Consider the following 57,671-nt stretch of genomic DNA (forward strand, 5'->3'; position numbering starts at 1 on the left):
GCACCGCCAGCTCATAAGCGGATCCCTCGCGCAGTCACGGCAGTGGTGCATCTGGAATCTGTCGTCTCGCACATTCCGCCACAGTGACACGGCAGTCATACTTCCCGCCTCGCGCTCCGCGCTCGCCGGAAGGGTCTGGTTAAAACAAATGATTTCGTTTGTGCGTGGTGGGGGCCTCGCCTCGGCGACACGCCGAAAAAGCCCGGTGGGTTAATGAAGTACCGTGGGGCGCGCGTAGCGCCGCCGGAAGAATGACGGCCTTGTCACCGGGGCTGAGTGTGCGAGGGCACAGATTCCAGATGTACCACTGCCGCGACTGCGCGAGGGACCCGCTTAAGAATTAGCGGTGTGAAGCCGCTTTCTTTGCCTACTTTCTTTGCGGCAAGCAAAGAAAGTAGGTGCCGCCCCGCACAGGGGCAACACTAATAGACCACCGTGATTTCAAGGAAAGGCCAACACCCCAAAGCACACAGTCAGAAAAAACGACTACAAAAAAAACCCACGCCGCAGGCCAAAAAAAACCCACGGCGCAAGCCTAAAAAAACCGACTCACTTCCGCAAGGAATCCAAATCAACCACAAACCGATACTTAACATCACTCTTCAGCATCCGTTCATAAGCCTCATTAATCCCCTGCATAGGAATCACCTCAATATCGGAAGTAATCCCGTGTTCGCCGCAGAAGTCCAACATCTCCTGCGTCTCAGCAATCCCACCGATCAGCGACCCAGCCAGCCGGCGACGCTTGAAAATCAGATTAAACACTTGCGGCGACGGATGATCATGCTCCGGCGCACCGACCAGCGTCATAGTCCCATCCCGCTTGAGCAGATTCAAAAACGGATTCAAATCATGCTGAGCAGCAACGGTATTCAGAATGAAATCGAAGCTATTCAAATGTGCTTCCATTTCTTCGGCATTCTTCGAAATCACCACCTCATGCGCACCCAACCGCTTCGCATCTTCGATCTTCGACGGTGACGTAGTGAACAACGCAACATGCGCACCCATCGCACGTGCGAGCTTCACCCCCATATGCCCGAGCCCGCCAAGGCCAACAATGCCGACCTTCTTGCCAGGACCGGCACCCCAGGTCCGCAGCGGCGAATACGTCGTGATACCCGCGCACAGCAACGGCGCGACACCAGCAGGATCGAGATTCTCCGGCACACGCAGCGTGAACGCTTCATCCACGACGAGCTGCGTGGAATAGCCACCGTAAGTGATCTGACCATCAACCCGGTCGACACCGTTATACGTGCCGACAAAACCGTTCTCGCAATACTGTTCGAGATCTTCCTTGCAACTCGCACACGTGCGGCACGAATCGACCAGACAGCCGACGCCGACCACATCGCCCGCCTTGTATTTCGTCACGTTCGGCCCGACCGCGGTCACGCGGCCGACGATTTCATGGCCCGGCACAACCGGAAACACCGTGTTCTTCCATTCGTTGCGTGCCTGATGCAAATCGGAATGGCACACACCGCAAAACAGAACTTCCATCTGCACGTCATGGGCGCGCAGTTCGCGGCGCTGGATTTCGAACGGGGCGAGCGGCGCGGTAGCGTCGGTCGCTGCATAGGCATAAGTCGTGCTCATGGGTAGCTCCAGCAAAGAGGGTGAAGTCGCAAGGCGCCAGCGATGGGCGACGCAAATCGCCGATGTGGCCAACCTCGTTATGAACCGGATCACGGCGCGGGCGGTGGCTGGCAAATTCGTCAAACTGGAATTGGCAACCGAGCCCGGCGCAGCGCGGAAAAGGATGATCCGGCAGGGTTCCCATGATAGGAGCGGGGAGGGAGCCCGGGAATACCTGAATGTCTTGAAGATTTGCCTAAAACTCCTGGTGAGGAGCGCGATAGGTCGTTTGGTGATAAATTTCAAGCATTATTCTCTCGCACGTCACTATACCGTCATGTCAACCCGTTCCGCTGAACCCGTCTCGGTCGATCCCGCCCAGCAGCGCGTGGTCGAATTATTCGATGCGCTCGCACCCACCCCGGGCCTCACGCGCACGAGTCTCGAAGGCGTCAACCTGATGCGCGCGAATAGTCCCATGCCGCGTATGCCGGTTATGTACGAGCCGAGCATCGTGATCGTCTGCCAGGGCCGCAAGCGCGGCTTTCTTGGCGATCAGGTGTTCCAGTACGACGCGCAGCAGTACCTGGTCCTCTCAGTGCCCTTGCCATTCGAATGCGAGACCGAGGCGAGCCCGGAAGAGCCGTTCCTCGCCATCTCGGTGCGCGTCGATCTGACCATGGTGGCCGAATTGTTGATGGCGCTGAACGAAACGCACGGCGCCGCGCAGCACGAACCCGTCGGCATCTATTCGACGCCGCTCGACCCGGCGCTATGCAATGCGGTGCAACGTCTGATGGACGCGCTGGCGTCGCCGCTCGACGCGCGCATTCTCGCGCCCGGCGTGGTGCGCGAAATCTGCTATCGCGTGCTGACTGGCGAGCAGGGCGACGCGATTCGCGCGGCGCTCACGCATCAGAATCATTTCGGCCGCATTGCCAAAGCGCTGCGGCGAATTCATGCCGATTACCACGGCGTACTCGACGTCGATACGCTCGCGTCCGAAGCGGGCATGAGTCTCGCCGTGTTTCATGCGCAGTTCAAAGCCGTCACGGCCACTTCGCCGATGCAATACGTGAAGACCACGCGCTTGCATCACGCGCGTTTGCTGATGGTGCAGGATGGGTTGAATGCGGGCGCGGCCGCGGCGCGCGTGGGTTATGAAAGCGCGTCGCAATTCAGCCGCGAGTTCAAGCGTCTGTTCGGGCTGAGCCCGGTCGACGAAGTGAAGCGCATGCGCGCCGTCTACGATGCGCCGCCGCCGCGCGTGGTCAAGCCGGTGGCGCGTTACGTCACCGCAGTGTGATCGGGCGAGCGGGCCGCGCTACACGTTACAAGCCGCTGAACCAGTTGTACCCCTGGTCTTCCCAATAGCCGCCGGGATTTGTGTTGGTCACGAAGATCGCCGCGATGTGCTTGGGATTCTTGAAGCCGAGTTTGGTCGGCACGCGCAGCTTCAGCGGGTAGCCGTACTTGGCCGGCAGCGGCTCGTTGCGGAAGTCGAGCGTGAGCTGCGTCTGTGGATGCAAGGCCGTTGCCATATCGAGGCTGGAGTAATAGCGGTCCGCGCATTTGAAGCCGACATAGCGCGCGTTCAGATCGGCGCCGATGCGCTCCAGAAACGTGCGAAACGGCACGCCGCGCCATTGTCCGATCGCGCTCCATCCTTCAATGCAGATGTGGCGCGTGATCTGCGAAGCCTGCGGCAATGCGCGTAGCTGATCGAGATTCCAGCTGCGCTTGTCCGACACGAGCCCCGACACTTCCAGTTGATACGTCGAGCCGTCGATGTCCGGCGCGTCGAACTCCGGATAAAACGCATTGAACGGGAACGGGTCGGTGATTTCGCGTGCCGAATAGGTCGGTGCGAGCTTGTTGCGGTCGAACAGCCACGCCTGCACGCGATCGTTCCAGCGCGACATGGCCCACAGCACTTTGTCGACCGAATCGCCGTCCTGCATGTTGCAGCCCGAGAGCATTGCCAATGCGCCGATGGAGAGCGACGAGCGCAGGAACAGGCGTCGTTGCAGCCGTTCGATTTGCGGCTGATGATCGGCAAGTACGATGCGGGAGCGGCGCGCGTCGTCGTTGGATTTCGATGCGCTCATGCCTGGCTCCTTTCATGCGTCGAATGCCGTGCGCGCCCTGTCAGCATCGGCAGCAACGTGCGCGGCACGAGCAGCACCAGCGCCAGATGCACGACCACGAAACCGACTACGCCTGCCATCGCGATGAAATGCACGCGTCGAGCGAAGTCGAAGCCGCCGAATAGTGCGGTGAGCCAGGAGAATTGCACCGGCTTCCAGATGGATAGTCCCGATGCCACCAGCAACGCGCCAAGACATAACACGAGCAGATATAGCGCACGTTGCACCGCGTTATATCTGCCGGTATCGTGCGGAAGCTTGAAGCGTAGCGCGAGGCTCGCATCATGCACCACGTCGCGCGGATGAACCGGCAGCAGCTTGCGCCGGAAATGCCCGCGCCCGACGCCATACGCAAGATACAGCAGCCCATTCGCGCAGAGCAGCCACATCGCCGCGAAATGCCACGCGATCGAGCCGCCTAGCCATCCGCCGACGGTCGCCCACACCGGAAATCTGAACGGGAAAAACGGCGACGCGTTATAGATGGCCCAGCCGCTCATCACCATGCAGACCATCGCGAATGCGTTGATCCAGTGCGTGATTCGCACGACGAGCGGGTGAACGAGCAGGCGCGTTTGCGGTTCGGGCATGGTGCAAGGGTCGCGAGGCGAACAGGAAGTGGAAAGCCGCGCCATTGAAGAACGCGGCTGTTCAAGCAAACAGAAAAGCTGGCAACGCCGTATTACATCGGCGGCGTCACGCCATGCTCGCCCGCGGAGATGAAGTTGGCGGCCATCGAGCCGTCGGCTTCCTTGTGTGCAAACAGCACGACTTTCGCGCCCGGCACCAGCAGCGAACGGTCACCCGGTTCCAGCGCGACGATAGGCACGTCTTGCGGAATCACGATTTTCTTTTCACCGTCCTTGTACTTCACGGTGATCGTGCGGCCGTTGCTGACCACGAGCGAACCCACGGTGCCGTTGGTCATCGAGCTGTTGCCGCCCAGATCCCACGGACGGTGGCCTTCGCCGGAGCCGCGCATGCTGGCCGGGAACACGTGCACTTCGAGCGCCTTCAGCGTGCCGTCCGCTTGCGGGATCGCGGCGGTGCCGACATAGCTGTCCGGCTTGATGTCGTTCACGTTGGCGAGCACGACGCCGCGAATCGGCGTGTCCTTGGCGAGCTTCACGTCGACATCCTTGCCGTCGCGCGTGTGGACCTTGAGCAGATCGCCCGACAGCGACGTCACCGTGCCGCGCACGCCGGTAGGCATGGCGTTCTGGGCTTGGGCAGCCGGCCCGGCGGCGAGCAAAGCAGCGGCAACGAGCGCGGGGGCGGCGAAGGCGCGCAACGCGTGCGCGGAAACGATCTTCATGAATCAGCTCCAGGTGGTGACGGATGGGGGCAGATTAGACCCGGGACCGGCTCCGGCGAGTGACAGGCAGATGACAAAAACGTCATGAATGGCGCGCGGCAGCCACGTAAAATGGCCGGCATATCCACGTCCAGCATTTCAGCGTTTCAGCGAGCGCCAGAACGAACCGCTGAGCGGACGTCCGAATCGGAGCACCGAGCACCATGAGCATCCTCGTCATCGAAGACGATCCGAAAACCGGCGACTACCTGAAGAAGGGTTTACGCGAGAGCGGCTATGCGGTCGATCTCGCGCGCACCGGCACGGACGGCCTGCACATGGCGCTCGAAAATGCTTACGACCTCGTGGTGCTGGACGTGATGCTGCCCGGTATCGACGGTTGGGAAATCATGCGTGCGCTGCGCGCGCGGCGCGATTTGCCGGTGATTTTCCTGACCGCGCGCGATCACGTCAGCGACCGTATTCGCGGCCTCGAACTCGGTGCGGACGATTATCTCGTCAAGCCGTTTTCATTTACGGAGCTGGTGCTGCGTATCCGCACGCTGCTGCGCCGCGGCGTGATCCGCGAAAGCGACGTATTCGAAATCGCCGACCTCAAGCTCGACGTGCTGCGCCGCAAGGTGACGCGCGAAGGCGTGGAGATTCCGCTCACCAACAAGGAATTCATGCTGTTGCATCTGCTGGTGCGCCGCCAGGGCGAAGCGCTGTCGCGCATGCAGATCGCCTCCGAAGTGTGGGACATGAATTTCGACAGCGACACCAACGTGGTCGACGTGGCCATCAAGCGGCTGCGCGCCAAGATCGACCATCCGTTCGAAAAGAAGCTGATTCATACGGTGCGCAGCATCGGCTACACGTTCGGCGACAGCTCATGAAATTCTGGACCGGGCGCTCGCTCACGGCTCGCACCACGGTGCTGTTCGCGGCGATCGCGTGCGTGGTGATCGGCACGCTCGGCGCGTATTTCTATCACTCCGCGGAAGTGTCGTTGCAACGCCGCGCGGACGTGGTGCTGACCGCCCGCGTCGAGCACTTCAGCCGCATCGTGCGCGATCTCTATTCAGTGAGCGAATTGAAGAGCCGGCCGCTGCTGTTCGAGACCATGCTCGGCGCGGAACAGGACGTGCTGCTGTTTCGCCGTCCGGGCGAGGCGCCGTTCATCGACGTGAACCCGGCGGGCGTGGCGGTGCCCGCGCTGCAAGCCGGTGTTGAGGACCGCTTGCCGACCGTTGCCGACATTCGCCAGACACAGCTGGGCAACGGTGTGCCGGTGCATTGGGCGATCGCCACCGCCAAAGCGCGCGAGGACGGCACCGAAGTCGAAGTGATCGCCGGCCACCCGATGACGGAGGAAGTGCGCATGCTGGCTGCGTACCGCAACCGCATCGTGCTGGCCACGCTGATCGGCATGCTGGCCGCGACGCTGCTCGCCTGGTACGTGCTGCGCCGCGCGTTGCGTCCAGTTCGCGAGATTGCCACGCGCGCCGCGCAGATTAGTCCCGCGAGCCTGTCCGTGCGGCTCGACAGCGAGGCGGCGCCGCTCGAATTGCGTCAGCTCACGCACGCGTTCAACGCCATGCTCGACCGTCTCGCCGACGGTTATCAACGGCTCTCGCAGTTCTCCGCCGATCTGGCGCACGAGATCCGCACACCGGTCGGCGCGTTGATCGGGCAGACGCAAGTCACGCTGGCCCGCACCCGCGAGCCCGACGAATATCAGCAGGTGCTCGAATCGAATCTCGAGGAGCTGAGCCGCCTGAGCCATATCGCGGAAAACATTCTGTTTCTCGCGCACGCTGACCATGCGGCGCTTTCAGTGGAGCGTGAACGGGTCGATCTGCGCGAGGAACTCGTCAGGATCGCAGACTATTTTGAAGGTCTCGCCGATGAACGCGGCATGCGCTTCGTGGTCGAGGCCGCAGGCGTGGCATCGGTCAATCCGATGCTGTGCCGCCGCGCGATCAACAACCTGGTCGTCAATGCCGTGCGTTACGGCGCGAGCGATACGGTGGTGCGTCTGCGTGGCACGCAAGACGAAGCGGGCGCCACCGTGGTGGTCGAAAACGACGGCGCGCCGATTCCCGACGAGCAACTAGGCCGTCTGTTCGATCGTTTCTATCGCGCAGACGCGGCACGCAGCGCGATCACCGAATCGAGCGGTCTGGGCCTCGCGATCGTCAAGGCGATCATGCATCTGCATGGCGGCACGGCGCGCGTGGTGTGTCCGGCGCCGGGCGTGGTGCGTTTCGAGTTGCGCTTTCCGGGCGCTTAAGTGCTGGCCGCCACGGCCGGGGTCTGCGGCTCGTGACAGCACACGCAGAGCTTGTTGCCGTCCGGATCGCGAAAGTAAGCGCCGTAATAGTTCGCGTGATACTGCGGACGCAAACCCGGCGGCCCCTCGCACGTGCCGCCGTGAGCGAGCGCCGCGGCGTGCGCGCGATCGACCGTGGCGCGGTCGGCGGCGAGCAGGGCGATCATCTGACCGTTGCCGGCCGACGCCGGTTGGCCGTCGTAAGGCTTGCCGATCACGAACAGCGGGCGCGGCGCATCCGCCGCCATCCAGCCGGACCAGCATGCGTCGGGATCGCGGAACTTAAGCCGCAGATCGAGCGTATCCATCAGCACGTCGTAAAAGCCGCAGGCACGTTCGAAATCACTGATGCCGATGAAAACGTGGGAAAGCATGGCTGTCGCTCCTCGTGAGTGCTGCCCGTGCCGGCCAGCGCCGTTGTTTCAGACTCAGACCTTCTTCAGATACGCGGCCTTCAACATGAAGTTGCCGGCGTCCATCTTGCAGTCCACTTCATGATCGCCGCCGACAAGGCGAATGCTCTTCACCTTGGTGCCCATTTTCAGCGTGATCGACGAGCCTTTCACTTTCAGGTCCTTGATCAGCACGACGGCATCGCCATCGGCCAGCGGGTTGCCGTTGGCGTCCTTGACCACGGGCTCGTCGGCGTCGTCGGCGGACACGGCGGCGTTCGTCGGCCATTCATGCGCGCAATCGGGGCAGACGTAGTTGTCGCCGTCCGGGTAGGTGTTTTCCATCGCGCACTGCGGGCAGGCGGGAATTGTCGACATGATTTTCTTTCCAGACCGCGGCGGGCCGCGGATAACTTCAGGGTCGGCGAGTATAGCGGACGTGTGGCGGCCGCCGGCGTCCGATGCGCGGGATGCTGCGCCAGCGCAAACTAGCGAGTGCGGAGGCCGGCGCGAGTCACGTGTGGCGACGCTGCACGGGCAGCGGACTATACTTTTCCGATCGCCTGGCGGTCCCGCAAGTTTCGTCACGCCTGGCGAAGCTTTGCAAGGCACACCGATTGCTAGAATCTCACAACAGGAGTTCTGTCATGGTCAAACTCGCACTGTACGTTCGTCTCGAAGCCAAGCCCGGCAAGGAAAAAGAGGTCGAAGCGTTTCTGCTTGGCGGCTTGCCGCTCGTCGAGGAAGAGCCGGGCACCGTCGCGTGGTTCGGTTTGAAGCTCGGGCCGTCCACGTTCGGCATCTTCGACGCCTTTCCGGATGAAAGCGGCCGTGACGCGCACCTGAACGGCAAGGTGGCGGCCGCGTTGATGGCGAAGGCCGGCGAACTGTTCGCCTCGCCGCCCACTATCGAAAAGGTCGACGTGCTGGCGGCCAAATTGCCGGGCTGAACGAGCCGCTGACGGCGCGGCCAGTCGCACGGCCTTCCCGTTTGCTGCCACTGCAACGCGGAATATGGCGGTTATCACGCCGACGCAGCGCCGGCGCCGCGCCGCGATCCGGCGCGTGCGCTTGTCAGCCGCCTGCCGCCTGCCGCGTCGGACGCGTTCGCAGCGGGCTGGTTCGCGTAGGTCGCGCGCTTTTCCTCGTACATCAGCAGATCGGCGCGCTGCACGCCTGCTTCGAGCCGGTCGCCGCGCTGGCAGGTGGCCGCGCCCATCGAGAAGCTGAGCGGCGAGCCCGGATAGAACTGATTGTTCAACTCCACCAGTTGCCTGATCGCATCGACCATCGCGGCGCCGCCGCGCTCGTCGGTGTCCGGCATCAGGATCGCGAACTCGTCGCCGCCGATGCGCGCCGCGTGAAACGGCGTCTCAGTCGCCTTGGCCAGCACCTCGCCGGCGCGCCGCAAAAGCGCGTCGCCCGCGGCGTGGCCGAGCTGATCGTTCACGCGTTTCAAACCGTTCAGATCGGCCATGATGATCGTCACGGGCCACGGGCCCTTGCGTTCGAGCCGGTTCAGTTCGTCCACGTAGAAAGAGCGGTTGCGCAGTTTGGTCAGCACGTCGTGCTTGCCGAGGAACTCGAGATAGGCTTCGGCTTTCTTGCGCGCCGTGATGTCCGTGAGCGCCACCAGCACCAGATCCCACGTCTTCTCATGGCCCGGCAGGACGGAGAACTGCAGGTGCACGTGCACCTCGCTGCCGTCGAGCGAATAGTTGAGCACTTCGCGCTGCTGGAACAGCTTGCCGTCCCACAGGTCGACCAGTTGCTCGCGGAAATGCGGACGCATGTCATCACGGAACACGTCGGCGAGACGCGCGAGCAGCGTTTTCTTGTCTTTCGCCGCGAACATGTCGAGCGTGTGCTGGTTCACGTCGAGCACATGGATTTCCTGCATGCAGCGTTCGACGAACTCGGGATGCACGTCCGTGAACACGCGGAAATCGTTGATGCCGGCTGCGCGCGCTTCGTCGAGCAGACGCTTGACCGCGCTGAAATCCTCCACCCAGAGCGACACCGGCGAATACTCGAACAGGCCGCGCACATACTGCTCGGCAAGCGTCACGCGATGCCGCGCGCCTTCCAGTTCCGTAATGTCTTCGACCGACACTAGCACGCGGTCCCAGCGCGCCTCGTGGCCGGGCAGCACGGCGCCCTTGAGCAGCACGTCGAGGCGCCGCCCGCCGAGCGTGTAGTTGACCGTCTGGCTGGTGAACTGCGATTGCCCGGCCCACAACTGGCATAACTCTTCGAGGTGGGTCTTGAGCATGTCGTCGCGGAATACCGAGGCGAGATTGCCGGTAAGCGCCTCGAAATCGGCGGCCTCGAATTGCGTCAGCGTCTTCTGATTCACCTTGATGACGCGGATGCTGTGCGCGCATTGCGCGACACAGCCCGGATTGGCGGCGAAATGCGCGCGCAGATCGGTCACGCCGTCTGCCCGCCATGCGTCGAACAAGCTGCGCACGCCGCTGAAGTCTTCGAGCCAGAGCGAGACGGGCGCGAGTTCGAACATCTCGGAATCGTCGTTGGCGGGCGCAGGGCCGCGCGGGAGGATGTCCAGCATGAGATTCTCAGGATCGGAAGTGCCGCCATTTTAAGACGGGTTGGGCTGTGGCTGAAAAGAAAGACCAGTTACGCATCATTTTTGCGTCAGGGCGTCAAACAAGATAACGGCGCGGTTCCGATCGACTTGAGGTGCGCCCGGCGGGGCATCCAGCTCTCGGGACGCTTGCCGGCAAGCGGTCTGGAGCCTTGTTACACTGGCCTGAAACTTGTCCGGTCCATCCACGTTGCCAAGAAAAGCGCCGCCATGAAGCCATCCCTGCTAGTTCTGATCCACCTCAACGATGCAAGCCGCGCCAAGATCGAGGCGGCGTTCGAAGTGGTCTACGCGCCCGATGCCGCCGAACGAGCCGCCGCGCTCGACGCGCACGGCAAGACGATTCGCGCCGTGCTGACCAACGGCACGACCGGGCTCGCCGCCGCGGACATCGATCGCATGCCGCAGCTCGAACTGCTCAGCGCGCTGGGCGCGGGCTATGAAAACCTCGCCGTCGACCACGCCCGCTCGCGCGGTATCGTGCTCGTCAACGGCGCGGGCACCAACGATCATTGTGTGGCTGATCATGCATTCGCCTTGCTGCTCGCGGTGGTGCGCGACGTGCCGCAACTCGATCAGGCCACGCGCGCGGGCGTCTGGCGCGACACCTTGCCGATGCGCCCGAACGTCTCCGGCAAGCGCCTCGGCGTTGTCGGGCTCGGCAATATCGGCGAGAAGGTCGCGCGCCGCGGCGCGGGCTTCGAGATGGAAATCGGCTATCACAACCGTAAGCCGCGTGAAGGCTCGCCACATCAGTACTTCGACAGCGCGGAAGGGCTCGCGCGCTGGAGCGACTTTTTGATCGTCGCGACGCCGGGCGGTGCGGGCACGCGTCATCTGATCGACGAGGCGGTGTTCGAGGCGCTCGGTCCGCACGGCTTCGTGGTCAACGTCTCGCGCGGCAGCGTGCTCGACACGGCGGCGCTCGCCCACGCGCTTACAGCCGGCACGATTGCCGGCGCCGCGCTCGACGTCTACGAGGGCGAGCCGAATCCACCGGGGGCTTTGCTGGCACTGCGCAACGTGGTGTTGACGCCGCACGTGGGCGGCCGCTCGCCGGAAGCGATCACCGCCTCAGTCGACAACTTTCTGAGCAACGCCCGGCAAGCATTTTGCGGGCGAGCCGGTATTGACGCCAATCTGACGTCGCAAGCGCGTTCCGCGGTTACTTCTCTTCGTTGCCGCCCGGCCGGTTGCCGATGTACTCGTACTCTTCGGTATTGACCCGTGAAACACGCAGTTCGACCACGCTGCGGTGATACGAGTAGGCGATACGCCGGATCTCCAGCAACGGCGCGCCGACCTCGACGCCGAGTTGCGCGCTCTCCAGTTCGCTCGCGAGACCCACGCTCACGCGTTCATCGGTTTCGACCACGTTGATGCCGAAGCCGTCCTGATAGAAGTTGTACAGCGTGTTCGGCCGGTTGCGCAGTTTCGTTTCGGTGAGGCCCGGAAAATGGGCCTCCGGCACGGTGATATGTTCGATCAGCACCGTTTTGCCATGCAGCGCCAGGCCGTTGACGAACTGGAATACGCGCGCGCCGGTTTCCACGCCGAGCGCGGCCGCCACGTCGCGCGAGGCGCGGGCCTTTTTGAAATCGACCAGCGTGACGACGGGATAGGCCTTGTCGCCGTCGCGCCGCACGATCCTGAAGAAACGGAAAAAATGCCGGTCGCGCTGATGCATGGACACGAACGTGCCCAGGCCCTGGTGACGGATCAGGATGTTCTCGGCACAGAGTTCGTCGATCGCTTTGCGCAGCGTGCCGATGGACACGCCGAAGCGCTCGGCGAGCCGCTTCTCCGAAGGAATGCATTCGCCGCCTTTCCATTCGCCTGCCGAGAGCGCGGCGAGAATCGCGCTCTTGACCTCTTTGTAGCGCGTGCCGCCCAGCGCGGGCGGATTGATGGCGAGCGTGCTCATGACAACCTCTGAAATACGCGAGTCGCGCGACGCCGCTCGCGAAGGTTAAACCTGCCTGGATTTTAAACGACAAACTCATCTAGTCCATCTAGATGACATGGATTATCTCGACACTACTGGAAAACACTCATTTAACACATATAGATGACCTAGTTGACATCCATCGATGCGGCGCCTACTATCGATTTACAGCAGCGCATCTGGCTGCGCTTTCCCCGGCGGCACGACACCGCATTCAATACACGAACGGAGACGCTAATGAGCAATCCCACGGCAGACATCAAGGGCACCGCGGCAGCGGGCGCATCGCCCGAACGCAAGACGATTCACATCGTGTTGCACGAGGCGAAGGACACAGTCGGTGTGGCGGTCGTCGAGGGCATCAAGGCGGGCACGCAACTCAACGCGTGGATCATGGACGACGACGAGATCGTGACTTTCCCGGCCAAGCAGGACATTCCCATCGGTCACAAGGTGGCGCTCAAGGACATGGCGGTGGGCGACACGGTGTTCAAGTACGGCGTCGATATCGGCAAGGTGGTCGCGCCGATCAGCGCCGGCGAACACGCCCACGTGCACAACATCAAGACGAAGCGCTGGTAAGTCGCGCCGGACAGACTGCCGCAATTGAATCGCCCCCACACCTGAACGAGAGATACACCATGAGCGTGATTGACCTGGATACGACTTTCCGCGGCTATCGTCGCGACAATGGCCGCGTTGGCGTACGCAACCACGTGATCATCCTGCCGGTCGACGATCTATCGAACGCCGCGGCGCAAGCCGTCGAGAACAACATCAAGGGCACCATGGCGCTGCCGCATCCGTACGGGCGACTGCAGTTCGGCGCCGACCTCGACCTGCACTTTCGTACGCTGATCGGCGCGGGCAGCAATCCGAATGTCGCGGCGGTGGTCGTGATCGGCATCGAGGAAGGCTGGACCAAACGTGTGGTGGACGGCATTGCGAAAACCGGCAAGCCGGTGATGGGCTTCGGCATCGAACTGCACGGCGACCACGACACGATCATGCGCGCTTCGAAGGCGGCCAAGGAAATGGTGCAGTACGCCACGTCGCTCGATCGCGAGGAATGCCCGATCTCGGAGCTGTGGGTCTCCACCAAATGCGGCGAGTCGGATACGACCTCGGGCTGCGGCGCCAATCCGACTGTCGGCAATGCTTTCGACAAGCTGTACGGACTCGGCACCACGCTCGTGTTCGGCGAGACCTCGGAGTTGACCGGCGGCGAGCAGATCGTCGCAGCGCGCTGCGCCAACGACGGCGTGCGCGAGCGCTTCCAGTTCATGTTCGACCGCTATCAGGACATGATCAACCGCTGGAAGACGGACGATCTTTCCGAGTCGCAACCCACCAAGGGTAATATCGCGGGCGGCCTCACGACCATCGAGGAAAAGGCGCTCGGCAATATCCAGAAGATCGGCAAGAAGTGCATGGTGGACGGCGTGCTCGACAAAGCCGAGGAACCGACGCACTCCGGTCTATGGTTCATGGATTCGTCGTCGGCGGCGGCGGAGATGGTGACCTTGTGCGCGGCGTCCGGCTTCGCGGTGCATTTCTTCCCGACGGGGCAGGGCAACGTGATCGGCAACCCGATCGTGCCGGTCATCAAGATCTGCGCGAACCCGCGTACGGTGCGCACCATGGGCGAGCATATCGACGTCGATGTGACCGGCATCCTGCAGCGCGAACAGAACCTCGATCAGAGCGGCGACAAACTGCTCGAATGCATGATGGCCACGATCAACGGCCGCTTTACCGCCGCGGAAGCGCTCGGTCATCGCGAGTTCGTGCTGACCCGGCTGTTCGAAAGCGCCTGAGTCTGGCGGCCGGGCAAGCGCGGTTGCCTCGCGCTTGCCTGGTAGTATCGCAGTGGACCCCCAATTCCCGGCGCGCGCCGGCACGGAGAACGGCCACGACGCCGCCCGTTGCCGGCAAGCCATGCCGCTACGGCGCCGGTTCGACACCTGGCGGCAGCGAGTGGAGGAGACACCATCTTGCGCGTGCTCAAACATCTCTACGTGCAGGTCCTGATCGGACTTGCGGCCGGAATTCTCGTCGGTTACTTCGCGCCCGCGTTCGGCGTCGAAATGAAGCCGCTCGGCGATACCTTCATCCGCCTCATCAAGATGCTGATCACGCTGGTGATCTTCTGCACCGTGTCAGTCGGCATTGCGCGGATGGAAAGCCTCAAGCAGGTCGGCCGCGTCGGCTTCAAAACATTGCTCTACTTCGAGGTAGTGACCACCATCGCGCTCGTGATCGGGCTGGTCGTGGCAAACGTGCTGCATCCCGGCGCGGGGCTGAACATCGATCCCGCCACGCTCGACGCGCACGCCGTGACGCACTACGTGGCGGACGCGCATTCGGCGTCCTCGAGCTTCTTCGATATGATCGTGCCGAATTCGGTGGTAGGCGCGTTCGCGCGTGGCGATCTGCTGCAGGTGCTGCTGTTCTCGGTGCTGTTCGGCATCGCGCTGTCGATCATGTCGCAGCGCAGCCGGTTGCTCATGCGTGGCATCGAACAGTTCGGCGATACGCTCATGCGCATCGTCGAGATGATCATGCGGCTCGCGCCGCTCGGCGCATTCGGCGCGATTGCCTTCACGGTCGGCAAATACGGCATCGGCACCTTGCAGCAACTCGGTCTGCTGATTCTCTGCTTCTACATCACCAGCATCCTGTTCATCGTCGTCGTGCTCGGTGCGGCGGCGCGCTGGGCAGGCGTCGGACTCTGGCCGCTGTTGCGCTACTTCCGCGAGGAACTGCTGATCGTGCTGGGCACGTCCACCACGGAATCCGTGCTGCCGCGCCTGATGGAGAAGCTCGAACGCATGGGCTGCCCGCGGGCGATCGTCGGCCTCGTGCTGCCCACGGGCTATTCGTTCAACCTCGACGGCGCCGCGATCTATCTGACCATGACCTCGCTGTTCATCGCGCAGGCCACCAACACGCATCTCTCGCTGATGCAGCAACTGGGTTTGCTGGCGATTCTGATGCTGACGTCGAAGGGCGGCGCGGGTGTGGCGGGCGCGGCGCTGGTCGCATTGACGGCGACACTGTCGACGCACAACATCATTCCCGTGGCGGGCATCACGCTGATTCTCGGCGTCGATCGCGTGCTCAACGAAATCCGTGCGCTGACCAATATGATCGGCAACGTGGTGGCGACGCTGGTGGTTGCGCGCTGGGAAGGGGCTTTCGATGCGCGCGCGGCTCGGGAATTCCTCGCGGCTCCGCGCGAAGTCCGGGATCAGGTGCAGCCGCAGTCGCAGTCGAAACCGCAGGCACATGGGCCGTCGACTCAACCCGGCCTCGAGGAGAGACGCCCGGCCGCCGGCACGACGCTGCTGGAAAAGGGCGGCTAAGTAGGACAATCACGACGGCGATCCGAATGAGGATCGTCATGGGCAATGCCGCAATCGATGCATTGCGGCATTGCTTCGTGTGCGCTTCGATCGCATGCTCGTCGCGCAGTGCGTGGCTGGGTTTCCGGTTGAACGGTTCGCCGCGGCGCCCGACCAATACCAACAACACAACAACTTGAGGAATGACCCGATGGCCCGATTGTCTCCCGACGCGCTCACCACGCTTGCCGTCGACTCGCTGCGCCGCGCGGGCGCGTTGCCGGCCACCGCTGAGTCAACGGCTCGCGCGCTGGTCTATGCGGACCTGCGCGGTTTGTCGTCGCACGGTGTATCGCGTTTGCCGATGTATTGCGCGCAGTTGCGCAACGGCCGCGTCGATCCCGCCGCGCAAGCGACGATCGTGGCGGATCGCGGCGCGGCGGTGCTGATCGACGGCGCGGACGGATTGGCCTATCCCGCGTGCGACCTCGCGGTCTCGACGCTTGCCGAGCGCACGAAGCAGTACGGCAGCGCGGTCGCGGGCGTGAAGCGCAGCCACCATTTCGGCGTGGGCGCGGCCCATCTGGCCGCGCTCGGCGCCGCTGGCATGGTTGCTCTTGCGTTCAGCAATTCGCCGGCGGCGATGCCCGCGTGGGGCGGCCGCCGTGCCCTGTTCGGGACCAACCCGATCGCCGCCGTGTTCCCGCGTCGGCATGGCGAGCCACTCGTGATCGACCTCGCGCTGTCGCAGATCGCGCGCGGCAAGATCGCGCTGGCCGCGCGCGACGGCAAGCCGATTCCCGAAGGCTGGGCGACCACCCGCGGCGGCCAGCCGACCACCGACGCCCGCGCGGCCCTCGACGGCATGATGCTGCCGTTCGGCGGCGCCAAAGGCGCGATGCTGGCGCTGGTCGTCGAACTGCTGGCGGCGGCGCTGACGGGCGCGAACTTCGGCTACGAAGCCGGCTCGTTTCTGACTGAAGAGGGAGAGCGCTCGCGCATCGGCCATCTGTTCTGGGCGATCGATCCAGGCGCGCTCGCCGGCGACGAAACCTATCTGTCGCGCGTGGAAGCGCTGATCGACATGATGCTCGCGGACGACGACGTGCGCTTGCCCGGCGATCGAAGAGAGCGTCTCGCGGACACGGCGCACAAAGACGGCGTCGAGATCCCGGATGCGCTGATCGCACAACTCGAAGGTCGCGGTTAGCCGACGTTGACCAAAGCGCCACAATCGGCGCGCCATTGAAAGGCAATCGGAAACTATCGGCGTGGCGGATAGTTTCTCTCGAAAATGGCGATTTCCCTTGTGAGGCCACGGCGCATAGGATGAGCGGTATCGCATCACCACCGCTTCGGCCCCGCCGGAGCAGCGACGGAGATCCCGCATGGAACATCACGCCCGCACGCAGGATGAACGGCTCGACATCAAGACGACCACCTGCTACATGTGCGCCTGCCGTTGCGGCATTCGTGTGCATCTGCGTGAAGGCGAGGTGCGCTACATCGACGGCAATCCGGAGCATCCGCTGAACCAGGGCGTGATCTGCGCGAAGGGTGCCTCGGGCATCATGAAGCAGTACTCGCCCGCGCGCCTCACTCAACCGTTGATGCGCAAGCCAGGCGCGGAGCGCGGCAGCGCGCAGTTCGAGCCGGTGTCGTGGGAGCATGCGTTCGACGTGCTCGAAAAGCGACTCGGCGAAATTCGCGCCACCGACCCGAAAAAATTCGCGCTTTTCACCGGGCGCGACCAGATGCAGGCGCTGACCGGCCTCTTTGCCAAACAGTTCGGTACGCCTAATTACGCGGCGCACGGCGGCTTCTGCTCGGCCAACATGGCGGCGGGCATGATCTATACGATCGGCGGCTCGTTCTGGGAATTCGGCGGGCCGGATCTCGATAGCGCCAAGCTCTTCTTCATGATCGGCACGGCGGAGGACCATCATTCGAATCCGCTCAAGATCGCCATTTCGAAGTTCAAGCGCGCGGGCGGCCGCTTCATCGCGATCAATCCGATCCGCACCGGCTACGCGGCAATCGCCGACGAATGGGTGCCGATCAAACCGGGCACCGATGGCGCGCTGTTCATGGCATTTCTGCACGAACTGATTGCCGCCGACGCGTGGGATCACGAATTCGTGCGCCGCTACACCAACGCGGCGGAACTCGTCGATCTCGACGAAGCCAGCGAAAACTTCGGCCTGTTCGTGCGTGATCCCGAGCGGCCGGTCGGCAACCCGCTGTTTCCGCAGAATCATCTGTGGTGGGACGCTCATGCGGCGCGCGCCGTGCCGCATCACACGCCCGGCGTCGAACCCGCGCTCGACGGCCGCTATACGCTCGACGACGGCACGCCGGTCACGCCGTCGTTCGCCTTGCTGCGCGAACGCGTGGCCGATTGCACGCCCGAGTGGGCGGCAGGCATCACCGGCATTTCGGCGGACACGATTCGCCGCCTCGCGGGTGAAATGATCCAGACGAGCCGCGATCACCGCATCACTTTGCCGATCCGCTGGACCGACGCGTGGGGCGAGACGCACGAAACGGTCACCGGCAATCCGGTCGCCTTTCACGCAATGCGCGGCCTCGCGGCGCACTCCAACGGCTTCCAGTCGATCCGCGCGCTGGCCGTGCTGATGTCGCTGCTCGGCACGATCGACACGCCCGGCGGCTTTCGTCACAAGTCGCCGTTTCCGCGCGCCGTGCCGCCGTCGGCGAAACCGCCGAACAGCTCCGACGCCGTCAAGCCGAACACGCCGCTCGCCACCGGTCCGCTCGGCTGGCCCGCTGCGCCCGAGGACCTGTTCATCGACGAACAGGGCGGGCCGGTGCGCATCGACAAGGCCTTCTCGTGGGAATATCCGCTCGCCGTGCATGGCCTGATGCACAGCGTGATTACCAACGCGTGGCGCGGCGATCCGTATCCGATCGACACGTTGATGATTTTCATGGCCAACATGGCGTGGAATTCGTCGATGAACACGATGAAAGTGCGCGAGATGCTGGTCGACAAGCACGCCAGCGGCGAGTACAAGATTCCGTTTCTGGTGGTGTGCGACGCGTTCCAGTCGGAGATGACGGCGTTCGCCGATCTGATCCTGCCCGACACGACGTATCTGGAACGGCACGACGCGATGTCCATGCTCGACCGGCCGATCTCCGAATTCGACGGTCCGGTGGATTCGGTGCGCGTGCCGGTCGTGCCGCCCACCGGCGAATGCAAGCCGTTCCAGGAAGTGCTGATCGAGCTTGCGTCGCGTTTGAAGTTTCCTGCCTTCACGACCGCCGAGGGCGCGCGGCGTTATCGCGACTATCCCGACTTCGTGGTCAATTTCACGACTTCGCCGGATTCCGGCGTGGGCTTTCTGATCGGCTGGCGTGGCAAGGATGGCGACAAGGCGCTGGTGGGTGAACCGAATCCGAACCAGTGGGAGCAGTACGCGAAGAACAATTGCGTGTTCCATTACCGGTTGCCCGAGACGCTGCAGTACATGCGCAACTGCAACGGGCCGTATCTCGAGTGGGCGGTCAAGCACGGTTTTCGCAAGTTCGGTGAGCCGATTCTGATCCAGCTGTATTCCGACGTGATGCAGAAGTTCAGGCTCGCCGCGCAGGGCCGTACGAGCGGCAGGCAGCCGCCGGATCACTTGCGCGCGCGCGTCGAAAAATACTTCGATCCGCTGCCGTTCTGGTATGCGCCGCTGGAAAGCGCGGCTACCGACCTCGACCAGTTTCCGCTCGCCGCGGTGACCCAGCGGCCGATGGCGATGTACCACTCGTGGGACTCGCAGAACGCGTGGCTGCGGCAGATTCACGGCGAGAACTATCTGTACATGAATCCGTTGATGGCCGCTGAGAACGGTATCGCCGACGGCGCCTGGATCTACGCCGAATCGCAATGGGGCCGCGTGCGTTGCATGGCGCGCTTCAGCGAGACCGTCGAGCCGGGCACGGTCTGGACATGGAACGCGATCGGCAAGGCGTCGGGTGCATGGAACCTCGGCCCGGGCGCGAATGAATCGCAACGCGGTTTCCTGCTCAATCACCTCATCACCGACGAGCTGCCCGGCCGCGACGACGACGTGGCGCGGCGCATGTCGAATTCCGATCCGGTGACGGGCCAGGCCGCGTGGTACGACGTGCGCGTGCGCATCTATCCGGCGGAAGCCGACGCGCGGCACACGCTGCCGCAATTCGCGGCGATGGCCGCGGTGCCGGGTGAGAACGGCGTGATCTCGCGGATCGTGCAGACCTACTTCGCGGGACGAGGGGAGTTCGCGGCGCGGCTGCGCGGCGCGACGGGGCGCAAATAGCATCGAGACAGCCGCAAGGAGCCTTTGATGACACAGATGGCATTGGTGATCGATCTGAACGTGTGCGTGGGGTGCCATGCGTGCGTGACGAGTTGCAAGGAGTGGAACACATCGGGCGAATCGGGCAGTCTCGCCGATCTGAATCCGTACGACGCGGATCCGTCCGGCACCTTCTTCAACCGGGTGCAGAGCTTTGAAGCCGGCAGTTTTCCCAACGCCGAGACGATCCATTTTCCGAAGTCGTGTCTGCACTGCGAGGACCCGCCGTGCGTACCGGTCTGTCCGACCGGTGCGAGCTATAAGCGCAAGGAAGACGGGCTCGTGCTGGTGGACTTCGACCGCTGTATCGGCTGCAAGTATTGCGCGTGGGCGTGTCCGTACGGCGCGCGCGAGCTCGACGAAGGGCGCAAGGAGATGACCAAGTGCACGCTGTGCGTCGATCGGATCCACGATGAAAATCTGTCCGAACGCGACCGTCAGCCGGCCTGTGTGCTCGCTTGCCCGACTTCGGCGCGGCTGTTCGGCGATATTCATGATCCGGATTCGGTGGTGTCGAAGGCGATCGAGGAGCGCGGTGGCTACCAGTTGATGCCCGAGTGGAATACGCGGCCGGCGAATCACTATTTGCCGCGTGTGCCGACCGAGGCCGCAGGTTGCGGCAGCGGTTCCTGTTCATGCAAATCGTCCGGCTCGCTGCAGGAGCCGGGCGTGTCGCCGGAATCGCTCGATGCGCAATTCGAGCGCGGCGAGTTGCATCTCGCGTCGATGGCGACGCGCATCTAATGAACCGATAGGACCTCACGATGAATCCCGCATTCTCCGTGGTTTTTCTGACCACTTTGAGCGGCGCGGCGCAGGGGCTGCTGATCGCGCTCGTCGGCGTGGAAACTGCCGCGCATCTTGGCCTGCTCGGGTCGCCTGTCGAGGCGTTCTATGTCGCTGGCGCGGGCGTGTCGGTGGTGTTGGGCGCGCTCGGACTGCTCGCATCGTTCTTCCATCTCGGCCATCCCGAACGCGCATGGCGTGCGATCGCGATGTGGCGGACCTCGTGGTTGTCGCGCGAATGTCTGTGCCTGCCGGCGTTTCTCGCCTGTGCGTTTTTCTACGGTGTCGCGCATTGGTTCGGCTCGCCGTGGTCGCTCGCGATCGGCTGGCTCGGCGTGCTGGCGAGCGCCGTGCTGTTCGTCTGCACGGCGATGATCTACGCGTGTCTGCGCTTTCTGCAGGAGTGGGCTACGCCGCTCACACTGGTCAACTTCGCGCTGCTCGGCTGCGCGTCAGGCTTCACGCTGGCGACGGCTTTGACCGCGTGGTTTGCGCCTGAGTGGACTGCTGGGCTCGCTGTCTGCGCGTGCTTGCTGACGCTCGCGGGTCTCGCGAGCCGCTCGGCGTCGCTCGTGCGCAATGCGCGCTTGCGGCCGAAGTCGACGGTGCAGAGCGCCACCGGCATTCACAATCCGAAGCTGGTGCAGGTGTCGCGCGGCTTCACCGCCGGGGCGTTCAATCTGCGCGAGTTCTTTCATGGCAAATCGGCGGGGACGCTGCGCGGTGTCAAATGGGGCTTTCTCGCGACGGCGTTCGTCGCGCCGGTGTTGTTGATGGCGTTAGGGGCGAGCTTGCATTCGATCGGCGTTTCGCTCGGTCTGCTGGCTGCGGCGTGTCTCGTGCAGTACGCGGGGCTGGTGGCGGAGCGCTGGTTTTTCTTTGCAGAGGCGAAGCATCCGCAGAATCTTTATTACGCGAGGGTGGGGTGAGGAGCGGGGTCGCGCGGGTTTGGGTTATTGACGAGCCATTCGCCATGTGAAAAAACGGTGGGGAAATCATTCTGCAATAGAAGAATCAGAAAATCCGGATCATTTTGACTTCTAAGGCGAATTCATAAGGCCTGCATTTTTTCTGAGGCCTCCGCTGTACCGGTCGGTCAGTTCATTGCTGATAAAAGAACGTCACTGTTAAGTCAAAGGGATCGGCCAAAGGGTGGGCCCGTACGGCCGTGGCTGCTGTATGACGTGTTTACCATCCAACGCTTCTCATGCCGAAGCATTTCCACGTATGCCCGACGCATATTTACAATTCAAAGATTAATGTCGCTTCACACTTGCTGACTATTAGTGGCTGGCCGATTCTTCTGATGTTTTGTAGAATCGCGCAGAGCGCGGTCGCGCAGTCGGCTAACAAGAAGAGGCGGTATGAGTGCGCAGGACATAATCGGGGCGATAACCGGCGGGCTTGTCCAGAGTGACCGCTTGTTGAAGCTGGATACCTCACTGGGAACTGATGTCCTGGTGCCCCAGCGGGTCGTCGGTCGCTCACGAATCGGTCGTGACTACGAGTTCACTGCCGATGTCGTTTCCACATCGGGCGCGGTTGAACTCAAGACCCTGATCGCCCAGCCGGCGACGTTGTGGATCCAGCAGACAGACAAGTCCTATCTGCCTCATCACGGATATGTGCATACCGCATGTCGCCTCGGATCGGATAGCGGGCTCACGAGCTACCAGATCGCGTTTGCATCGTGGATGCACTTTCTGCGCTTCCGTAAAGATGCGCGTATCTGGCAAGACAAGCCGGCCGACGAAATCCTGACCGATGTATTCAACATGCACCCGCAGGCCCAAGGTGCATTCCGTTTCGCCCTAAGCAAGCCCTTGCCCTCGCGTTCGTTCTGCGTGCAATACGAGAGCGACTGGAATTTCGTTCACCGGCTCATGGAAAGTGAGGGACTGTTCGGCTATTTCGAGCAGGCGGGCGACGGCAAGTCGCATACGTTCATCGTCACGGACAGCTTGGACTCGCTCCCCTCACTTTCACCGCAGACGGTTCAGTTCTATCGCGCCGGCACGAACAGCGAGACCGATGCGTTTGTTCTCTGGTCGGGCACACGAATGCTGCAAAGCGTGACGCTCACGACTCGCACCTTCGATTACAAGGCGCCCGCTTCGCCGGGCAATCCGAAGGGGACTAACATCCCGACGCTTCCTACTCAAGGAAGCCTGCCCCAGCAAGCGGAAGTGTATGAATATACCGGGGCTTATAGCTACGGCAAACAGGACCGGGGCGATAGCCTGTCCAAAGTTCGCGTGGAAGAGTGGGAATCACGAGCCAAGCGGTTCTTCGGTGCGGGCGGTGTGCGAGGCGCGGATGCCGGCCGCTGGTTCGAACTCGACAATCACCCCGCGCACGCCGCAGATAGCGCCCAGAACCGGCGGTTCGCAATTATCGAGGCCACCTGGTTCGTTGAGAACAACCTGCCCGCGCCCGGCCACGCTGCGGATTTCCCTGATGGCCTGAAGGGCGACCTCGCGGCCATCAGAACAAACTATGCCGCTGAAGACGGACTGAAAGTTCGGCACGCTGATGGTAGTGAAGGCTTCTTCGTTGTCGAAATTGAGGCACAACGCAAGGCCGCTCCCTATCGCAGCCCGTTCGAGCATCACAAACCTGACATGCATTTGCAGTCAGCGATTGTCGCAGGCCCTGCCAATGAAGAGGTCTACACGGACTCGCTGAACCGCATCAAGGTGCGCTTCCATTGGGACCGGCTCAATAACGGCGATGAAAACTCGTCATGCTGGGTGCGCGTTGCCATGTCCGATACGGGCGGTGGATATGGTGGCGTACATGTGCCACGGGTCGGCGAAGAGGTTCTGATCAGTTGGTTGGACGGCGACTGTGACAGGCCGCTAGTCACGGGCCGCGTCTACAACGGCGCAACACAACCTCACTGGCATTCCAACGGGTTGCTGTCCGGCTACCAATCCAGGGAATATCAGGGCAGCGGCTACAGCCAGATGTTAATGGATGACTCTACCGGCCAGAATCGCGTTCATCTATATTCCACGAACTCCAATGCCCAATTGCATTTGGGGTACCTGATCGATCAGTCCGGTAATAGGAGAGGACGTTACCTCGGCAGCGGCTTCGATCTGAAGTCCGATGCCTACGGTGCAGTGCGCGCGGGTCAAGGTCTGTACGTCACCACCTATCCGGCGGCCAGCCAACCGCTGGACGCGCGGGAAACGTCCGCCCAACTGGTCAATTCGGAAAGCGTGCTCGAAGCGATGTCGAATTCCAGTACCACGCATCAGGCGGAAAGCCTCAAGGATGGGTACGACTCGCTGAAGTCATTCAGTGACGCGACACAGAACAGCGTGTCGGGCTCATCATCAGGTGGAAACACCGCGGGAGGCGGAACGGGGAGTGCGAACGCATTCAAGCAGCCGGTCATGCTGTTTGGCAGCCCGGCGGGCATCGCCATGTCCACGCCGAAGTCCGCACATTTGTCCGCTGACCAGCATCTGAACCTCGTCGGCGGACAGAACATGCATATCGCAGCCGGTAAATCACTGATCGCGAGCGTCTCAGAGAAAATCAGTCTGTTCGTGCAGAGCGCGGGGATGAAACTGTTTGCGGGCAAAGGCAAGGTGGAAGTTCAGGCGCACGCGGACAACATCGAGCTGACCGCACAAAAGACGTTCAAGCTGTTGTCGGCAACGGAAAAGGTCGAGGCGGCAGCGAAGCAGGAAATCCTGCTTACATCGGGCGGTGCGTATATCCGAGTTAGGGACGGCAACATCGAGATTCATGCGCCTGGCAAGATCGATGTCAAGGGCGGCCAGCATTCGTTCGCAGGGCCAACACAAATGTCCGCTGCCATCCCCACCATGCCCGGTTCGGAAGGTAACTACGATCAGGCATTTATCGCGCATTGGGCAGGCACGGATATCCCCGCGGCCAATACGAGGTTCCAGATGTTCTCTGACGGCACGCTCATTTCGCAGGGTGTCACGAACGATCTCGGTGAAACAGGGCTGACGCAGAGTCACGTGCCCAAAGACGTGGTCATTAAATTTCTGGAGAACCATTGATGGGTGACAAGCAGGGCACAGTCCTTGGAACGGGCACGGCAATGCTGACGCCCAGCGGCTATCAGGTTCGCCCGACAGTCGCGCTAAGCAGTTGCAACAGGATCGTGCCACCCGCAGCGGCTTCGATAATCGGGAAATGTCCGTACTACTATCAGCCATAACACGGTGAGTATCTTGAAACGGTAGAAAAGGTTAGCGTCTCAAGTGCCTGGGAAACGGTCAAGGCGTTCGCCACCTCGTGGGATCCATGGAAGGACAAGGAGGTCGCGCGTCGTTTGCTGCATCGTCGCGAGCGGTTGATAGCGCCTGAGAGCACCGATTCCGATTGGTCTCGTCATGGCAATTTCATGATGCGACATGTCGGTTGCGAGCATAAACCGCCCTCGTATTACGTGAGCTATGGGTACTACTATTGCTCTACTTATGGAGCCAAGCTTTATCCGAAGTTGAGTCCGGAAGGGCAGGCGTGGCTACAAAAAGCGCGGTGGCATCTTCAGAAAAATATGGAAGATGGACTCAACAAGAACATGATGGGAGATTTGATTCGGATGAGCAGCCAGAAGCCTGGGAATGGCAGCTTCAAGATGATGGTTCCGCAATACGAACTTGAACTCGACGACGATATGTTCAAGGCCTTCGCGTTCAGGACACACCCTCTGGCCTATCTGGATGGCGGTCTCGCAGATCTTCCGGTTTCGGACCTCGCAAAAATTACGGCGCAACCAAACATTCAGGAGTGGGGTGACGCACGAACGTGGGAGCAGGCGGTCGACAGTGGCAAAGTGGTCCTCCCGAACATGATTAACCGCTCGGATATGGATGATCCCGTCGGCAAGGCTCTCGGCCGACTGCTGGCGAAGTGATATGCAAAAAGCTAAACGCTGGAAAATTTCGATCGGCGGGCTCGCGCTTCTCGCCGCTGTAACCTATGGATACCAGAGCATGACGACAGGTTGGGAAACGATTGCGACCGCCTTTTCAAAAGGTGACAAGCCCTATGGTGGCGGAGAATTTCGTATTCGCGGAAACCAGGTGATCAGTCTGAAGCTCGCAGATCCAGAAATCACTTTCAAGCCAGCGAGTCAGTTGAAGGATCCGCAGGTGGCAGAGCCAACCGAAGAATGGATGAATGACTCCGGCGAGCGCCTAAACCGGTCAACTGTAAATTTCTTGCAGGGGACCATCGAAGCTGGGATAAAGCGCACGTTCCAGCAACGAGGTCAGGATGCCGCATGGTGGTATTCAAAAGACTGGGGTACCGTCTATATCAGCACGGGTTGGATGGATTACAAAGCACCTCGCCTATCGAACGGCCTGGCACCGCAAATTACCAAACTCTGGCGCTCCAGCGACGGCGGCCGCAACTGGACGCAATTGAACTGGCAAGCAGATCACAACATCGGACAGTTGCTGTTTCTCGATCCGCAACGCGGCTATGCAATTGGATGGGGACCTCACATATGGCGCACGGCGGATGGCGGTCAGTCCTGGCACGAGGTCAAGGTGCCGCCGCTCGCCGACGTTGGTAAGCCCCGCAAAACATTTGACGGGATGAACCTGGCCCCCGATGGTGTGCTGCGTGTTGCCTACTATGTCGAACAATCTGGCGACATAAAAACATCCAGTCTTGTCTACCGGCTGAACTGGGACCAGGCGGACTTCGAGCAGGATGTCGTGCTGCCGGACCAGACGGTAGTCGACCTGCAATCATCCCCGCAAACGAGCGGCGGTTACTCGCTGTATGCGCTGTCCCGGTTGGGGGCGCCGCGCAATTGGGATGACCCGAGCGACAAGGGGCATCGCACAGGCGCTGTTTCAGTATGGAGAAACGTCCAGAAAGCCAGTGCGCAGCAGTTGCATACGTTTGACGACGGTTTGATGCTCGATGGTCTCAGCGTAGGTCAGCAAGGGGTGCTGCTGGTCTACGCCACGGATGCGACGGGCGATGGCGCACCACGGGATCTCACCTTCGTCAGCAAGGATTTCGGAAGGTCATGGAGCGACCTGAATGACGGGGCTGCTCAAGGCGGCTACTTCGATCCCGATACGAACACGCAGTACGCGTTGTTTGCCTACACGCTGAAGAAAAGGAAACTATAGCGATCTGGGTTTATCGTCCTTGAATAGGTGGGTCGACGTCACGACCCACCCAATCTACCCGCACGCCCCCACCTCACCACACGCCGTGCAAAAGTCACACCCGTCCTTGCGAATCACCGCATTCGCCCCGCACGACCCGCACTTACGCCCAAGCATCGTATGCAGGCCTTGCGCTCCGCCGGGCTGCGTCAACGCGAGCGCGTCGGCGTCAGTCTCAACGGGATGCGGCCGGATGCCGAAATCCGCCGGCAACGCCGTCTCGGCCCGCATCTGTCCGCGCGGCAAACGCGCCAGCATGCGCGAAGGCACCTGGTTACCTTCGGCATCGAGAAACCCGCGCCGATGCAGAATCTGCTGGATCGCAAAGGCGAGGGCGGCCACTTCCGAATCGTGCCAGCGCGGCGTGCGATGCCCATCGAGACGCTGCACCTCACCGAGCCGGACCTGGCCGCGATCCCACGAAACCTTGCGCATGTCCTGCAAGTTGCGCGCGACAAAACCACCGCGTGCCGCCAGCGACAGCGAACGCATCGTCGCTGTGATCCATTGCTGCGATTCGTCGCGCTGACCGGTCGGAATAAAGAACTCGATAGGCCGTTCGATGGTGACGTCTTCACCGCCCAGCCGTCCCGTGACCTCGATGAACGATACCGCCACATAGAGCGACTTCTTGCCCGCCTGCGTCAGATATTCGACTTTCTCGATGATCGCGGGCAGCTCGCCTTTGGGCCGATGATCGATCGCGATCCGCAACGGGTCGAGGTCGCTCTCGGCCAGCGTGTCGTCGGCTTGCGGCGGGCTCACGCTGAGCACCGCGCCGAGCGTTTCGTTGGGCCGATAGGTGGCGAGACCCTTGAGGCCGTTTTTCCACGCATCGAAGTAGAGGCTTTCGAACGCTTCGAACGGATAGTCGGCGGGCACGTTCACCGTCTTCGAGATCGACGTGTCCACGTACGGTTGCACGGCCGCCATCATGTCGAGATGGTCGCGCGCCGACATTTCCAGCGCGCTGACGAAATAGTCCGGCAGCTTGCTCGTGTCGCCGCCGAGTTCGCGATAGAGCCGATACGCGTAGTCTTCGACATCGAAGGATTCGCGGCCGCCGTCGGCCATCACCTTCATACGCGTGTAGGTCCACGAGAAGGCCGGCTCGATGCCGTTCGACGCGTTGTCCGCGAAAGCGAGGCTCACCGTGCCGGTCGGCGCGATGGACAGTAGATGGCTGTTGCGAATGCCATCGCTGCGAATCGCCTGCTTGATGTCCTCGGGCAGACGCGAGGCGAACGTGCCGGCTTCCAGATAACGCGCGGCATCGAAGAGCGGAAATGCGCCACGCTCGCGCGCCAGTTCCACGGATGCGCGATACGCCTCGTCGCGCATCAGTTGCGCGATGCGCACGGCGAAGTCGCGCCCTTCCTGCGAGTTGTAGCGCAAGCCGAGCATGACGAGCGTATCGCCGAGGCCAGTGAAGCCCACGCCGATGCGCCGCTTGGCGCGCGACTCGTCGTATTGCTGCTGCAGCGGCCACAGCGTGACGTCGAGCACGTTGTCGAGAAAGCGCACTTGTGTGCGCGTGCGTTTGGCGAGGCCGTCCCAGTCGAACGAAGGCTTGCGGCCTTTCATCTGCGCGAACGGATCGATCACGAAACGCGTGAGGTTCAGCGGCCCGAGATTGCAGCAGCCGTACGCCGGCAGCGGTTGTTCGCCACACGGATTGGTGGCGCGGATGGTTTCGACCGCGCGCAGATTGTTGTCCTCGTTCATGCGCGAGATGAACACGATGCCGGGTTCCGCGACGTCGTACGTGGAGCGCATGATGCGATCCCAGATCGCGCGCGCGGGGCGTTCGCTGTAGACCCACAGGCCGTCTTCGCGTTGCCGCACGTCGTCGGCCGCGCGTTGGGCGGGCGAAGGCTCGGCGCGATGCACGAGTTGCCAGGGCTGATCTTCCTCGACCGCGCGCATGAATTCATCGGTCACGCCGACCGAGACGTTGAAGTTATTCCAGCGGCCCTTCGAATGCTTGGCCTCGATGAACTCCAGCAGGTCGGGGTGATTGCAGTCGAGCACGGCCATCTGCGCACCGCGCCGCGAACCGGCGCTCTCGACGGTGCGGCACGACGCGTCGAACACGTCCATATAACTGCACGGCCCGGACGCCGACGAACTGGTGGTGTGAACGCGCGCGCCCTTCGGACGGATCGCGGAGAAGTTGTAGCCGACGCCGCCGCCGCGGCGCATGGTTTCGGCCGCCTGCAGCAAGGCGACGTAAATGCCGGGCAGGCCTTGTTCGTCGACGCCCTGAATCGCGTCGCCCACCGGTTGCACGAAGCAATTGATCAGTGTGGCCGCAATGCCGGTGCCCGCCGCGCTCATGATGCGGCCGGCGCCGAGCGCGCCGTGCCGCAGGTTGTCGACGAAGAGCGCTTCAACCGACTCGCGCAACGCTTGCGGCTCCGCCTCGGCGACGCCGCGCGCGACGCGCTTGAACACATCGTCGGCCGATTGTTCGTCGCCTTTCGCGTACTTCTCTAGCAGGACGTCGAGGGAGAATTGTTGCGGCGCGACGAGTGGAGCGGGCGGCGCGGGGGGCGCTATTTGCGCGCGGGTTTCCGGCGTGTCTTCGGCCATGGTATGCCCTCAATCGGCGCCGCACGGGGCACGGCGCGGTGGGTGGACGTGCGGGTCAAGATAGCGCCGCGCGTGGAGCCGGCAGGTGACTTGACGCAACGACGTCCACCTTAACGCACGTGGCGAAGGGCCGCAATCAGAGGGTGTTTTACCCACGGCGCGGAGCGGGTCGCGCGAGGCGCGTGCCGCTATGTGGGTTGGTCCGCCGGGCAAATCGGGCGCGTCAGGCACGTGGCGGAACGCACGCGCGACGCCGGCAGGCAGATGAGGCTCAGGCTTCGACGCACTCCAGCAGTTCAGCGCAAATCATTGCGGAAGCGTTCAAAGGCGCCGGCCGCTCGGCCGGTTTGAATACCGCGTCGCCGCGGCGAATCTTGCGCCGCGAGACCGCGCAGGTTCCCGAGGTATGTGCCGACCTGCGGCGCCACCGCTGCTCGCCGTAATGACATTTACCCGGCTCGACCCAGCGAATTACCAGCGTCGTGTCCGAACGCTCGAGAATCTCGATGCGGACGCCATTGGTACCGTCAAGGGGGATGGACTCTAAGGTCATCGTCGTCGGCTCCGTATTGTGTGGTGTGCCGAATGTAGTCCCGCGCGCGTCGGATAGCCATTGTGTCGCGGTTGAAACACTGTTCTTCAAATAGCAACAATGAAACTTGACATTCGCGCTATCCCGAAAAGACGGGCCTTCGCGGGCCATTGTTAAGTTGAATTTACGATAGGGCGGATTTTTGCAACGCAGTGTTGTACGCAGTGAGACAAGCGTTCGACCCGCAAAGGGCGCCGGTGCTTCCTTTAAGATGTGGTTATTGATGAGCGACCGTGCAACGGCAGTGTAGCGGTTTTGCATTTTTCCGGTCGGCTCGCGCACACACACCGAAGGAAGTCCCTTGGGGGCACCTTCACAAAACCATAAGAGCTCACATGAATTCACGCCCGCCTGTCGCACCTCCTGAACCACCTGACGCGTCGGACTGCCTGAAGAAGCAGAAAGCGGCTTCCCTCGTGTTGTACATCGGACTGGTGCTGCTGGCGTTGTGGGTCGCGCGCGATTTCATCGCGGTCGTGGCATGGGCCGCCGTGATTGCGATCGCACTCTGGCCGCTGTTGCGCAGGGTCGAGGGCAACCGCTGGTTCACCGGACGCACGACGCTGATCGCGGCTGTCTTGACGCTGGCGATCGCGTTGCTGGTCGTGCTGCCGGTGGGCATCGGCATTGCCCAGGCGCTACGCGAAGCGCATGACATGAACGAGTGGTTCAAAGATGCACAGGAAAACGGCATTCCGTTGCCGGATTTCATCCAGCATCTGCCGTTCGGCGTGCAGCAGGCTTCCACGTGGTGGCAGGCCAACCTCGCTCAGCCGTTGCGCGAATCGGCCGCCATGAAAGGACTGCACAGCACCACGGTGATGACGCTCGGCCGCCATTTCGGTGCGCGCGCGGTGCATGCCGTGGCGGTGTTCGGCTTCATGCTGATCACGCTGTTCGTGATCTTTCAGGCGGGGCCGCGCTTGTCGGGCTCGCTGCTGAAGGGCGTGCGGCGCGGCTTCGGCGACGACGGCGCGCAACTTCTGCTGCGGATGGCCACGGCGGTGCGCGGCACGGTGTCGGGACTGGTCGTGGTCGGACTCGGCGAGGGCGCGTTGATGGGCGTCGCCTATTTCGTGACGGGCTTGCCGCATGTCGCGCTGCTCGCGCTCGTCACCGCGATCGCCGCGATGCTGCCGTTCTGCGCGCCGATCACCTTTGGTCTCGCGGCCTTGTGGCTGGTCGCGCAAGGCTCGGTGGCGGCGGGCGTCGGCCTCGCCGTGTTCGGCTCGGTCGTGGTGTTCATCGCCGAGCACTTCGTGCGGCCGGTGCTGATCGGCAACTCGACGCGTTTGCCGTTCCTGCTCGTGCTGTTCGGTATTCTCGGCGGCGCGGAAACGTTCGGGCTGCTCGGCATCTTCATCGGCCCCGCGCTGATGACCGTGCTGATGGTGTTGTGGACCGACCTCGTGCAATAGTTGCACGGTTTTTTCAGGCCCATCCCATTTCAGCCAGTACTGCTGAACCGTTCAGGGCCGCTGATACGAAGGATGTTCCAGCGGCGGCTGCTGCGGTTGCTGCGGTCGCGACTGCGGTTGCGGCTTCACGCAACCAAGCGTGTATTTGAGCGCCGCGGGCAGCAGCGTGCTCCAGACGTCCCACGTGTGGCCGCCGTCGATAATGCGCAGCGCCGCCGGATTGCCCGCCAGCCGCAAGTGCGTATAGAGCGAAGACGCATCGGCCTGGATCGCGAGGTCGTCATCGCCGGCGGCGATGAACATCGGCAGACGGTACGGCCGGCTCATATAGCGGTCCCACTGCGCCGGATAGTTGAGCTCGTGCCAGACCCGCGCGTCGAACTCGCGCTCGCCGAACACACCGACGCGGCGCGCAGCCGACGCGCGCGGCGGCTCGTTCGGATAGATCGCGGGGCTCAGCAGCAGCGCGCCGCAAAAGCGCTCCGGTTGCGTCATCGCATAGCGTAGCGCGCCGAAGCCGCCCATCGAGACGCCGCCGATCATCCGTCCGCCGCGTTGCGTCGAGACCGCGTAGCGCGCTTCGATCTCGGGCAGCAGATCGTCGAAGAACGCGGTCTCCATCTTCTCCTTGCGATCGACGTACCAGTCCGTGCCGCCTTGCGGCATCACGATCACGACGGGCGGCATGTCCTTGTGCTCGATCAGCGCGTCGGCGGCGCTCTGCAGGTGGCCTTGCGCGATCCAGTCGTTGGCGTCGCCGTTGTTGCCGTGCAGGAGATACAGCACGGGCAGGCGGCCGGCGTCATGGCGATAGCCGGTCGGCAGATAGATCGTGTAAGCCCAGTCGCGGCCGAGGGCGTCGGAATGGAAGGTGCGGCTGATCACGGTGCTGGCGAGCACTGGCGCGCTGCTCGAGGCCGCGCAGAGCGCAACGAGGGCGGAACGTAGGAATAGACGCATGTCAGAGTAGGAGGCCGCGGCGTGGGTCGCGCGCGGCCGTCATGCTATCAGGATCGGCGGTGAATTTTTGAGCAACGGTCGCCGGCCGGCGTACGCCGCTCAGGGCGACGTCCGCAGCCGCCCGGCATACAGCCGGCCGGCCAGACGCTTGAGCGGCTCCGCGCCCAGCGCCACCGCGAACAGCGCACCGATCGCAATCGCATCCGCAAGCAGTCCGAGCGGATAGTTCAGATAGCCGTCCGTCGCCGCGTACAGCACGGAATCGACCACGAGCGAGATCACCGCGCCGGCGATAAAGCACAGCAACCCCTTGCGGCCGATCACGCCGACCCACGGCACCCATTGCGCGAGCTTCTTCGCCCAGCCGAGCTGAATCAGATTCGCGACGAGCCACGCGATGGCGAGGAAATTGACCGCGCGCAGGTACGAGAGGTTTTGTTTGAGACTGCCATCGAGCGGCTCGTGCTCGATAAAGAGCTTGTAGTAAGCGGCGGCCGCGACCACCGCAAACGCCAGCAGGCTGACGACCCAGCTAAGGCGGTGCGCGCTGATGCGCTGATAAACCGGCTGGCAACGGGCCAGCACGCCGAGCACGAACAGCAATTGCCAGGCGAACGGATTGAAATCCCAATGCATGTCCGGCGCGGCGGGCAGGTAGGCGTCGATGGCCGGCGCGCCGGCCCACAGCGCGACGCTGCCGGCCAGCAGCAGCCACGGCTTGCTGCGCGCGAGCGGCAGGATCATCGGCACCAGCAGGGCGAAGAACGCGTACATGGGCAGCACCGAGGCCAGATACGGTTGGCGGCGGAACAGCAGGATGTCGCCGAGAGCCGCGAGCGGGGTGTCCATCAGATCGTCGAGATCGGTGGTGGCGAGATTCGGCCCGTCGATGCTGAACGCAGTCAGCACGGCGCTGACCAGCAGCATCAGCGCGGCGGTGACGAGGAACGCGCGATAGATCTCCAGCGAGCGTCGCAGGAAGCGGCTGCGCGCGATCGTTTCGTTGCGCCGTTCGGCCAGTGCGGCGTAGGCCGTGGCGGTCGCGAAGCCGCCGAGGAACACGAAGACCTCGGCGGCATCGCACAGCGCGTAGGCGTGTAGGGTGACGCGCGACAGAATGCTGCCGCCGATGTGATCGACGACGATGATCAGAAGGACCAGCCCTCGAAAAAAATCGAGTTCGATCAGGCGGGATTGCGACTTTTGCATTGTGTGGCGCCAAAAGCAAACCCCGTGCGACGGCGCGCTGATTCAGCGCGGCAGGCGTCTCACAAGGCTTTTAGAAATTGGATTGGATGCTGCGGCGGATACGCGACCCGCGTCGCCGCTTTCAACCGGCCGGACGTGGCGCGGTTGCAGGGGGCAGTAAAAATGACCCACGTGGCGGCGCGGAGTTCCGCTGCGCCGCCGCAAGAAGGTTGCGATTATATTTCTTTTCGTGACAAATCTGCCTGCGGCAGGGCAAGTCAGCGCGCGTGGGCCGCAGCCGGTATCAAGTCCGCGCGGCGTTGCGCCGTTTACCTGAATGAGCGCCGCGACAAAAGGGCCCAACGCACCAAGTGGAGATTTCGCAACGTTTCGAGATATCGATACGACACCCAATGGACGGCGACCTAACGGCGTGTGAGGATTTCTGAAAGTGCGTCAAGGTCGATGCAGCACCTTGTAAGGCGCAAAGAACAAAGCGGCCGGATCGAGTTGTCCCATTGCTCGAGTGCAGGGAGATCGTCATGAACAAGCAAGTGTTCGCGCTAGCTGTCTCCACCGCTATGTCCGCCGCTTTTGCCGCGCCCGCCCTGGCGCAGACGAGTGTCACGCTGTATGGCGTGCTCGACGAAGGCATCAACTACACGAACAATGTCGGCCGCGGCCACGTTTATGAGCTGGCGAGCGGCTATGCGCAAGGCAGCCGCTGGGGGCTGAAGGGCGCCGAGGAACTGGGCGGCGGCCTGAAAGCGATCTTCCAGCTGGAAAACGGTTTCGACGTGAGTTCCGGGCGGCTCAACCAGGGCGGCCGGATGTTCGGCCGCCAGGCCTTCGTCGGCTTGAGCGCGGAGCGCTACGGCACGTTGACGTTCGGCCGCCAGTACGATTCGGTGGTCGATTATCTGGCCCAGACCACGGCCAACGGCAACTGGGCCGGCTTGCTCTTCTCCCACCCGTACGATAACGACAACACGGACAACTCGTTCCGGCTCGACAACTCGATCAAGTACACGAGTCCGTCGCTGTCCGGCTTCCAGTTCGGCGGCGTCTATAGCTTCAGCAACGACACCAACTTCGCCAACAATCGCGCGTACAGTTTCGGCGGCCAGTATTCTTATGGCGGCCTGCTGGTGGCCGCGGCCTATCTGCAAGCCGACAATCCCGGCAATGGAGCGAACGGGGCGATCACGGCGAACGACGCCAGCTTCATCGCCGCCCGTATGCGTGTGTTCGGCGGTGGCATCACCTATACGTTCGGTCCTGCGACTGCCGGCTTCGTCTATACCAACTCGAACTATCTGGACCCGACCGGCAACGGCTATCTCGGCGTGACGCCGCTCGTGCCGCCGGGCGTATTGCTGAACTCGCTGAAGTATCAGAACTTCGAGGTGAACGGCAAGTATCAGATTTCGCCGATGCTGTTCGTCGGTGCACAGTACGTGTACACGATGGAAACCTACGACGCCTCGACCGGCGGCGTGAAGCCGAAGATTCACTCGTTCGGCCTGATGGCGGATTACAACCTGTCCAAACGCACCGACGTCTACATCCAGGGCGAGTATCAGCAGGTGACGGGCGACGCGACCTATTCGATTCTGGACGACGCGTTCAACGTCGGCACGCAGTCTCCTTCATCGACCTCGAGGCAGGTCGTGGTGCGCGCAGCGATCCGGCACAAGTTCTGAATTCACCTGGGCTAACCCACTCGCCTAACTTTACCTGGCCGCGCCGCGCGGCCGTTTGTGTTTAGGCGCCGCCACAGCGGGCGTCTTTGTGCCGATCAACTCCGCTACCCAGTCGACAAAAATCCGCACCCGCGGCGCCAGATGCCGGCCGTGCGGAAACACCACCGACACCGGCAGCGGCGGCGCCTTCCAGTCCTTCAGCACTTCGACGAGTTCGCCGCTTGCGAACAGCGGCGCGTCCACGCTGCCGACCGGCCCCTGAATCATGCCGAGCCCGGCGAGACAACAACCTATATAGGCATGCGCGCTGTTGACCGAGACGGCGCTGCGCATCGCGACCGTCTTCAGTTCGCCTTGCTCCTGATACTCCCAGTCGAGATCGCGCCCGCTGCGGCTGGAGAAAAAGCCGACCGCGACATGGTCGTCCAGATCGGCGGGCGTGCGCGGCAGGCCGTATTTCTCGATGTACCCGCGCGACGCGCAATTGACCTGCTCGAACACGCCGATGCGCCGCGCGACCAGCGTCGTGTCGCCCATGCTGCCGACCCGCACCGCGCAATCCACGCCGTCCTCGATCAGATCGATCATGCGATCGGTCGCGCTCAGCACGACGCGAATGTCCGGATAACGCGCGAAGAATTCCGGCAGCGCGGGGATCACAACGTGCAGCGCCAAGCGCTCCGGCAGGTCGACGCGGATGACGCCGCGCGGGCCGCTGGCGACGTCGGCGAACAGCGCCTCGGCGTCGTCGATCTCGGCCAGCACCTGGACGCAGCGTTCGTGATAGGCGGCGCCTTCGGGCGTGAGCGCGACGCGCCGCGTGGTGCGCTGAAGCAGCCGCACGCGCAGATGGCTTTCCAGGTACTGGATCGCGTTACTGACGGTGGGGCGCGGCAGTTGCATCTGCTCGGCGGCTTTGGTGAAACTGCCGAGTTGCGCGACGCGCGCGAAGACTCTCATGGCTTGCAAGTGATCCATCGACGACGCTCTCCGTCTGAGACCCAGCCGGACCGGGTTCGGGTGGCTTTCCATCACCCTGATTGTTAACCGTTTTCGACCAATCTGATCGAACGCCGCGCCTTTATCGCTTGTCGGCTCGGGCGCAGAATGCCGCTCAGGCGTGGCGGATCCGGCTTCAAACGCGGCTTCACGCAGGCCGGTTCGCCGTCATCCTAAACGTGATCAAACGACTTCGGGAATGCACGCAATGAATACACGTCAACTGGGCCAGCAAGGCCCGCGAGTTTCCGCCATCGGCCTCGGCTGCATGGGCATGTCCGATCTGTATGGCCCGGCCGACCGCGAGGAAGGCATCGCCACGATTCACGCGGCGCTCGACGCCGGCATCACGCTGCTCGACACCGGCGACTTCTACCGCATGGGTCACAACGAAATGCTGATCCGCGACGCGCTGCAAGGGCGCCAGCGCGAGAACGTGGTGGTCAGCGTGAAATTCGGCGGGATGCGTGATCCGGCCGGCGGCTGGATCGGCTTCGACGCGCGGCCGGCGGCGGTGCGCAATTTCCTCGCGTATACGCTGCGGCGGCTCGGCACCGACTATATCGACGTTTACCGCCCCGCGCGACTCGACCCGGCGGTGCCGGTCGAAGAGACCGTCGGCGCCATTGCCGATCTGGTCAAGGAAGGCTACGTGCGCCAGATCGGCTTGTCGGAAGTCGGCGCGCACACGCTGCGCCGGGCGCGGGCCGTCGCGCCGATTGCCGATCTGCAAATCGAATACTCGCTGATGTCGCGTGGAATCGAGGCCGAGATTTTGCCGGTGTGCCGTGAACTCGGCATCGGCATCACCGCGTATGGCGTGTTGTCGCGGGGTTTGCTGAGCGGCACGTGGTCGAAGGAGCGTGGCGCGCAGAAGGATTTCCGCAGCGTGAGCCCGCGCTTTCAGGGCGAGAACCTCGAGCGCAATCTGGCGCTGGTCGAAACTCTGCGCGCTATCGCCGACGCGCGCGGCACGAATCCGGCGCAACTGGCGATCGCATGGGCCTTGTCACGCGGCGACGACATCGTGCCGCTGGTCGGCGCGCGGCGCCGCAGCCAGTTGACGGACGCGCTCGCGGCGACCGAGTTGCGCCTGAGCGCCGACGAGTTGGCGCGCATCGAAGCTGCGATTCCGCCTGAAGCCGTGGCGGGTTCGCGCTACAACGAGGTGCAGATGGCGCATCTCGACAGCGAACGCAGCGGGCATTGATCGGCTGATCGGCTATTGGGAAAAGGAAAGACGTAAACGAATCGCGCGCCTTGGATAAGGGATTATCACAAGGCGCGCGAATTTCAGACTATGAATATCGAGCGGCGTATTAAAACGGATTAGCGCTCAATTCATCACGTAATTCTGAAACAGAATGCCGACGATAACGCCAAACGGAATACCGAACGTCCGGCCGCGAAGGGTGGCGTTGATGTCCTCGTCGAGGACGAAGCTGCAGCGGCGCTCGCGCCAGACGGTTTTATAGGCCAATGGTTTCGCGTCGACGATCACGATGGAAATCAGCGCGGTCATCGTAACCTGTTCGAGTGCATGCAGTTTGGCCATAAACGGCGAAAATTCGCCTGCATTGCACAGGAGCACCATGATGACGGCGGCAATCAGGGTGCCGAAGAAAAAACCGTTCATGAATCGGTTTGCGGAACTGAGAGAATCCATTTGAACCTCGGCTTTACCCGCAGCCTTGATAAAGGCGGCGAATTAAAAATATTCTGACGGAAAGGGTTTTCCATTCGATAAACCGGCGTCGCCTTGACTGCGGCGCCGGTCAATCTCACACGGATGCGTAAGAATATTTTTACTGCCGTGTTCAACCTATCGTCCTTTTCCTAATGCCGGGTAGGATGATTCCGAAAAGCGCGGAAACTCGCCACGTTCGAACTACGTGCCGAACAGATTCAGTTGGGCGTACTGCAACAGCATGATGGTCTTTCCGTCGACGATTTCTCCGCGCTCGATCATCGCCAGCGCTTCGTCCACCGGGAACTCCAGCACCTCGATATCTTCACCTTCGTCGGGGAGGCCGCCGCCCGCGCCGACTTTCGCCACCGCATCGTATTCAGCAACGAAAAAGTGCAGTTTCTCCGTGACCGAACCCGGGCTCATGAAGGCCTCGAATACCTTGCGGACGTCGCGCACCCGGTAGCCGGTTTCTTCCTCGACTTCCGCGCGAATCCGTTCCTCCGGCGACGCGGTCTCCAGCAGCCCGGCCGGCGTCTCGATCAGCATGCCGTGATGACCGTTGACGAACGCCGGCAAGCGGAATTGCCGCGTTAGCACGACCGTGCGCCGGTGCGGTTCGTAGAGCAGCAGCGTCGCGCCGTTGCCGCGGTCGTAAGTTTCGCGGCTCTGGCGTTGCCAACTGCCGTCGGCGCGCTGGAAGTCGAAGGTGGTTTTTTTCAGCACGTACCAGTCGTCCGACAGCACCTCGACGTCGACAATCCTGACCCGTTCGGCGATTTCGTTCATGGCTCGCATCCTGTCCTGTAGGGAAACGCGGTTCGCTCCGCATGCGAATCATGGTATCGTGCGATATCGTGCAAAAACAAGTAATTTCGTGCAAGTCGATAAGACTTGCTAAGGACCGCCGCCGTGCTCACATCGCAAAGAAAGCAACTGATACTCGATGCGCTCAAGCGTAACGGGCAAGTGGTCGCCAAAACCTTGAGCGCCGAATTCGACGTCTCCGAGGACACGATTCGCCGCGATCTGCGTGAGCTCGCAGCCGAGGGCCAGCTACAGCGCGTGCATGGCGGCGCACTGCCGGCGTCGCCGGCGGCGGCGGACTTTGCCGGGCGCGAGCGTATCGAGTCGGCGTCGAAGGCGGCGATCGGCCGGGCGGCCGCGGGCATGATCGTGCGTGGCCAGATTGCGTTCGTCGACGGCGGCACGACCGCGGTGCAACTCGCGCGTCATCTGCCGCGTGACTTGCGGGCGACGATCGTCACCCATAGCCCGAGCATCGCCGTCGAACTCGCGGAGCATGCCGAGTTGGAAGTCGTGATGATCGGCGGCCGCCTGTTTCGGCATTCGATGGTCAACGTCGGCGCCGCGGCAATCGAAGCGCTCAGCCACATTCGCGCGGATCTGTATTTCATGGGCGTGACCGGCGTGCATCCGCAAGCAGGCCTGAGTACCGGCGATAGGGAAGAGGCCTACGTGAAACGCGCGTTCGCGGAACACGCGGCGGAGACGGTGGTGCTGGCGTCGGCGGAAAAACTCAATGCGGCCTCGCCGTACAAGATCGCTGATGTGACGGCGGCGAGCACGATCGTCGTCGAACGGAATACGGACGAGGCGTTGACCGCGCCGTTCGAGGCGTTGGGTATCACAATCGTGCGGGCATAGTTGGGCATGCTGATTAAAAAGTAGAAAAACCGCCAGAAACCGCTGTAAACCCGCGAATATAGCGGACCATACGAGATCCGTTATTTGCGAGATAGGGCGCAAAATTTGACGCCCCGCGGCAAATCAGCGCGATAATCCCGCCCCTTGCCCTCTGTGGGGCGAGGACAAGGCAACTCACGGTAGTTCAAGGTCAATCAGATCGACTGCGGCACGACCGAAGTGACGGTCGTCGCAGGTCGCCGGTACGCCCGGGCGTTAAATAGCGTCCGCGGTTCGAACACCTCCCTCGTGGTGATAGCCGTCCTGCGCAGGTTCGTCGCGTGCCAGCACGCACGCGGCCGCGCGCGCGTGACGGCACGTGTCTTCCTGACGCCGGGAAGGAAAGGCCTTGATGGCCCGTATTGCCGCCGTATTCACTAAAGGAGAAGTCCATGGGGAAACTCGACCTTTCGCGTCGTAGTTTTCTGAAGGCCAGCGTGTTGGCGGGTGTGTCGGTGTATATCGCGCCGATGGGCAGCCGCGCATTCGCTGCGTTGTTCGAAGAAAAAATCCTGACGCCGGTGCAGTGGGATGCGGCCAACGGTCAGGCAAAGTTCCGCATCGACGGCATTGCCAAGGTAACCGGCTCGAAAGTGTTCGCCCGCGACATCCGCGCCGCCGACATGCCGCACTGGCCGCAGCAGCAGTCGCACGCTTTCATTCTGCGCACGACGCAAGCCGACCGCAGCTACGAAGGCTTCGACCTCACGCTGCTCGCCGACGACCTGAAGCCCGACCGGGTGATCACCGCCGCCGATCTGGCGCGCGACGGCCTGATCTTCCCGGCCTTCTATGGCGACGACATGCTGCTGCCGCCGGGCAAGACGCCCGCGTATCTCGGCCAGGCGGTGGCGATCCTGATCTATCACGACTTCGCGCGCTTCCGCTTCGCGAAAGATAAGCTGAAGTTCCAGGATCAGATCATCCGTTACGGCGCGCAAACCGGCGCGCTCGAACGTGATCCGTGGGGCACGTTCCGCTTCGTGCGCGTCGGCGGCAAGACCCCGTACGACGACGACACCTTCTCCAGTCTGAAAGACGCGCCGGTGTTTCCGAGCATGATGCGCAAGCACCAGGCGGTGTGGCCGGACGGCGGCGAGCACGGCAAGCTCGACGAGCAGGGCATGTTCCACGCCGCGCGGATCCAGCAGGAATTGGATCAGCCGTCGGCGGACTGGCTGGTGATGGAGCGCGAGTACAACACGCAGTCCATCGACACGGCCGCGCTCGAGCCCGACAACGCGAACTGCTGGTACGACGCGGCGACGCAATCGCTTCACATGGTCGTGCCGACCCAGGCGCCGTCCGAGGTCGCCGACAGCGCGGCCGGCATGGTCGCGAAGTGCGCGTTCCCGGTGAAGCACCTGTTCACTTACCCGTGCTACACGGTGGGCTACGGTTCCAAGGATCACTTCAACGTGCCGTTCTACGGCCTCGTCTGCGCGATGTATGCCGATGGCCGTCCCGTGCGCCTCGCCAACGATCGCTACGAGCAGTTCCAGACCTCGTTGAAGCGCCATGCGTTCAAGATGAACTACCGCATCGCCGTCGACAGGAAGTCCGGTTTGCTGCAATCGTTCAAGGCGGAGATGGAAGCGAACGGCGGCGGACGCTGCAACTTCTCGCCGTCGGTGGCGATGGTGGGCGCGACCGCCGCGCAGTCGATCTACTACTTCCCGAAGAACGATCTGTCGGCGGTGGCGCTCGCAACGCGCGCGATCGACGCCGGTTCAGCACGTGGCTACGGCACGCTGCAGAGCATGGCCGCGACCGAGATGATGGTCGATGAAATCGCCGCGCGGCTCGAACTCGATCCGATCGAGTTCCGCCTGAAGAACGCATTGCGTTCCGGCATGAAGAACACACAAGGCGCGGTGCCGGCCGGCGCGATTCGCGTCGACGATGTGTTGAACAAAGCGAAGGTGCATCCGCTGTGGCTGAACCGCGCGAAGCGCAAGGCCGAGTTCGAAGCGGCGCATCCGGGCAAGCGCTACGGCGTCGGTTTCGCCTGTGTGCAGAAGGACTTCGGCACCGGCGCGGAGACTTCGTTCGCGAAGGTCGAGTTCAGCGCCGATGGCAAGATCAGCCTGCAACACACGGCGGCCGAAATCGGCACCGGCATGTCGACCTCGCAGGCCGTCGCGGTGGCGAAGTGGCTCGGCAAGCCGGCCACCGACGTGCATGTCGCCATCACCGACTGGCCCGATCTGCCGGTCGTCACGAGCGGCGATCCGTACATGATGTCGCAAGCCGATCAGGACAAGCTCGCGGCCAATCCGCGCTGGTCGCCGGGCTACGCATCGCCGTCGAGCGCGACGAATTCCGCTTACTACTTCACGCACAGCACGCGTGAAGCGGCGCGCGTGGTGTTCGCGCATGGCCTGTGGCCCGCGGCGATGTCGATCTGGAGCCAGGGCAGCGGCGGCGGTCAGGCCGCGCCGCTGGTGGTGCGTATCGAAGACGCCCGCTGGGTCGACGGCAAGCTCTCCGCGGCCGGCCTCGAAGCGTTGTCGTTCGAACAGCTCGCGAAGAAGGCGCACGAACTCGGCCTCGTGACCGGCGCGACCGTGCACGTGTTCAACCGCTGGCAGTGGACCGAAGCGGACTTCGAGATCGACGGCAGCGTCGAGCGTTGGCCGCTCGACGGGCTCGCTGTGCGCTATGGCGACAACGCGTCGGCCGACAAGCAGAAGATGCAGACCACGGCGAATCGCTACCGCGTGCTGGACCGCCAGCGTGTGTTCATTCCGCCGGTCCAGCGCAACAACGCGGCCGTCACGTACTACAGCGCGGTCGGCACGCTGGTCGAACTGTCGGTGCATGAAGCGAGCGGCAAGGTCGATCTGCTCGCGCATCACTCGATCATGGAGTGCGGCAATCAGATCTCGCCGCAACTCGTGTCCGGCCAGTTGCAGGGCGGTCTGGCGATGGGCATCGGCCACGCGCTGCACGAATATCTGCCGCTCTACGAAGACGGTCCCGGCAACGGCACGTGGAACTTCAATCGTTACCACTTGCCGCGCGCGACGGACGTTGCCGTCTGGACCCAGACCGACGAAGTGCTGCCGCCGCTGACCGAGACCGATCCACCGAAGGGCATCGCCGAAGTGGTGATGATTCCGGTGGTCGGCGCCATCGTGAACGGCATCGCGCATGCGATCGGACATCGTTTTACCGACCTGCCGGTCACCCCGCAACGTATTCAGGAGGTGCTCGCATGACGGCCCCCAATCAAACCAACGCAGCTGTCGCTAGCGGCGCGGTGAGTACTGCCGCTGCAAGTGGCGCTTCCGCTGCATTCGGCGCGGCTCCCGCGAGTGGCGCTTCCGTGGCTTCGGCCGCCGACGCCGCGAGCGCGCCTGCTCCCGCCGTGGTCGAGCGTCCGCTGACGCACTTCCGTTCGATGCCGCTGTCGATCAAGGTCAACGGCGAGATCGTCGGTCCGACCGATGTGCCCGCCGGGCTGATGATGATCGACTACCTGCACGAGTACCTGCACCTGACGGGCTCGCGCCTCGGCTGCGGCCAGGGCATCTGCCACGCGTGCGTGGTGATCGTCGACAAACCGGACGGCACGAGCGAAGAAGTGCGCACCTGCATCACCGGCGCGAATTTTTTCCACGGCAAATCCATTCGCACGATCGAAGGCCACGCGAAGCGCAACGAAGCGGGCGAGGTCGTCGAACTGTCGCCGATCCAGCAGAAGTTTCTCGAGCACTTCAGTTTTCAGTGTGGCTACTGCACGCCGGGCTTCGTCAATGCGGCGACCGTGTTGATCGAACGCCTGAAGCGTGAGCCGGTTGCCAAAGACAAGGTCGAGGCCACGATTACGGAAGCGCTGAACGATCACATCTGCCGCTGTACGGGCTACGTGCGCTATTACGAAGCCGTGAAGGAAGTCGTGCTGACGACGCCTGGTCTCGTAAAGGACGCCGCATGATGAGCCGACCGATCACCTTGCGCCGCGCGCTGCTGCTGCTCGGTACGACGCTCGCGCTGAGCGCTTGCGGCAAGCACGACGACTCCGGCGCGCTGGCCGCGGCCGCCGCATTGGGACCGCAATCCACCGCCGCCGATCCGCTCGCGCGCGGCCGCTACCTCGTCAAGGCCGCCGATTGCGCTGCCTGCCACACCACGGCAGACGGCGCGCCGTTCGCCGGCGGCGTGAAGCTGGCTTCGCCGTTCGGCACCTTCTATGGCACCAACATCACGCCGGATAAGGACCACGGCATCGGCAACTGGAGCGCGGACGATCTGTACAAGGCGTTGCATGACGGCGTCACGCCGGACAAGCAGCTTTATCCGGCGATGCCGTACACGTCGTACCGTCAGTTGTCGCGCGCGGACAGCGATGCGATCTACGCGTACCTGATGGCGCAGAAGCCGGCCGCGGTGGCGAATCACGAGCCCGAGCTGTCGTTCCCGTTCAACATGCGATTCGGCGTGCGTTTCTGGAACTGGGTGTTCCTGAAGGACGCGTTGCCGGATGCATCGACTGGACGCACGGCGGAGTGGAATCGCGGCCGCTATCTGGCGAGCGCGCTCGGCCATTGCGCCGAGTGTCACACGCCGCGCGGCACGTTCGGCCAGCTCGACGGCGCGAAGCCGCTGACCGGCGCGGCACTCGGCCGGATCGCGGCGCCGGATATCACGCCGCACGGTCTCGCGGCGCGCGGCTGGAGTGCGGCCGACCTGCAGACGTTCTTCGCCACCGGCATCGCGCCGCAGGGCTCGGCATTCGGCGAGATGTATCCGGTGGTGCATCTGAGCAGCCAGTACCTGACGCACGACGACTTGCGCGCCATGTCGACCTATCTGCTCGGCGACCAGGCGCCCGCGCCGCAACCGCTGCAGTCGGTTTCCGCGGATGCCGCTCAGCTCGAAGCAGGGCGCAACGTGTATCTCGCCGTGTGTGCGGGCTGTCATGGTCTGAACGGCGAAGGCAAGCCGCATGTCGCCGTGCCGATGCACGGCAACTCGACGCTGCGTCAAAGCGATGCCCACAATCTGATCGTGGCGATGCTCGACGGCATCGGCGCGCAGGATTTTCCGGGCCTCGAACGGATGCAGGATATGCCGGGCTTCGCCACGCAACTCAACGACGCGGAACTCGCGCAGCTCGCCAATTATTTGCGCGCGAGGTGGGGCGGCCAGCCTGCAGATGTGACGGCGGATGCGGTGAAAGCGCTGCGCTGAACCGTAGCCGCACTTCTGGCGCTTGATATCAGGCGCCAGGAAGCGTTCAAAGAAACCGGTGCTCTTTCGTTAAGGGCGCCGGTTTTTTTACGCGTGAGGGTCATGCGCAAGCAGCAGCGTGGACAAAAACCGTCAAGGCCGCGCACGCACTTTCGTCAATCGCGCCCTTCGACCAACGCCTTCAGCTTGCCCAAATCCCGTTCGACCCATTGCGCGTCAGCGGCAAATTTCCCGTCCGTCATGCCGGGCACGCGAAACAGTGTGAATTGCACATCGCAGCCGCTGCCGTTCGCGATCACCCGCAGCGGTATGTAGATCTCGCTGCCGTCCGGCAAGAGAACGTAATGGTCGAGCACGCCATACTCGTTCGGCGCGGAAAAGCGCACGGTCGTCGTGCCTTCGCTGCCTTCGAAACGCCATGTCGCACCGTCATGGCCCAAGGGCCGGCCCAATCCTGATGCCCATTCGGGAAATGCCGCCGGCTCCAATGTGAAAGCGTAAACCTCGCGCCAGTCACGCGCGATGTGGACGCTGATGATTTGCGCCTGCGCAGGCTCAGTCATGATGTCTCCTGTGAACGGCGCGCAATGAACTCGCGCGCTGCGGTCCGCTCAAATGGTATCGCGCCGCTGCCGGCTTGCGGCGCTCCTTACGTTTCGCCGTAGGCAAGACAGATTCCTTTCACGGAGACTTCATGAACAATCGCGCGACGCAGATCCTTCCTCATCATAGTTACGTCTATTCGCTGGGCGCGCCGCTGGCCTGTGTGCAAGGCACGATCAGCAAGGTGTTCGCCAGCCCGGAGAATCACAACGGCGCCAATCACCAGCACTTCGTCATCAAGATCGACACGGTCGTGAAGTTCGAAGGCGGTACGGAAAAACTGGTGGGCACCGAGGTCTTCGTCGCCGTGCGTTTCGGCGACAACGAGGGCCTCGCGCACGAGATCCCCAATTTGCAGGCAGGGCAGCCAATCGAAGCGCAAGGCGAATACATCCCCGACGCCAGCGCCTATCCCACCGAAGACAATCGCAATCCCGTTCTGCCGGTGCTGCACTTCACGCATCATCCGATCGGCTACGTGAAGTACCAGGGGCAGTACTACAGCTAGCCTCGTTCCATCGAGCCGGACGGACGCCGGGCCGTCCGCGCGCCGACACGATCCTCCTTGACGCCTACCGCCGCCGCTGGCAATTCAAGTTTTGACGCCATTCTGCCGTTAATGCAAACGTTATCGTGCGCTTGCCTGGGCTTCGGCGTGCGTGCGTCCTGCATGGCTTGCAGATGCGCAGCCTGATCCGCCATCGGCGCATGAAACGCGGTCAGGTAATGACGAACTTGCGGCGGCCACGCGGATGCCTGACGGGCACGCGCCGCCGTACACGTTGCACGCGCAACGATGTCCGCAATACTGTGCGTAAGGTTTGTATCAAAGTATGTGGGTTGGCGCGTTTTTTATAAAACGCACTTTACAATTCCGCTTGAATTTTAATCGGCAGTCTGGCCCTTTTCGCGGACGATGGGCTGTTTTGGCGGGCGGCATGTACGCGTCCCGGGCATCCGGCAGCTTGTGAAGGCGAGGGTTGGGTTGGTCGGCAGGGCATGGGTGAGCGCCGCACGAGGCGGCTTTGCCGTGTCGCAGGGGAAAGCAGCGCGCCGTTCGGGCGCGCGCATCGCACGCGACAAGGCGGCATCCGGCTCGCCAATGAACGAGGCAGGAGTCGAACAAGATGGGAAAGCGCTTCGACAGAACAAAGATGGCCAGTCTCGCTGGCGTATGGGTCGCGCTGGCGGTCAGCGGTTGTGCGAATGTGGGCCAGCAGGACGCGCAGACAGCCGCGGCGGCTGCGTCCAGCGTGCCGGCGGCAAGCGCGCCGGCAGCCGATGCGACGGCGGCCGCGCCGCCCGCGATCACCCCCGAGCAGAGCGCGCTGCTCAAGAAATCGCCGCCACTGGTGTATCGCGTCAAACGTGGCGACACCTTGGCGCGCGTCGCGCAGCATCATCATTGCAGCGTGAAGCAGTTGCAGGCCTGGAATGGATTGAAGGCGTCCTCGCACTTGAAGTCGGGACAGGTCTTGCACGTCGCGTCGCCGGAAACGGTGCGGGCGGTGAACGCGGCTAATGCGGCAGCGAAGGCCGCCGCGGCGTCCACGCCGGCGACTTCGGTTGCGGCGCAGCAAGCGACGGCGCCGAGCACCACGTCGGGTGCGACGCAGTCAACGTCGCAGTCCGCCCAGGCCGTGCAGTCGCCGACGCTTAGTGCCGCTGAAGCACGCGAAGTCGCGCAGCAAACCGCGCGGCACGCGAACGGCGTATCACTAGCCTGGCCGGCGGGCGGGCGCGTGGTCGAAGGATTCCAGCCGGGCGAAACGCGTGGCATCGAAATCGGCGGCAAGCCGGGCGATCCGGTGCGGGCCGCGGCCGACGGCAAGGTGATGTACGCCGGCACGGGCCTGAACAGCTACGGCAGCCTCATCATCGTCCAGCACAACAAGGACTTTCTGACCGCCTACTCGCACAACCGCAAGCTGCTGGTCAAAACCGGCGACATTGTCGTGCAAGGACAGCAGATCGCCGAGATGGGCGACGAAAACAATTCGCGCGTTTCCGTGGGCTTCGAATTGCGCCGCGACGGCAAGCCGATCGATCCCATGCCGTACCTGCCGCACGGACGCGGCTAGGCGCGCGACCTCAATCCAGCCACAGCAGCGCCGCGGCAACGATCGCTTCCGGCGCGTCTTCCTGCATCAGGTGGCCGGCTTTCGGCACCGACTGAAAGCGCGCTTCCGGTATGGCCGCGGCCAGTTGACGGCCGCGCGCCAGTGGAATCCACTGGTCCTCTTCGCCCCACAGAATCTGCACCGGACAGCGTAGCTGCGGGTAGCGCGCCTCGACCTCGTCGGTGTAGCGCTGATCCATTTGCGCGATCTGCCGGTAAAACGCGGCTTGACCCGTTGCGCCGAGCCAGGGCGTCACATAGGGCGCGAGTTCGTCATCCGGAATCTCGCGCGCGATCGCGCCGCGCACGTACGCCTTCACCACCGCCTCGTGGATGTAGGACGGCAGTCCGGCAAACGCGTCACCGTGTTCGCGCACATGCCGCACGAACGGCGAACCCCACGGCGCGACCGCCACCGGATCGATCAGCGTGAGGCTGCGATAGTCGCAGCCGTCGATCAGATGGGCGCGCAATGAAGTCGCGCCGCCGAAATCGTGCGCGATGACATCCGGGCTTTCCAGTTGCCAATGCGCGAGCAATTCCGCCAGCAAACCATTCTGCACGCCGAGCGAGACGTCCTGGCCGTCGCACTGTTCGGATTGTCCATAGCCGAGCAGATCGTAGTAATAGACGGTGCGCGTCTGCGCGAGATGCGGAGCAATGCGGTGCCACACATACGAAGAAAAGGGCGTGCCGTGAACCAGCACCAGCGGCGGGCCATTGCCGCTCACGTTGAAGCGCACGGCTTGATCGCGGAAGGTATAGCTTTCGGGGAGCGGCCAGTTTTGCATAGCGATGAGCGTCGCAAGAAAGTCTGCTTACCTTAGCAGGGCTTTGTGAAGCATGCTGACCGGCTTTTCGTAGCCTGCATCAGGATGCCTCCCGCAGAAGCTCACCTTTGTTTTAGTCAGCAAAGCCAGGCAAATTCAACCTTGACTCGGTCGCGCACTCGTTTCAACGGCAAACGAATCCACCGCACACCACACACTCTTACGAATCGTGCATAAATTGGCCTGAAATAAGGCCTCGTTGCGTTGGCCGCATTCAAAAAGCCTGGTAATCCGTCAACGCCGCCGCCGTGCCGCCGTCATGCAGACGAGTCCCGCTCGATCGAAACGCGCGCTTTTCAATGGTGAGGAAATTCGGGAGCCGAGGCCGCATGAACGCTGCGCGCCGCGCTCGCGACCATGCCGACAGCGAATCGCAAACCACGCGCAAACCACGCGCAAGCAACGCGCGGCCCGAACCCGCACGACGCGAGCACACGAAGCCGCGCGCAACCGGCTACTTCGATTCAATCCCGCGCAACAGCTGCGACACCTGGCCATGCTGATGCAGGATCGCCGGATCGGCCTGCAATAGCGGCAGATAGCGCGGCAGGAAAGCATTGTTCGGCTGGTCGGGCGAGAAGAGCCCGGTCACCGCTTCGGCCGCGGCGGTGCGGTCGGCGGCTTCGGCTTCCTTATCGTCGAGAATTTCGTCGACGTTCGCAATGATCGTCGAGAGCGGCGTGAGCCAGCGGAACCCCGAACCGTTGATGAGCACCTGCAGGAAAGCCGCCGGCGTGACCGGGCCGAATTCCTTTTCGTACACGGCACGCTCGTGATCGAGGATGGCTTTGTGCAGCGCCAATAGCGGTCGGCGAATGTCCGAGAGGAATTGAGTGCATTGCGAGTCGTTCATGTGTGCTGCTCCTTCGGATAGTCAGTCAGACCGGATCCATGCTAACAAAATCGCCCGGCATTGATTCAACAAGATTCACTGATCGTATAAAGGCCGGCCGCTCGAACCGCCGCGCGGATAGTTTCCGCCGATTAAAAACACCTTTCAGCCACGCGATCGGCGCCCGCGAGAATCTTCCAGCCGGCTGGCGGCATGCAGCTTCGAGGCGAACTTTTTAAAGGGCGTCTACAATTCGCCGATCAGTATTGGCGCGTTCGCGCCCATGCATTCACCGCCGTTTTAAACGACTGGAAAGCCGCAGCGCGCATTAGTCCGGCTTGTCGAATAAACGCGGCGAGTCTTTACGTTTTGGTTCGACGTCTCTGCCTAAACAACCTGATAAACAATAAACCCCACTCGGAGCCGCTCAATGACAACGCTGAATATCAATGGCCAGACGCACACCGTCGACGCGCCGCCCGACATGCCCCTCCTGTGGGTCTTACGCGATCTGGTCGGTCTGACCGGCACGAAGTTCGGTTGCGGCATCGCGCAATGCGGAGCCTGCACGGTGCACCTCGATGGCGTGGCGGTACGCTCGTGCGTGTTGCCGGCGGCGGCTGTTGGCGACCGCAAGATCACCACGATCGAAGCGGTGGGCAGCACGCCGGCCGGTCAGAAGGTGCAGCAGGCCTGGCGTCAACTGGACGTGGTGCAATGCGGCTACTGTCAGTCGGGGCAGGTGATGTCGGCGGCTTCGCTGCTGGCGAGCAACCCTAATCCTACCGATGCGGACATCGACGCCGCCATGGCCGGCAATATCTGCCGCTGTGGGACCTATAACCGCATCCGCGCGGCGATCAAGCACGCCGCAAAGGGGGCATGACATGTCCCAGGGATTGCTCGATGCACAGAGCGGCGCGCGTGCCGCACGTGGCTTTTCACGACGCACCTTTCTGAAATTTGGCGTGACGGTAGGCGCGGCGGCAGGCGGTGGCCTGTTGCTCGGCTTCAGCATGCCGGCCGCGAGCCAGGATCAGAAGGCCGGCAAATCGGTGATCGGCGGCGACGGTGTCGAAACACCGCAAAGCGGCGTCTTCGCACCGAACGCCGTTATCCAGATCGATACTGCGGGCAAGGTCACGCTCGTGATTCCGAAGGTCGAGATGGGCCAGGGCGTCTACACGTCGATTCCGATGCTGATCGCCGAAGAACTCGAAGTGCCGCTCGACGCGGTGACCATCGATCACGCGCCGCCGAATGAAAAGCTCTTCATGGATCCGCTGCTCGGCGGCCAGCTCACGGGCGGCTCGACCTCGATCCGCTATGCGTGGGAGCCGATGCGCAAAGCGGGCGCCACCGCGCGCACCATGCTGATCAGCGCGGCCGCGCAGCAATGGCAGGTCGATCCGGCAAGCTGCCATGCGCAGGCCGGACAGGTGATCCACGAGGCCAGCAAGCGCAGTGTCGGCTATGGTCAACTGGTGACCGTGGCCGCCGGTCTGCCCGCGCCGCAAGACGTCAAGCTCAAGGACCCGAAGGACTTCAAGCTGATCGGCACGGCGGTCAAGCGCCTCGATTCACCGGAGAAAGTGGACGGCACCGCGATGTTCGGCCTCGATGTACGCGTGCCCGACATGGTCTACGCGGCGATTGCGAACTGCCCGGTGTTCGGCGGCACGCTCGCCAGCGTCGACGACACCAATGCGAAAAAAATCCCCGGCGTGCGCCAGGTCATCAAGATCGACAACGCGGTCGCGGTGATCGGCGACCACACGTGGGCCGCCAAGCGCGGCGTGCAGGCGCTCGTCATCAAGTGGAACGAGGGTGCGGGCGCGAATCTGTCGATGAAGCAGATCGTCGACGATCTCGCCAACGCCTCGCAACGCAACGGCGCGGTGGCGCGCAAGGACGGCGACGTCGGCAATGCTTTCTCCAGTGCGAAGACGCGCGTCGACGCCGTGTATCAGCAGCCGTTTCTTGCGCACGCCACCATGGAGCCGATCAACTGCACGGTGCACGTGCGCCCCGACGGTTGCGATGTCTGGCTCGGCTCGCAAGTGCCGACGCGCGTGGTGGATGCCGCCGCGGCGGTCACTGGCTTGCCCGCCGACAAGATCGTCGTGCACAACCATTTGATCGGCGGCGGCTTTGGGCGGCGGCTCGAGTTCGACATGGTCACGCAAGCCGTGAAGGTCGCCAAACAGGTGTCGACGCCGGTGAAGGTGGTCTGGACGCGCGAAGAAGACATTCAGCACGACATGTACCGCCCGTATTACTACGACAAGATTTCGGCCGGGCTCGACGCGAACGGCAAACCGGTCGCGTGGCAGCATCGGATCGTCGGTTCGTCGATATTGGCGCGTTTTGCACCGCCCGCCTTCAAGAACGGTATCGATCCGGATGCGGTCGAAGTCGCTTCGGATCTGCCATACGACTTGCCCAACCAGTTGATCGACTACGTTCGCGAGGAGCCGCACGCGGTGCCCACCGCATTCTGGCGCGGCGTGGGACCGACGCGCGGCACCTTCGTGGTGGAGAGTTTCATCGACGAACTCGCGGCGCAGGCCAAAGTCGATCCCGTCAAATACCGTCAGGATCTGCTCGGTAAGACACCGCGTGCGCTGAACGTGCTCAACGTCGCCACGCAGGCCGCGAACTGGGGCAGCGCGCTGCCGAAGGGACAAGGGCGCGGCGTGTCGGTCATGCATGCGTTCGGCAGCTTCTTTGCGATCGTCGTCGACGTCGCGGTGGATCAGGGCGAGGTGGCGGTCAAGCACGTGGTGTGCGCGGTCGATTGCGGCATGGTGGTCAATCCGAACACGATCGAAGCGCAGGTGCAGGGCGGCATCATCTTCGGCATCACGGCGGCGCTCTACAGCGAGATCACGATCAAGGACGGCCGCGTCGAGCAGAACAACTTCACCGACTACCGGATGCTGCGCATCGATCAGACGCCGCCGATCGAGGTGCATATCGTGAAGAGCAGCGAGGCGCCTGGCGGCATCGGCGAACCCGGCACGGCGGCGCTCGCGCCCGCGCTGACCAATGCGATTTTTGCGGCCACCGGCAAGCGGCTGCGGCAATTGCCGGTTGGCAGCCAACTGCAAACCGCCTGATCGGAGCCCGACATGAAAAACACTCTGAAGGGTTTCGGTGCGGCGTTGTGCGTGACGCTGCCGTTCCTGGCGCAGACTCCGGCGCTGGCAGCGGATCAGGCGTTGGTCCAACGCGGCGCTTATCTGGCGAAGGTCGGCGACTGCGTCGCCTGTCACACGGCACCGAAGGGCAAGCCGTTCGCGGGCGGCCTGCCGATGACCACGCCGATGGGCCAGATCTACACCACCAACATCACGCCCGACCAGCAGACCGGCATCGGCGCTTATACGGAAGAGGACTTCGCGCGGGCGATGCGCGAAGGCGTCGCGAAAGACGGCCACAACCTCTATCCGGCGATGCCGTATCCGTCTTACGCCAAGGTCAACGACGACGACATGAAAGCGTTGTACGCGTATTTCATGAGCGGCGTGGCGCCGGTGCAGCAGGCAAATCGCGAGCCCGACATCAAGTGGCCGATGAACATGCGCTGGCCGTTGAAGTTCTGGAACATGGTCTTCCTGGATAAAGCCGTCTATCAGGACAAGCCGGGCAAGGACGTGGCCTGGAATCGCGGCGCGTATCTGATTCAGGGGCTCGGGCACTGCGGTTCGTGCCACACGCCGCGCGGCATCGCGTTCCAGGAGAAGGCGCTCGATGAAAGCGGCAGCGCGTTCCTCACCGGCGGCCTGCTCGACGGCTGGTTCGCGGCGAACCTCACCGGCGAGCAGAACGTCGGTCTCGGCCGCTGGAACGATCAGGACCTGCAGGCGTTTCTGAAGACCGGCGCGAATCGCCATGCCTCGGCGTTCGGTTCGATGACCAGCGTGATCAACAACAGCACGCAGGGCATGAACGATACGGACATCGCCGCCATGTCGACGTATCTGAAGTCGCTGCCGCCGGCGGGCGGCAGCGGTGCGCCGCCTTATAAGTACGACCCGCAGGCGACGAAGGTGTCGCTGAACCGTCCCGCGAACGATGCCGGCGCGCGGGTCTATACGGCGTATTGCATGCACTGCCACGGTGTCGACGGACGCGGCTTCGCACCGATGCTGGCGCCCTTGTCCGGCAATCCGAACGTGCTGGAGAAGGATCCGTCGTCGCTGATCAACGTGACGCTGAACGGCACCGAGGACCTGGTGATTGGCGGCATTCCCGCGCCGTATCCGATGCCGAAGTACGCGCCGGTGCTCAACGACCAGCAGATCGCCGATGTGCTGACCTTCGTGCGAGCCGGGTGGAACAACGGCGCGCCGGCGGTGACTGCGGACGACGTGGCGAAGTTGCGCAAGTCGACACACGCGGCTCGCTAGTCCTCTCACGGCAGTAATAAAAAAGCGGCAACCGTTCTGCACGGTTGCCGCTTTATTTATTCACACGCTGCAGCCAATTTCAACGATGCTGGCCCACCTTCTGTCGTTTCTCCAACACCCGCGCGTACCACGTCAGCGGGAAGCACATCGCGAAGTAGATCATTGCGACCATGCCGTAGATCGGGAACGGGCGGAACGCGGCGTTGGTGATCATGGTGCCGGTCTTGGTCAATTCGGTGAAGCCGATGATCGACGCGAGCGCCGTGCTTTTCACCACTTGCACGAGAAAGCCGACCGTCGGCGCCACCGCGATTTTCCGCGCCTGCGGCCACACGATATAGCGCAACTGCTGGGCGAACGTCATACCGAGACTCGCACCCGCGGCCCACTGACCACGCGGCACGGCTTCCACACAGCCGCGCCAGATATCGACCAGATAGGCGCTCGTATAAAGCGTCAAAGTGACGGTGGCCGCGACCCACGGCGACACGTCGACACCGAGCAGCGGCAAGCCGAAAAACGCCAGAAAGAGCTGCATCAGGAGCGGCGTGCCCTGAAACACTTCCACATACACCACGACGATGCGCCGCAGCCAGGCGATCGGCGACACGCGCATCGCGAGCAGAATCAGGCCGACAATACCGCCGCCTACAAACGCGATCAACGACAGCAGCACCGTCCAGCGGGCGGCGAGCAACAGATTGCGGGCAATGTCCCACAGCGTGAATTCGACCATGATCAACGCTCCGTGGGCAGGGTGCGGGCGCCACGCCACATCAGGCGGTTGCGCCAGTTACGCGGCGCGCTCTCGTTGCCGCGCGCCGCACGGCCCGCGAACAGACCACGACCGAGCCGGTTGAGGATTTGCCGCAGCACGATCGACAGCACCAGATACGTCGCGGTGATGATCAGGTAGCTCTCGAACGAGCGGAAGTTGCGCGACTGGATGAAGTTGGCCGCGTACGTGAGATCGGGCACGGAGATCTGCGAGACCACCGCCGAGCCGAGCATCACGATCAGCACCTGGCTCAGCAGCGCGGGAAACACGTTGGCGATGGCCTGCGGCAGCACGATGAAGCGAAACACTTGTCGCCCATGCAGACCGAGAGCCTGCGCCGCCTGCACCTGGCCGCGTGAAATCGAGTCGATGCCGGCGCGCACGATCTCGATGGCGTAAGCGCCGAGATTGACGGTCATGGCGAGAATCGCGGCCTGCACTTCATCGATATGAATGCCGAGACTCGGCAAACCGAAGAACACGAAGAACAACTGCACGATGAACGGCGTGTTGCGGATCAATTCCACGTAACTCGCCACCACCCAGCGCGCCCATTTCGGCCCGGCCACCGCCACGCTCGCACCGGCAATGCCGACGATCCCGCCGAGCACGGTGGAGACGGCTGTCAGTCCCAAGGTCACGGCGACGCCGCGCGCGAGCATCCCCGCATAGAGGCCGAAGCCGCTGAAATCGAACGCATAGGTCATGGCGTGGCGCTCATCGTGAGGTCAAACTCCGGCGCGGACCACGCTTCGTGGTCCGCGCAAAAAAGGTTCAGAGGTCGGCCGGCAGCGGCGCACGCAGCCACTTCTGCGAAATCGCGTTCATGGTGCCGTCCTTGCGGGCCTTGGCAATCGTTTCGTCGACCTTCTGCTTCAGACGCGGCTCGTTCTTGTTCAAACCGACGTGATCCGGCGAGCTGAACAGCGAGAACTTCTGCTCGGGATCGTTGGCGGGATGACGCGCGAGAATCGTGGCGCCGACGTCGTTGCCGACTACCATCAACTGTACCTGACCAGAAAGAAACGCCGAAATTGCGCCGTTAGGATCGTCGAAGCGTTTGATGTTCGCCGTGGGCGGCGCGATCTTGGTCACGCTCAGGTCTTCCAGCGTGCCGCGCGCAACCGAAATCGACTTGCCGGCGAGGTCGGCGGCGTTCTTCACGGGCAGGGCTTTCGGGCCGAACACGGCGAGGTAGTACGGCGCGTACGGTTGCGAGAAGTCGATCACTTTTTCGCGCTCCGGCGTCTGGCCGACTGACAGCAGCATGTCCGCCTTGTGGTCGGCGAGGTAGGCCATGCGGTTGTCGCCCGTCACCTGCACGAGTTCGACCTTGGCGTTGAGCGCCTTGCCGATCAGGTTGGCGACGTCGATGTCGTAGCCCATTGGCTTCATATCCGGGCCGATCGAGCCGAACGGCGGGTAGTCCTCGAACACGCCGATGCGCACCGTACCCGACTTGGCGATGTTGTCGAGCGCGTCCGCATGCGCGGCCGACGGCAACGCACACAGTGCGCCGAGGGCGGTGAAGGCGAGCGTCGCGGCGAGCGTGGCGAACACGCGGCGGGTGCGGGTCGGGGCAGCGGGACGGTGGTTCATGATCTTTCCTCTGTCGAAAATGTCGGTATTGGAATGGGTTTTAGTGGCGTGCGATAGTGGCGTGCAAGTCAGTGCGCTTCAATGCCCGACTCGCGCGGCGATCAGTTTGCACGCATGCGGCGGCAATTCCGCGAGCACCGGCATGCCGAGCGTAAGCCCCGGTGTTTCGCGCGGCGTGGTGGCGGCGGTCAAGATGAAGCCGGCGCAGTCGATGGTCGCTTCGAGCGACGCGCCCACGTCGCGGATAAACGTCACGGTGCCTTGCAGCCGGTTCGGACCCGCTGCGTCGGACGCGGCTTTCACGCACACGTCTTCCGGGCGGATCAGCAGGCGGATATCGCTGCTGGACTCCGGCACGCGCGCCGGTTGCACCACGCTGATGCGCCGGCCGCCCGGCAGGCTCACGCCGCCCGCGCCGTCGTAGGTGACCGGCAGGATATTGCCGAGACCGATGAAGTCTGCGACGAACTCGCTGACCGGATCGCGATAGATATCGAGCGGCTTGCCGACCTGTGCGATGCGGCCTTTCTCCATCACGACGATCTCGTCGGCCATCGTCATTGCTTCGCGCTGGTCGTGCGTGACCATGATCGTCGTGATGCCGAGACGCTGTTGCAGCAGGCGGATCTCCACCTGCATGGCTTCACGCAGCTTGGCGTCGAGCGCGGAGAGCGGTTCGTCGAGTAACAGCAGTTTCGGCTGCGAGGCGATCGCGCGCGCAATCGCCACGCGCTGACGCTGGCCGCCGGAGAGTTGCGTGACCGGCCGGTTCGCCATGTGCGGCAACTGGATCAGTTCCAGCAACTCGGCCACTCGGCGCGTCTGCTGGTCCTTCGCGGTCTTGCGCAGCTTCAGCGGATACGCGATGTTCTGCGCGACCGTCATGTGCGGAAACAGTGCGAGCGACTGGAACACCATGCCGAAGTCGCGCTGGTTCGCCGGCAGTCGCGTGATGTCGCGCCCGGCGAAATGGATGCTGCCCGAGGTCGGCGTTTCCAGGCCGGCGATCATCCGCAGCAGGGTGGTCTTGCCGCAGCCGGACGGGCCGAGGAAGCACACCAGCTTGCCGTCGGGCACGCTCAGATCGACGCTGTCGACGGCATGGGCCGCGCCGAAGCGCCGGGTCACGGCCTGCAACGTTAAATGGGTCATCGGATGCTCCAGCAAGAAGAGGGCGTCATGAGCGCGCGATCACAAAGCGACGCCTTCGTCGCCGATCAGCTTTTCGAGCAGCCAGATCAGCGCGAAGTCGATCGCGACGATGAACACGGCGAAACAGAACACGGTCGGATCGAGCGACGACACCGTGCGGCTGTAGAGCCACACCGGCAGCGTCATCGTATCGATGCCGTACAGGAAGAACGTGACCGTGAATTCGTTGAACGAGATGATGAACGCGAACAGCATGCCGGCGAGAATGCCGGGGCGCATCAGCGGCAGGATCACGTCGACGAGCGCGCGGCTGGGACTCGCGCCCATCACGCAGGCAGCCTCTT

Annotated in this window: 49 protein-coding genes and 1 pseudogene (1 of these 50 running past the window's edge); 27 read left to right on the top strand and 23 right to left on the bottom strand. The window is 63.0% G+C overall.

Annotated features, from left to right (window positions below; all coding sequences use genetic code 11):
- Positions 1–549: 549 nt before the first annotated feature.
- Positions 550–1,602 carry an NAD(P)-dependent alcohol dehydrogenase gene (locus tag P0D73_RS36785; RefSeq protein WP_408435078.1) on the bottom strand — a complete coding sequence of 351 codons (1,053 nt, stop codon included), beginning with the start codon at positions 1,600–1,602 and terminating at the stop codon, positions 550–552.
- A 316-nt stretch (positions 1,603–1,918) separates the two neighbouring features.
- On the opposite strand from P0D73_RS36785, the gene P0D73_RS36790 reads away from it, so the two are divergent.
- The gene (locus P0D73_RS36790) at positions 1,919–2,887 is read left to right on the top strand and encodes an AraC family transcriptional regulator (protein ID WP_408178378.1); all 969 of its coding nucleotides are present in this window, start codon (positions 1,919–1,921) and stop codon (positions 2,885–2,887) included.
- 25 nt (positions 2,888–2,912) lie between these two features.
- Here P0D73_RS36790 and P0D73_RS36795 read toward each other — a convergent pair whose 3' ends face one another.
- The 3 genes from P0D73_RS36795 to P0D73_RS36805 form a co-directional block, all read right to left on the bottom strand.
- The gene (locus P0D73_RS36795; protein ID WP_408178377.1) at positions 2,913–3,689 is read right to left on the bottom strand and encodes a molybdopterin-dependent oxidoreductase; all 777 of its coding nucleotides are present in this window, start codon (positions 3,687–3,689) and stop codon (positions 2,913–2,915) included.
- Positions 3,686–4,318: a cytochrome b/b6 domain-containing protein gene (locus P0D73_RS36800; RefSeq protein WP_408435081.1), complete on the bottom strand. Its 633-nt coding sequence runs from the start codon at positions 4,316–4,318 to the stop codon at positions 3,686–3,688. Before P0D73_RS36800 ends, P0D73_RS36795 begins: the two co-directional genes overlap by 4 nt.
- Positions 4,319–4,410: 92 nt before the next feature.
- Positions 4,411–5,043, bottom strand: a complete 633-nt coding sequence (locus P0D73_RS36805; RefSeq protein ID WP_132382959.1) for a hypothetical protein — start codon at positions 5,041–5,043, stop codon at positions 4,411–4,413.
- 203 nt (positions 5,044–5,246) lie between these two features.
- Here P0D73_RS36805 and P0D73_RS36810 point away from each other — a divergent pair, with 203 nt between their 5' ends.
- Together P0D73_RS36810 and P0D73_RS36815 are read left to right on the top strand one after the other, a co-directional pair.
- Positions 5,247–5,918, top strand: a complete 672-nt coding sequence (locus P0D73_RS36810) for a heavy metal response regulator transcription factor (protein WP_408435083.1) — start codon at positions 5,247–5,249, stop codon at positions 5,916–5,918.
- Positions 5,915–7,315 (top strand): heavy metal sensor histidine kinase, encoded by a 1,401-nt coding sequence (locus P0D73_RS36815; protein ID WP_408435085.1) that lies wholly within the window; start codon positions 5,915–5,917, stop codon positions 7,313–7,315. The genes P0D73_RS36810 and P0D73_RS36815 overlap by 4 nt, the downstream gene beginning before the upstream one ends.
- On the opposite strand, the gene P0D73_RS36820 is transcribed toward P0D73_RS36815, so the two are convergent.
- Together P0D73_RS36820 and P0D73_RS36825 are read right to left on the bottom strand one after the other, a co-directional pair.
- On the bottom strand, positions 7,312–7,728 hold the full coding sequence (locus tag P0D73_RS36820; protein WP_408435087.1) for a VOC family protein: 417 nt from the start codon (positions 7,726–7,728) through the stop codon (positions 7,312–7,314). The two genes, P0D73_RS36815 and P0D73_RS36820, sit on opposite strands and share 4 nt — an antisense overlap.
- Before the next feature lie 54 nt (positions 7,729–7,782).
- Positions 7,783–8,124 carry a zinc ribbon domain-containing protein YjdM gene (locus P0D73_RS36825; RefSeq protein WP_408435089.1) on the bottom strand — a complete coding sequence of 114 codons (342 nt, stop codon included), beginning with the start codon at positions 8,122–8,124 and terminating at the stop codon, positions 7,783–7,785.
- 269 nt (positions 8,125–8,393) lie between these two features.
- Between P0D73_RS36825 and P0D73_RS36830 the strand changes: the two genes are divergently transcribed.
- Positions 8,394–8,696 carry a putative quinol monooxygenase gene (locus P0D73_RS36830; RefSeq protein ID WP_132382968.1) on the top strand — a complete coding sequence of 101 codons (303 nt, stop codon included), beginning with the start codon at positions 8,394–8,396 and terminating at the stop codon, positions 8,694–8,696.
- Between the two features lie 74 nt (positions 8,697–8,770).
- On the opposite strand, the gene P0D73_RS36835 is transcribed toward P0D73_RS36830, so the two are convergent.
- Positions 8,771–10,315 carry a sensor domain-containing diguanylate cyclase gene (locus tag P0D73_RS36835; RefSeq protein WP_408435091.1) on the bottom strand — a complete coding sequence of 515 codons (1,545 nt, stop codon included), beginning with the start codon at positions 10,313–10,315 and terminating at the stop codon, positions 8,771–8,773.
- 246 nt (positions 10,316–10,561) lie between these two features.
- On the opposite strand from P0D73_RS36835, the pseudogene P0D73_RS36840 reads away from it, so the two are divergent.
- A pseudogene (locus P0D73_RS36840) lies at positions 10,562–11,495 on the top strand (2-hydroxyacid dehydrogenase).
- 21 nt (positions 11,496–11,516) lie between these two features.
- Here the strand turns inward: P0D73_RS36840 and P0D73_RS36845 are convergent.
- The gene (locus tag P0D73_RS36845) at positions 11,517–12,275 is read right to left on the bottom strand and encodes a GntR family transcriptional regulator (protein WP_132382974.1); all 759 of its coding nucleotides are present in this window, start codon (positions 12,273–12,275) and stop codon (positions 11,517–11,519) included.
- A 258-nt stretch (positions 12,276–12,533) separates the two neighbouring features.
- On the opposite strand from P0D73_RS36845, the gene P0D73_RS36850 reads away from it, so the two are divergent.
- The 10 genes from P0D73_RS36850 to P0D73_RS36895 all read left to right on the top strand — a co-directional run bounded on the left by P0D73_RS36850 (position 12,534) and on the right by P0D73_RS36895 (position 26,921).
- Positions 12,534–12,878, top strand: a complete 345-nt coding sequence (locus tag P0D73_RS36850; protein WP_240975458.1) for a UxaA family hydrolase — start codon at positions 12,534–12,536, stop codon at positions 12,876–12,878.
- Positions 12,879–12,937: 59 nt separating this feature from the next.
- Positions 12,938–14,113 (top strand): UxaA family hydrolase, encoded by a 1,176-nt coding sequence (locus tag P0D73_RS36855; protein WP_132382976.1) that lies wholly within the window; start codon positions 12,938–12,940, stop codon positions 14,111–14,113.
- A gap of 177 nt (positions 14,114–14,290) precedes the next feature.
- Positions 14,291–15,661, top strand: coding sequence for a C4-dicarboxylate transporter DctA (gene dctA, locus P0D73_RS36860; RefSeq protein WP_408435094.1), 1,371 nt, complete (start codon positions 14,291–14,293; stop codon positions 15,659–15,661).
- 190 nt (positions 15,662–15,851) lie between these two features.
- Positions 15,852–16,850 (top strand): Ldh family oxidoreductase, encoded by a 999-nt coding sequence (locus P0D73_RS36865; RefSeq protein ID WP_408435096.1) that lies wholly within the window; start codon positions 15,852–15,854, stop codon positions 16,848–16,850.
- Between the two features lie 178 nt (positions 16,851–17,028).
- Positions 17,029–19,953 (top strand): molybdopterin-dependent oxidoreductase, encoded by a 2,925-nt coding sequence (locus P0D73_RS36870; protein ID WP_408435098.1) that lies wholly within the window; start codon positions 17,029–17,031, stop codon positions 19,951–19,953.
- Between the two features lie 27 nt (positions 19,954–19,980).
- A complete protein-coding gene (locus tag P0D73_RS36875) occupies positions 19,981–20,736 on the top strand; it encodes a 4Fe-4S dicluster domain-containing protein (RefSeq protein WP_408178367.1) in 756 nt (251 codons plus the stop codon).
- Between the two features lie 20 nt (positions 20,737–20,756).
- A complete protein-coding gene (locus P0D73_RS36880) occupies positions 20,757–21,707 on the top strand; it encodes a dimethyl sulfoxide reductase anchor subunit family protein (protein ID WP_132382985.1) in 951 nt (316 codons plus the stop codon).
- Between the two features lie 435 nt (positions 21,708–22,142).
- Positions 22,143–24,821 (top strand): type VI secretion system Vgr family protein, encoded by a 2,679-nt coding sequence (locus P0D73_RS36885; protein WP_408435100.1) that lies wholly within the window; start codon positions 22,143–22,145, stop codon positions 24,819–24,821.
- Between the two features lie 275 nt (positions 24,822–25,096).
- Positions 25,097–25,684: a hypothetical protein gene (locus tag P0D73_RS36890; protein WP_408435102.1), complete on the top strand. Its 588-nt coding sequence runs from the start codon at positions 25,097–25,099 to the stop codon at positions 25,682–25,684.
- 79 nt (positions 25,685–25,763) lie between these two features.
- Positions 25,764–26,921, top strand: a complete 1,158-nt coding sequence (locus P0D73_RS36895; protein WP_408435122.1) for a glycosyl hydrolase — start codon at positions 25,764–25,766, stop codon at positions 26,919–26,921.
- Positions 26,922–26,975: 54 nt separating this feature from the next.
- On the opposite strand, the gene P0D73_RS36900 is transcribed toward P0D73_RS36895, so the two are convergent.
- Both P0D73_RS36900 and P0D73_RS36905 read right to left on the bottom strand, forming a co-directional pair.
- Complete coding sequence (locus tag P0D73_RS36900) at positions 26,976–29,552, bottom strand: adenosylcobalamin-dependent ribonucleoside-diphosphate reductase (RefSeq protein WP_408178364.1); 2,577 nt, start codon at positions 29,550–29,552, stop codon at positions 26,976–26,978.
- Positions 29,553–29,823: 271 nt separating this feature from the next.
- A complete protein-coding gene (locus P0D73_RS36905; RefSeq protein WP_106311561.1) occupies positions 29,824–30,105 on the bottom strand; it encodes a DUF3331 domain-containing protein in 282 nt (93 codons plus the stop codon).
- Positions 30,106–30,479: 374 nt separating this feature from the next.
- On the opposite strand from P0D73_RS36905, the gene P0D73_RS36910 reads away from it, so the two are divergent.
- The gene (locus P0D73_RS36910) at positions 30,480–31,562 is read left to right on the top strand and encodes an AI-2E family transporter (protein ID WP_408314097.1); all 1,083 of its coding nucleotides are present in this window, start codon (positions 30,480–30,482) and stop codon (positions 31,560–31,562) included.
- Between the two features lie 51 nt (positions 31,563–31,613).
- Here the strand turns inward: P0D73_RS36910 and P0D73_RS36915 are convergent, their stop codons facing one another.
- Positions 31,614–32,522: an alpha/beta hydrolase gene (locus P0D73_RS36915; RefSeq protein WP_408435104.1), complete on the bottom strand. Its 909-nt coding sequence runs from the start codon at positions 32,520–32,522 to the stop codon at positions 31,614–31,616.
- Between the two features lie 99 nt (positions 32,523–32,621).
- Entirely contained in the window at positions 32,622–33,731 is a 1,110-nt protein-coding gene (locus P0D73_RS36920) for an OpgC domain-containing protein (RefSeq protein ID WP_132382997.1), read from the bottom strand.
- Positions 33,732–34,252: 521 nt separating this feature from the next.
- On the opposite strand from P0D73_RS36920, the gene P0D73_RS36925 reads away from it, so the two are divergent.
- Positions 34,253–35,413 carry a porin gene (locus P0D73_RS36925; protein ID WP_132382999.1) on the top strand — a complete coding sequence of 387 codons (1,161 nt, stop codon included), beginning with the start codon at positions 34,253–34,255 and terminating at the stop codon, positions 35,411–35,413.
- A 30-nt stretch (positions 35,414–35,443) separates the two neighbouring features.
- On the opposite strand, the gene P0D73_RS36930 is transcribed toward P0D73_RS36925, so the two are convergent.
- Positions 35,444–36,391 (bottom strand): LysR family transcriptional regulator, encoded by a 948-nt coding sequence (locus tag P0D73_RS36930; RefSeq protein ID WP_408435106.1) that lies wholly within the window; start codon positions 36,389–36,391, stop codon positions 35,444–35,446.
- A 229-nt stretch (positions 36,392–36,620) separates the two neighbouring features.
- Here P0D73_RS36930 and P0D73_RS36935 point away from each other — a divergent pair, with 229 nt between their 5' ends.
- Positions 36,621–37,622, top strand: coding sequence for an aldo/keto reductase (locus P0D73_RS36935; RefSeq protein ID WP_408435108.1), 1,002 nt, complete (start codon positions 36,621–36,623; stop codon positions 37,620–37,622).
- 126 nt (positions 37,623–37,748) lie between these two features.
- Here P0D73_RS36935 and P0D73_RS36940 read toward each other — a convergent pair whose 3' ends face one another.
- The gene (locus P0D73_RS36940; protein WP_342960527.1) at positions 37,749–38,078 is read right to left on the bottom strand and encodes a hypothetical protein; all 330 of its coding nucleotides are present in this window, start codon (positions 38,076–38,078) and stop codon (positions 37,749–37,751) included.
- A 222-nt stretch (positions 38,079–38,300) separates the two neighbouring features.
- A complete protein-coding gene (locus tag P0D73_RS36945) occupies positions 38,301–38,888 on the bottom strand; it encodes an NUDIX domain-containing protein (RefSeq protein WP_408435110.1) in 588 nt (195 codons plus the stop codon).
- 123 nt (positions 38,889–39,011) lie between these two features.
- On the opposite strand from P0D73_RS36945, the gene P0D73_RS36950 reads away from it, so the two are divergent.
- From P0D73_RS36950 to P0D73_RS36965, 4 genes are all read left to right on the top strand, one after another.
- Complete coding sequence (locus P0D73_RS36950) at positions 39,012–39,767, top strand: DeoR/GlpR family DNA-binding transcription regulator (protein ID WP_408178357.1); 756 nt, start codon at positions 39,012–39,014, stop codon at positions 39,765–39,767.
- 431 nt (positions 39,768–40,198) lie between these two features.
- Positions 40,199–43,027 (top strand): xanthine dehydrogenase family protein molybdopterin-binding subunit, encoded by a 2,829-nt coding sequence (locus P0D73_RS36955; RefSeq protein WP_408435112.1) that lies wholly within the window; start codon positions 40,199–40,201, stop codon positions 43,025–43,027.
- Positions 43,024–43,746, top strand: coding sequence for a (2Fe-2S)-binding protein (locus tag P0D73_RS36960; RefSeq protein ID WP_408178355.1), 723 nt, complete (start codon positions 43,024–43,026; stop codon positions 43,744–43,746). Before P0D73_RS36955 ends, P0D73_RS36960 begins: the two co-directional genes overlap by 4 nt.
- Entirely contained in the window at positions 43,743–45,002 is a 1,260-nt protein-coding gene (locus tag P0D73_RS36965; protein ID WP_408435114.1) for a c-type cytochrome, read from the top strand. The genes P0D73_RS36960 and P0D73_RS36965 overlap by 4 nt, the downstream gene beginning before the upstream one ends.
- Positions 45,003–45,157: 155 nt before the next feature.
- Here P0D73_RS36965 and P0D73_RS36970 read toward each other — a convergent pair whose 3' ends face one another.
- Positions 45,158–45,565 carry an SRPBCC family protein gene (locus tag P0D73_RS36970; protein ID WP_408435116.1) on the bottom strand — a complete coding sequence of 136 codons (408 nt, stop codon included), beginning with the start codon at positions 45,563–45,565 and terminating at the stop codon, positions 45,158–45,160.
- Positions 45,566–45,696: 131 nt separating this feature from the next.
- Between P0D73_RS36970 and P0D73_RS36975 the strand changes: the two genes are divergently transcribed.
- A complete protein-coding gene (locus tag P0D73_RS36975) occupies positions 45,697–46,113 on the top strand; it encodes a hypothetical protein (RefSeq protein WP_408178352.1) in 417 nt (138 codons plus the stop codon).
- A 619-nt stretch (positions 46,114–46,732) separates the two neighbouring features.
- Entirely contained in the window at positions 46,733–47,686 is a 954-nt protein-coding gene (locus P0D73_RS36980; RefSeq protein ID WP_408178351.1) for a peptidoglycan DD-metalloendopeptidase family protein, read from the top strand.
- Positions 47,687–47,696: 10 nt separating this feature from the next.
- On the opposite strand, the gene P0D73_RS36985 is transcribed toward P0D73_RS36980, so the two are convergent.
- Positions 47,697–48,515 (bottom strand): alpha/beta fold hydrolase, encoded by an 819-nt coding sequence (locus P0D73_RS36985; RefSeq protein ID WP_408285950.1) that lies wholly within the window; start codon positions 48,513–48,515, stop codon positions 47,697–47,699.
- A 493-nt stretch (positions 48,516–49,008) separates the two neighbouring features.
- On the bottom strand, positions 49,009–49,407 hold the full coding sequence (locus P0D73_RS36990) for a hypothetical protein (protein ID WP_132383021.1): 399 nt from the start codon (positions 49,405–49,407) through the stop codon (positions 49,009–49,011).
- Positions 49,408–49,816: 409 nt separating this feature from the next.
- Here P0D73_RS36990 and P0D73_RS36995 point away from each other — a divergent pair, with 409 nt between their 5' ends.
- From P0D73_RS36995 to P0D73_RS37005, 3 genes are read left to right on the top strand one after another with little or no spacing between them, the layout of a single operon-like run.
- Entirely contained in the window at positions 49,817–50,272 is a 456-nt protein-coding gene (locus P0D73_RS36995; protein WP_408252169.1) for a (2Fe-2S)-binding protein, read from the top strand.
- Between the two features lies 1 nt (position 50,273).
- The gene (locus P0D73_RS37000; protein WP_408435118.1) at positions 50,274–52,505 is read left to right on the top strand and encodes a xanthine dehydrogenase family protein molybdopterin-binding subunit; all 2,232 of its coding nucleotides are present in this window, start codon (positions 50,274–50,276) and stop codon (positions 52,503–52,505) included.
- A 12-nt stretch (positions 52,506–52,517) separates the two neighbouring features.
- Positions 52,518–53,798 (top strand): c-type cytochrome, encoded by a 1,281-nt coding sequence (locus P0D73_RS37005; protein ID WP_408314109.1) that lies wholly within the window; start codon positions 52,518–52,520, stop codon positions 53,796–53,798.
- Positions 53,799–53,877: 79 nt separating this feature from the next.
- Here the strand turns inward: P0D73_RS37005 and P0D73_RS37010 are convergent, their stop codons facing one another.
- From P0D73_RS37010 to P0D73_RS37030, 5 genes are all read right to left on the bottom strand, one after another.
- On the bottom strand, positions 53,878–54,534 hold the full coding sequence (locus P0D73_RS37010) for an amino acid ABC transporter permease (protein ID WP_132383029.1): 657 nt from the start codon (positions 54,532–54,534) through the stop codon (positions 53,878–53,880).
- A 2-nt stretch (positions 54,535–54,536) separates the two neighbouring features.
- Complete coding sequence (locus P0D73_RS37015) at positions 54,537–55,283, bottom strand: amino acid ABC transporter permease (RefSeq protein ID WP_106277825.1); 747 nt, start codon at positions 55,281–55,283, stop codon at positions 54,537–54,539.
- Between the two features lie 67 nt (positions 55,284–55,350).
- Positions 55,351–56,175 (bottom strand): transporter substrate-binding domain-containing protein, encoded by an 825-nt coding sequence (locus P0D73_RS37020; RefSeq protein WP_408285946.1) that lies wholly within the window; start codon positions 56,173–56,175, stop codon positions 55,351–55,353.
- A 78-nt stretch (positions 56,176–56,253) separates the two neighbouring features.
- Positions 56,254–57,327 carry an ABC transporter ATP-binding protein gene (locus P0D73_RS37025; RefSeq protein ID WP_408181914.1) on the bottom strand — a complete coding sequence of 358 codons (1,074 nt, stop codon included), beginning with the start codon at positions 57,325–57,327 and terminating at the stop codon, positions 56,254–56,256.
- A gap of 39 nt (positions 57,328–57,366) precedes the next feature.
- On the bottom strand, positions 57,367–57,671 hold the 3' end of the coding sequence (locus P0D73_RS37030; protein ID WP_132383035.1) for an ABC transporter permease. 580 nt of this gene lie beyond the right edge of the window; only the last 305 of its 885 coding nucleotides appear in the window; its start codon lies off the right edge, out of view — the gene reads right to left on this strand; the stop codon is at positions 57,367–57,369.

Origin of the sequence: Paraburkholderia sp. RL18-101-BIB-B (assembly GCF_046026985.1) — a bacterium.
GTDB lineage: Bacteria > Pseudomonadota > Gammaproteobacteria > Burkholderiales > Burkholderiaceae > Paraburkholderia.

Coding starts and splice junctions, on each gene's coding strand:
- P0D73_RS36880 (WP_132382985.1), top strand. CDS start 20,757: ATGAATCCCGCATTCTCCGTGGTTTTTCTGACCACTTTGAGCGGCGCG.
- P0D73_RS36920 (WP_132382997.1), bottom strand. CDS start 33,731: ATGCAAAAGTCGCAATCCCGCCTGATCGAACTCGATTTTTTTCGAGGG.
- P0D73_RS36865 (WP_408435096.1), top strand. CDS start 15,852: ATGGCCCGATTGTCTCCCGACGCGCTCACCACGCTTGCCGTCGACTCG.
- P0D73_RS37010 (WP_132383029.1), bottom strand. CDS start 54,534: ATGGTCGAATTCACGCTGTGGGACATTGCCCGCAATCTGTTGCTCGCC.
- P0D73_RS36915 (WP_408435104.1), bottom strand. CDS start 32,522: ATGCGTCTATTCCTACGTTCCGCCCTCGTTGCGCTCTGCGCGGCCTCG.
- P0D73_RS36990 (WP_132383021.1), bottom strand. CDS start 49,407: ATGAACGACTCGCAATGCACTCAATTCCTCTCGGACATTCGCCGACCG.
- P0D73_RS36930 (WP_408435106.1), bottom strand. CDS start 36,391: ATGGATCACTTGCAAGCCATGAGAGTCTTCGCGCGCGTCGCGCAACTC.
- P0D73_RS36800 (WP_408435081.1), bottom strand. CDS start 4,318: ATGCCCGAACCGCAAACGCGCCTGCTCGTTCACCCGCTCGTCGTGCGA.
- P0D73_RS36790 (WP_408178378.1), top strand. CDS start 1,919: ATGTCAACCCGTTCCGCTGAACCCGTCTCGGTCGATCCCGCCCAGCAG.
- P0D73_RS36985 (WP_408285950.1), bottom strand. CDS start 48,515: ATGCAAAACTGGCCGCTCCCCGAAAGCTATACCTTCCGCGATCAAGCC.
- P0D73_RS36925 (WP_132382999.1), top strand. CDS start 34,253: ATGAACAAGCAAGTGTTCGCGCTAGCTGTCTCCACCGCTATGTCCGCC.
- P0D73_RS36845 (WP_132382974.1), bottom strand. CDS start 12,275: ATGAGCACGCTCGCCATCAATCCGCCCGCGCTGGGCGGCACGCGCTAC.
- P0D73_RS36960 (WP_408178355.1), top strand. CDS start 43,024: ATGACGGCCCCCAATCAAACCAACGCAGCTGTCGCTAGCGGCGCGGTG.
- P0D73_RS36815 (WP_408435085.1), top strand. CDS start 5,915: ATGAAATTCTGGACCGGGCGCTCGCTCACGGCTCGCACCACGGTGCTG.
- P0D73_RS37015 (WP_106277825.1), bottom strand. CDS start 55,283: ATGACCTATGCGTTCGATTTCAGCGGCTTCGGCCTCTATGCGGGGATG.
- P0D73_RS36980 (WP_408178351.1), top strand. CDS start 46,733: ATGGGAAAGCGCTTCGACAGAACAAAGATGGCCAGTCTCGCTGGCGTA.
- P0D73_RS36805 (WP_132382959.1), bottom strand. CDS start 5,043: ATGAAGATCGTTTCCGCGCACGCGTTGCGCGCCTTCGCCGCCCCCGCG.
- P0D73_RS36905 (WP_106311561.1), bottom strand. CDS start 30,105: ATGACCTTAGAGTCCATCCCCCTTGACGGTACCAATGGCGTCCGCATC.
- P0D73_RS36870 (WP_408435098.1), top strand. CDS start 17,029: ATGGAACATCACGCCCGCACGCAGGATGAACGGCTCGACATCAAGACG.
- P0D73_RS36835 (WP_408435091.1), bottom strand. CDS start 10,315: ATGCTGGACATCCTCCCGCGCGGCCCTGCGCCCGCCAACGACGATTCC.
- P0D73_RS36795 (WP_408178377.1), bottom strand. CDS start 3,689: ATGAGCGCATCGAAATCCAACGACGACGCGCGCCGCTCCCGCATCGTA.
- P0D73_RS36935 (WP_408435108.1), top strand. CDS start 36,621: ATGAATACACGTCAACTGGGCCAGCAAGGCCCGCGAGTTTCCGCCATC.
- P0D73_RS36940 (WP_342960527.1), bottom strand. CDS start 38,078: ATGGATTCTCTCAGTTCCGCAAACCGATTCATGAACGGTTTTTTCTTC.
- P0D73_RS37000 (WP_408435118.1), top strand. CDS start 50,274: ATGTCCCAGGGATTGCTCGATGCACAGAGCGGCGCGCGTGCCGCACGT.
- P0D73_RS36810 (WP_408435083.1), top strand. CDS start 5,247: ATGAGCATCCTCGTCATCGAAGACGATCCGAAAACCGGCGACTACCTG.
- P0D73_RS37025 (WP_408181914.1), bottom strand. CDS start 57,327: ATGACCCATTTAACGTTGCAGGCCGTGACCCGGCGCTTCGGCGCGGCC.
- P0D73_RS37005 (WP_408314109.1), top strand. CDS start 52,518: ATGAAAAACACTCTGAAGGGTTTCGGTGCGGCGTTGTGCGTGACGCTG.
- P0D73_RS36885 (WP_408435100.1), top strand. CDS start 22,143: ATGAGTGCGCAGGACATAATCGGGGCGATAACCGGCGGGCTTGTCCAG.
- P0D73_RS36850 (WP_240975458.1), top strand. CDS start 12,534: ATGAGCAATCCCACGGCAGACATCAAGGGCACCGCGGCAGCGGGCGCA.
- P0D73_RS36875 (WP_408178367.1), top strand. CDS start 19,981: ATGACACAGATGGCATTGGTGATCGATCTGAACGTGTGCGTGGGGTGC.
- P0D73_RS36975 (WP_408178352.1), top strand. CDS start 45,697: ATGAACAATCGCGCGACGCAGATCCTTCCTCATCATAGTTACGTCTAT.
- P0D73_RS37020 (WP_408285946.1), bottom strand. CDS start 56,175: ATGAACCACCGTCCCGCTGCCCCGACCCGCACCCGCCGCGTGTTCGCC.
- P0D73_RS36965 (WP_408435114.1), top strand. CDS start 43,743: ATGATGAGCCGACCGATCACCTTGCGCCGCGCGCTGCTGCTGCTCGGT.
- P0D73_RS36955 (WP_408435112.1), top strand. CDS start 40,199: ATGGGGAAACTCGACCTTTCGCGTCGTAGTTTTCTGAAGGCCAGCGTG.
- P0D73_RS36895 (WP_408435122.1), top strand. CDS start 25,764: ATGACGACAGGTTGGGAAACGATTGCGACCGCCTTTTCAAAAGGTGAC.
- P0D73_RS36900 (WP_408178364.1), bottom strand. CDS start 29,552: ATGGCCGAAGACACGCCGGAAACCCGCGCGCAAATAGCGCCCCCCGCG.
- P0D73_RS36995 (WP_408252169.1), top strand. CDS start 49,817: ATGACAACGCTGAATATCAATGGCCAGACGCACACCGTCGACGCGCCG.
- P0D73_RS36825 (WP_408435089.1), bottom strand. CDS start 8,124: ATGTCGACAATTCCCGCCTGCCCGCAGTGCGCGATGGAAAACACCTAC.
- P0D73_RS36945 (WP_408435110.1), bottom strand. CDS start 38,888: ATGAACGAAATCGCCGAACGGGTCAGGATTGTCGACGTCGAGGTGCTG.
- P0D73_RS36830 (WP_132382968.1), top strand. CDS start 8,394: ATGGTCAAACTCGCACTGTACGTTCGTCTCGAAGCCAAGCCCGGCAAG.
- P0D73_RS36855 (WP_132382976.1), top strand. CDS start 12,938: ATGAGCGTGATTGACCTGGATACGACTTTCCGCGGCTATCGTCGCGAC.
- P0D73_RS36910 (WP_408314097.1), top strand. CDS start 30,480: ATGAATTCACGCCCGCCTGTCGCACCTCCTGAACCACCTGACGCGTCG.
- P0D73_RS36785 (WP_408435078.1), bottom strand. CDS start 1,602: ATGAGCACGACTTATGCCTATGCAGCGACCGACGCTACCGCGCCGCTC.
- P0D73_RS36820 (WP_408435087.1), bottom strand. CDS start 7,728: ATGCTTTCCCACGTTTTCATCGGCATCAGTGATTTCGAACGTGCCTGC.
- P0D73_RS36970 (WP_408435116.1), bottom strand. CDS start 45,565: ATGACTGAGCCTGCGCAGGCGCAAATCATCAGCGTCCACATCGCGCGT.